This is a genomic window from Bizionia sp. (assembly GCF_048259285.1).
Lineage (GTDB): Bacteria > Bacteroidota > Bacteroidia > Flavobacteriales > Flavobacteriaceae > Algorimicrobium > Algorimicrobium hallyeonense.
The window spans coordinates 1-57,671 of the sequence record NZ_JBLXHU010000010.1; the positions used below are offsets into that span (position 1 = coordinate 1).

Here is a 57,671-nt window from a genome sequence, read left to right on the forward strand (position 1 = left end):
TGTTTGCAATATAATAGCATCCACCGTTGTGGCGCCACGCCTAATAGCTTCTTCAATTGGCACCATGGAACCTAATCCACCATCTGCATACTCACAGCCATCCTTTTTAACTAAAGTCATAAACGGAGTGTAATTGCACGAAATCCAGATCCATTCGCAATATTCCTCATAGCTAAAATCATTAATCGATTTATATTCCACCTGGTTTAAAGATAAATTTGAAACCGTTACTACCACATCGGTTTTAGAAGCTTTTAAAAGGTTGAACTCACTTTCTGAAAGGGTTTTCTGAATCAGTTTTTTTAAATTATAACTTTCGCCAAATGTTTTACTGCCACGCAGTAAATTCCGAAGGACGTTAAAGTGATTAATCCCAATAGTTTCAACCCCTTTCTTTTTTTTGATGGTAAATGGCCGACGATTAAAAATGGCATTTTGATTGACATTGGTATACACATTTTTTATTTTCTCCACATTTTTTAATCCCAAATGCGACACCAATAAACTCCCTGTTGATGTGCCTATAAGCAAATCATACTCATGCCCTTTTTCCTCAATTAAATATTGCGCCACACCTCCTGCAAACGCACCTTTACTTCCTCCTCCTGAAATGACTAAAGCACGCATATTTATTAATTTTTCATAGTTAAACGTTGAATAATATCGGCGTATTTTTCCGTATTGGATAAAACTTCTATTAAATTTTTAGCAAACGATTTAAAGCGCCAATTATAATGATGTGATGCATCCATTAAGTTTAAAATAGCCGGTTCAGGAAATACTTGTAATAAATTCAAATATGAAAAAGCACCTTGACGAACCTCAAAACTATAATCAGCAGATGTATAGGATACCAATTCATTGAAATACAGCTGTTTATCTGTTTCGTCATATTCCGATGTTGATAACGCTAAAACCAGCCACAGCAATCGCACATTTTTATCATTAAACCCAACAATTGCTTTTGTCTGATTTAAATAGTCAACGCGTTTATCTGGAAAATTCACCCATAAATTATACAGCGCAGATTCTATTGTCATATAAGATTTATCAGATAATAACGATTCATAATTTGTTTTTAATCCTAATGGAATTTTCGTGAGGTTTTTTGAGATGGCTTGGCGCACTTTTAAGCCATCATTAAAATTAGCAGCCGTTATGCGCCCTGGAACTTGGGCTACAATTTTAGCTTTGGCTTCCGCAGATAATGGTGCTGATAAGTAATAATCGCATTTGGCATTTTTAGCTTCGCAATCTGCCATTAGATATTCTTGAATGAACTGCGATTGCCCCAAACTTGCCAAAGCTTCATTATAAGGAAATGTTTCGGCCTCCAACCAAACAGCCACAAAAGCATCTAAATTTTGTCCACTTATCTTTTCAGCTTCATGAATAAAATGGGTTGTTTCTACGTTTTTAAATTTATAGATTTCTAAATAGTTTTTAATGGCCGTTTTAAACGCGTCATCGCCTATTTTTTCACGTAAAGCATGCAAAACCCAAGCACCTTTTTTATAAAATGTGGTACTACTCGATTTTGGATTCAATAAAGAAGTCCCTTCCTTCCGACTATCTTGTTCTAATAATTCCTGCGCATATTCATACAAACGCATATAGTAATAATTTTTACCAAAAACGTCTTGTTCCGCTAATAGCGCATAATACGTAGCAAAACCTTCTTGCAACCAATGATGTGTTCCGGACGTTTCTGTTACCAAATTACCAAACCATTGATGTGCTAACTCGTGCGCATTTACATTCACATAATTTCTGTCGTTAAACGCAATAGAATCTATAACAAACGAATCTGCAAAAATAGTAGTTCCCGTGTTTTCCATACCTGAATACAAAAAATCATGAACAGGAACTTGCTTATAATTTTGCCATGGATATGGAACACCAATTTCAGTTTCCAAAAAATTAAACATCTGCTTGGTATACCTGTAGGTTGGTTCCGCTTTTATAGAATCTTCCGGATAATAATACATCTCTAACGGAATTCCGCTTTCCGATATGTCCTCACTTTTATCATAATTACCAATAGCCAAAGCTACTAAATAACTGGCCATGGGCTGTTTCATATTATAACTCCAAATTGTAAAAGCACCATTAATCTGTTTATCAACAAGTTTTCCATTGGCAATAACTTGATAGTGAGAATCGAATTCAACGGTTAAATCGAATTCTATTTTATCATTCATATCATCTATACTCGGCAACCAATTACTGGTGTATTTACCTTGACCCTGACTCCAAATTTGATTGGGTGCATTCGTATCCCAACCAACAAAATACAATGCTTTTTTAGGATTAGCTGTAAATTGAAGTACGATCGTGTTTTTTTTTGAAGGTTTAAAAGCATTAAATAGAATGAGCCTTTTACCATCATTTTCAAACCTGATTTTACTACCATTCCACAAAACTTTAGAAAACGTCATATTTTGTGAATCTAAAAAAATAGAATCAGTAGATTTTAAAATATCAAAAACAACGGTGAGGTTTCCCGAAACACTTTTAGTGGAAACATCTGGCACGACATGGGCTTGAATCTGTTTAAAATCCACATAATCTGTTTGTTGCGAAAAAGCAATGCTACTGAATAAGAAACCAACTAGGGCAAATAAATATTTCATAGTGTAATTTAAGCAAAGACTGCTCCAAAATACAAAAATTTGCATTTTATGAATTGATTGAAATGACTTAAATTCGCTTTTATGAATACCCATTTACAAACTCCCATAGATTACCTGAAAGGCGTTGGTCCCAATCGTGCCGATTTACTTCGGAAGGAACTCGGTATTCATACCTATCAAGATTTAATAAACTTATTTCCGAATCGGTATTTAGACAGAACCAAATACTTTAAAATAAATGAATTACAGCAAAACAATGCCGAAGTTCAAGTTATAGGAAAGCTAATAAAGTTTGAAGAAATTGCGCAAAAACGCGGCAAACGATTAGTTGCCACTTTTCAAGACGACACGGGAACCATGGAATTGGTTTGGTTTCGCGGGCAAAAATGGATTCGCGACAGTTTAAAGCTTCAAACACCTTATGTCATTTTTGGGAAAACAAATTTTTATGCCGGCAAGTTTAGTATGCCACATCCAGAAATGGAACTTTTAGCAGAACATGAAGCTAGTTTACGCTCGGCCATGCAACCAATTTATCCTTCAACTGAAAAATTGAACAATAAGGGAATCACGAATCGTGTGGTGAACAAAATTATGCAACAATTGTTTGTTGAAACCAAAGGCCGATTTGTTGAAACTTTATCACCAGAACTTTTAGAAAGTCAGAAATTAATCTCTAAAAGTGAAGCGCTTTTTAATATCCATTTTCCAAAAAACCAAGACCTTTTAGCACGTGCTCAATACCGATTAAAATTTGAAGAATTATTCTATATTCAACTACAGTTAATTTTAAAAAACCGCATCCATAAATCAAAAATAAAAGGGCTTCCTTTTGAAAAAGTAGGAAGCTATTTCAACAGCTTTTACAGTTCATATTTACCCTTTGAATTAACCAATGCACAGAAACGGGTTTTAAAAGAAATTCGTCAAGATTTAGGTAGCCAAGCACAACTGAATCGACTATTACAAGGAGATGTGGGATCTGGAAAAACCATAGTCGCCTTCATGTCAATGCTCATGGCGCTTGACAACGGTTTTCAAGCCTGCTTAATGGCTCCGACTGAAATTTTGTCAGTACAGCACTACAATGGATTAGTGCAATGGTGTAAACAACTAAATATCAGCATAAAAATACTCACAGGCTCAAGTAAAACTTCAGATAGAAGAGAAATTCACAAAACGCTAGAAAATGGCGAATTACAGATTCTTGTTGGCACACATGCCCTATTAGAAGACAAGGTGAAATTTCAAAAATTAGGGCTCGCAATTATAGATGAACAACATCGTTTTGGTGTAGAACAACGAAGCAAATTATGGCACAAAGGACCAAAAGAAACCCGACCTCCATCTCCTCAAATGGAGGAAGCCAAAGGCGCTATTATTCCACCACATATTTTGGTCATGACAGCCACACCTATTCCACGTACTTTAGCCATGTCTGTTTATGGTGATTTGGATATCTCTATTATTGATGAATTGCCTCCAGGAAGACAAGCTATAAAAACGGTGCATCGGTATGATAAAAACAGATTAGACGTTTTCCGATTTATACGTGATGAAATTGAAAAAGGCCGACAAATTTATATCGTTTATCCATTGATTCAAGAGAGCGAAAAAATGGATTATAAAGATTTAATGGATGGTTACGAAAGTATTTCACGAGATTTCCCAATGCCAAAGTATCAAATTTCTATTGTTCACGGAAAAATGAAAGCCGTGGATAAAGATTTCGAGATGCAGCGCTTTATAAAAGGTGAAACACACATTATGGTTGCCACAACCGTTATAGAAGTTGGTGTTAATGTCCCAAATGCTTCTGTAATGATTATTGAAAGTGCAGAACGCTTCGGCCTTTCCCAATTGCACCAATTACGTGGTCGTGTTGGTCGTGGTGCAGAACAAAGCTATTGTATCCTCATGACGAGTCATAAATTAAGTAGCGACAGTAAAACGCGTTTGGAGACGATGACGAGAACCAATGACGGCTTTGAAATTGCAGAAGTCGACTTAAAACTACGTGGACCTGGTGATATTATGGGAAAACAGCAAAGTGGTATTTTAAATTTACGAATAGCCGATATTATTAAGGATGGTGATATTTTAAAAACAGCACGTTTTTATGCCAAACAGATTTTAAACACAGACCCTAACCTATCCAAACCCAATAATAAAGCTATTTTATTTACCTATCAGCAAATGAGCAAGTACAAGAACATCTGGAATTATATTTCATGATGTCGTAAACTAACGCTTAAAAAACGGTTTTTATAAAAACAACCTAATATTTAAAATTAAAAAAATGCCCTTAAACATTGTACTTATAGAACCCGAAATACCTAATAACACCGGAAATATTGGTCGCTTAGCATTGGCTTCGGGATCCAATCTTCATTTAGTAAAACCGTTTGGATTTGAAATTACAGATGCCCGACTAAAACGCGCAGGTTTAGATTATTGGCAACATTTAAATTTACATTATTACGAAAATTTGGAGGAGTTTTTCAGTAAAAACAAAGACGCTAACATGGTGTTTTTATCGAGTCATGGCGAAAGCAACCATTGGGATATTTCTTTTGAAAACAATATGTTTCTGGTATTTGGTAAAGAATCGGTTGGTTTACCCAAAGCACTTTTAGAAAAACAAGAAAACAAATTATTTAAAATCCCTTTATACAGCAACCATGTTAGAAGTTTAAATTTGGCAAACGCTGTAAGTATCGTGGTTTACGAAGGGATTAGACAGATTACCTGACAATCTTAAAGTCTTGTTTTCTTACCTCATATTTTTACATCCATTGTTTGAATGCTAGTGTCAATATTTTATCTTTGCAAACTTAATTAACCCATGATTCATGAAGATTTCTTATAACTGGCTTAAACAATTCATAAAAACGGATTGGAATCCAGAGCAAATTAGTGAACTTTTAACCGATTTAGGTCTTGAAGTAGAAGGCTTAAACACCTATCAATCTGTAAAAGGCGGACTGGAAGGCATTGTTGTTGGCGAAGTTTTAACTTGTGTACAACATCCTAATGCGGATCGACTAAAAGTAACAACAGTTTCCATTGGTACAGATACACCATTGCAAATAGTTTGTGGCGCACCTAACGTTGCTGCTGGACAGAAAGTACCTGTAGCCACGATTGGAACAACACTTTATACGGCAGAAGGTGAAGCTTGGACAATTAAAAAAGGAAAAATTCGTGGTGAAGAAAGTCACGGAATGATTTGCGCTGAAGATGAACTAGGTTTAGGAAAAGGTCATGACGGCATCATGGTTTTGGATTCCAAAATCAAAGTCGGTTCACTAGCAGCAGAAATTTTCAACATTGAAAATGACCAAGTTTTTGAAATTGGTTTAACTCCTAATCGTTCAGACGCCATGAGTCATTATGGCGTGGCGCGAGATTTACGTGCAGGTTTCACACAAAAAGAAATTAACACAGAACTTATTACGCCTTCGGTAAGCGCCTTTCAAGTGGAAAACAGGGCGTTACGGATTGATGTTGATGTTATAAATAAAAATTTAGCACCGCGTTATTGCGGTTTAACCATATCAAACATAAAGGTAACGGATTCGCCAGCATGGCTACAAAACCGTTTAAAAGCCATAGGTCTAACACCTAAAAACAATATTGTTGATGCCACTAATTACGTGCTTCATGAATTAGGCCAGCCCCTACACGCTTTTGATGCCAACAAAATAACAGGTAATAAAATAGAAGTTAAAACACTACCTCAAGGCACCAAGTTTACTACATTAGACGGTATTGAACGTGAACTTCATGAAGAAGATTTAATGATTTGTAACGCAGAAAAACCCATGTGTATTGCAGGTGTTTTTGGCGGAATAGACTCTGGTGTAACTGAAAACACAACGAGTATATTTTTAGAAAGTGCGTATTTTAATCCTGTTAGTGTACGAAAAACAGCTAAACGCCACAATTTAAATACCGATGCGTCTTTCCGTTTTGAACGTGGCATTGACCCCAATATTACGGAATACGCTTTAAAACGTGCGGCCATTTTAATTACAGAACTAGCAGGTGGTTTAGTATCAAGTGAAATTATTGATTTTTATCCTAATAAGTTTGAAGATTTTCAAGTACGTTTAAGTTTTGATAATGCCAAAAAACTAATTGGAGAAGAAATTCCAAAAGACATCATTAAACGTATTCTTATGTCTTTGGATATCAGAATCAACAATGTAACGGAAACAGGATTAGGTTTAACCGTTCCATCATACAGAAATGATGTGCAACGTGAAGCTGATATTATAGAAGAAATTCTACGTGTTTACGGCTATAATAATATAAAAACAACCGAGAAATTAAATGCTTCTATTTCCAACACTGGAAAATTTGAAGATTATAAACTCCAAAACATTATTGGTAACCAATTGGTTTCCCAGGGTTTCTATGAAACGTTAACCAATTCGTTAACATCTCCGGACTTTGTGCCATTACATGCCGATTTAAGAGCAGAGCACAATGTAGAAATGCTAAACCCATTAAGCACAGATTTAAGTGTTTTAAGGCAATCTATGTTATTTTCTGGACTGGAAAGTTTACGACATAATTTAAATCGTCGTCGTGAGGATTTAAAATTATTTGAATTTGGAAAAACGTACCACAGTTATACAGACAGTCGCGAGGAATTTAAACATTTATCGATTCTCATTACAGGAAATCGTTATGAAAATCGTTGGAATACAGAAAGTAAACCAAGTGATTTCTTTTATTTAAAGGGAACGATTGAAACTATTTTTGCACGATTGGGTATAACAAAACTAAAAGCGTCTCCAGTAAAATCGGCCGTTTTTAGTGAAGGTATGATACTATCTTTTGGTAAAACGAAGTTGGTAGAATTCGGATTAGTTAAAAAATCCATTTTAAAGCATTTTGATATTTCACAACCTGTTTTATTTGCAGATTTTAATTGGGATGATGTGATTGAAACTGCCAAATATAATCGTGTTTCTTATAGTGCTATTTCAAAATACCCAGAAATTCGTCGGGATTTTGCTTTGCTTATAGACAATTCAGTGACTTTTGAAAGTATCCACACCATTGCCAAGCAATCTGAAAAACACTTATTAAAAAGCATCAACCTCTTTGATGTATACCAAGGAAGCAATTTACCTTCGGGCAAAAAGAGTTATGCTGTAAGTTTTACCTTTCAAGATGAGAATAAAACCTTGACAGACAAACAAATTGATAAGATTATGAACAAACTACAAGCGAGTTTTGAGAAACAATTGGGTGCAGAATTACGATAAAATTGAAATCAGTACTGTATATAATAATTAGCTTATTTAGCTTTTCACTTTTTGCTCAAAATGAATTTAGTACAGCAAAGCAGAAAGACGAAACTACTTGGGAGTTATTAAAATATGATTCAAAAAAGACTGCCCAAGGTATTGGATATGCTTTTAGCAGACCCTTACATTGGGATCATGACGACTTCAGGAAACTGACAATTCTTACGGTTAGTGTATTTTCTTTATCATTAGCAGACGAAGAAATGAACAGGATTGCAACGAGCCAAGTAGATAATTACCCGCAATTTGGCCGTGATTTTGGTTTTAAATTAGGTAAACCTCAAACGTTCTTTCTTTTAAATGCAGGACTATATGGTTTTGGTCTGTTTACAAAAAATGAGGCTGTAAGAAAAACCAGTGTCCTCATCATATCATCAGCTATTACAGCTGGCACTATTCAAAGTGTAAGCAAGACTGTTTTTGGCCGCGCAAGACCAAGTTCAGGGTTTGATTATAACGTTTTTAAACCTTTTTCTAAAGGAGCAAATTTCCATTCGTTTCCCTCTGGTCATACCGTTTTATCCGTTACTCTTGCGCATTCCGTAGCCAAACAGTTTGATAATATTTGGACTAAAGTGGGTATTTACTCTTTAGGCTCCATAACACCAATTACGCGATTAATTGAAGGTGCGCATTGGCTAACAGACATTGCTGTTGGAACCGTTTTAAGTGTTGTAGTCGTTGATAGTATAGACAATTTTTTAAATAAGACAGACGCCTATAATAAAAAACAGCATATAAGTTGGAATTTAACTCTTTCTAGCAACCAAATAGGCGTTATTGGTGTTTTTTAAACATAAAAAAACCTCGAATTATTCGAGGCTTTTCTTTTCGGTCAATAAGTTAAATATAAATTATATTACTTTAACGTTTACTGCATTAAGTCCTTTTCTTCCTTCTTCTAAATCGAATTCTACTGCATCACCTTCACGAATCTCATCGATTAATCCAGAAATGTGAACAAAATGTTCTTTGTTTGTGTCATCTTCTACGATAAATCCAAATCCTTTAGAATCGTTGAAGAATTTTACTGTTCCTTTACTCATTGTAATAGTTTAAAAATTTTAATAATACACAAATATAATTATATAAACGGATGTTCTGAACTTTTTAGAACATTTTTTTAAATCCGCAAATTCAAATTTGAAGAAAAAAGCTACTTTTTTAAGACATAATTACACTCAAAAAGTAGGGATTTATACCGTTATTTCGTATATTAAGAAGTATTAATTAAGACCTTTAAAATATGGATTCTGACTATAAAAAAATATATACTGGCAGTTTTATTATTGCCCAATTAATTGTGGATAAATTAGACGCAATTGGTATTTCAGCAATCGTAAAAGATGAAAGCGAATCTGGTAGATTGGCTGGTTTTGGCGCCTCCATTTCAGGATCGCAAGATATTTATGTGAATATGGAAGAGCTCGCTGAAGCAATATCTATTGTAGATAGTGTAACCTCTGAACTTGGCACACATTAAAAACCATATATTTTTAAATTTCACAAAAAAATCTCTAGCAAACACTAGAGATTTTTTATTAAAATACAAATTATTATGCTGTAACAGCATACATTTTTTGACGCATTTCCTTAATTTTTGGATCCTGCATATACTCATCAAAAGTTGTATATCTATCAATAACACCAGTAGGTGTTAATTCCACAACGCGGTTAGCAACCGTTTGCGCAAATTCATGATCATGGGTTGAAAATAATACCGTTCCTTTAAAGTTTTTAAGCGAATTGTTAAAGGCCGTAATACTTTCTAAATCCAAGTGGTTTGTTGGTTCATCCAATTGTAGCACATTAGCACGCATCATCATCATGCGGCTTAACATACAACGTACTTTTTCACCTCCTGATAATACATTAGATTTTTTCAAGGCTTCTTCACCACTAAAAATCATTTTTCCAAGGAAACCACGAATATGAACTTCTTCGCGTTCTTCTTCCGTTTTAGCCCATTGACGTAACCAATCAACCAAGGTTAAATTATTCTCGAAAAACGAACTATTATCTAAAGGTAAATACGATTGGGTGGTTGTAATTCCCCAATCAAATTTTCCAGCATCCGCTTGCTCATTTCCGTTTAATATTTGATAGAAAGCCGTTGTAGCTCTAGAATCTTTAGAATACAATACCACCTTATCACCTTTATTTAAATTCAAATCGATGTTACTAAAAAGTACTTCCCCATCAATAGATGCTGCAAGTCCTTGAACATTTAGAATTTGATCTCCAGCTTCCCGTTCACGCTCAAAAATAATAGCAGGATAACGACGACTGGTTCTTCTAATTTCCGATATATCTAGTTTATCAATCATTTTCTTTCTACTTGTAGCCTGTTTACTCTTGGCTACGTTGGCAGAAAAACGACGGATAAATTCTTCTAATTCTTTCTTTTTCTCTTCGGCTTTTTTATTCTGCTGCGCATGTTGTCTGGCTGCTAATTGAGATGACTCATACCAAAAGGTATAATTTCCCGAAAAGTGATTTATTTTTCCAAAATCAATATCGGAAATATGCGTACAAACAGCATCTAAAAAGTGTCTATCGTGGGAGACCACAATCACACAGTTTTCATAATTGGCTAAAAAGTTTTCTAACCACGAAATAGTTTCGTAATCCAAGTCGTTGGTAGGCTCATCCATAATAAGCACATCTGGATTTCCAAATAAAGCCTGCGCTAATAGCACACGTACTTTTTGCTTACCATCTAAATCCTTCATTAACGTATAATGGTGCTCCTCTGAAATCCCTAAATTAGATAACATAGCCGCTGCATCACTATCGGCATTCCAACCGTTCATTTCTTCAAACAAAACCTGAAGTTCGCCAATTTTTTCAGCATTTTCATCTGTATAGTCCGCATAAAGTGCATCTATTTGAGATTTTAATTTATGAAGTGGCTCATTCCCTTGAATTACAGTTTCCAAAACCGTATCGTCATCATGAAGGTTGTGATCCTGCTCTAAAACAGACATACGCTTACCGGGCTCTAAATGCACATGGCCAGAAGTTGGCTCCTGCTTTCCAGAAATAATTTTTAAAAACGTAGACTTTCCGGCTCCGTTGGCACCTATAATCCCGTAGCAATTACCATTATTAAATGTGGTACTCACTTCGTCAAAAAGGACGCGCTTGCCAAATTGAACCGATAAATTTGAAACTGATAACATGTATTACTTTTTAATTTTTGCAAAAGTACTAAAAAGCCTTCATAAGTCGAAACAAAACCAACTATATTAATATTTAACAACGTGTTAACAGCTTGTCACAGGTACAACTTTTACATTTGTGAATTAAGTCCACAATCTATTCGATTACATAACTATGAGGGAATTTAAACTTATTTGCGCTTTAGTTGTATCTACTTTTGCCTTAATATCTTGTGAAAAAGATACGAAAGCTGATGAAGGTGCAGCATATTTTGGTGGCGAGGTTGTAAACCCTAAAAACAGTTTTGTAATCCTATCCAAGTCTGAACGGATTTTGGATACCATCCGGTTGGATGAAAACAACCGGTTTCTGTATAAAATAGAAAATGTTGAAAAAGGGCTTTATACCTTTCGCTTATGGGCTTCTGAAGGATTAGAATATCAAATGGTTTTGTTGGAACCTAATGACAGTATTCTGTTTAGACTTAATACTTTGGAGTTTGATGAATCCTTAGTGTACACCGGAAATGGTGCTAAAAAGAACAATTACTTAATTAATTTGTTTTTAGATGGTGAAGCAGAAGATAAAACCATTTTAGGTTTTAGCCAATTATCTCCTCTAGAGTTTGAACGTCGTTTGGATTCTATAAGAGACCACAAATTAAGACGATTGAAGCAGTTTAACGCCAAGAATCCATCATCTGACACTTTTAACAATTTAATAAAAGGTAATATTAATTACGATTATTATTTGAGTAAGGAGGTTTATCCATTTGTAAATTATGGCAATACAGAACGCGCTAATTTTAATGAGCTTCCTGAAGGTTTTTATGATTACAGAAAGGAAATTAATTACAATTATTGCGAATTGATGGATTACTTTCCGTACTACACCTTTTTAAAACACCATTTTGAAAATTTAGCTTTATCTGAACATTTTAAAACGTCAGAGGATAGCGTTTTTAATTTAAAATCATTAGACTATAACTTAATTAAACTGAATTTAATTGATAGTTTAATGGTTAATGATTCTATTAAGAACTCATTATTAGCGCAAACTGCAGTAGAGTTTATGAGCAATAGTAAAAACACGGACGATTATGATAAAGTATTGCAATCCTTTACCGCCAAAAACACAAATAAAAAGAACGACCACTATGTAACCAATATGGTGAATTCATTAAAAGGTTTGAAAGCTGGTCAACGATTACCTGAAATTACCGTGCTAAATTATAATGGTAAAGAATTAGTTTTGGATAAAATAATTAAAAGACCAACGGTTGTCTATTTTTGGTCTTCAGTATATCGTTCTCATAGCGATAGCCACAAAAAAGCGACTGAATTAAAGATAAAATATCCAGAAGTCGATTTTATAGCAATTAATGCAACCGCTACCAATTCAACGAATTGGAAAAAACAGCTTTCTCAATTTAATTATTCGAAATTTGACGAGTTTATGTTTAAAGAACCGGAAATAGCCAAACACAAATTAGCTATTTCGCCAATAAATAAAGTGATGATTATTGATAAGGATGGCAAGGTAGTTAATGCCCATACCAATATGTTTTCTATTATGTTTGAAGAAGAATTACTTGGGTTGCTTAATCAATAACCGGTAAAAGCACAACATAAAAAAAGCCTTAACATGAACGTTAAGGCTTTTTTTATTTATAATTTTTGAGATTAATTTCCTTTCTTGAAATCCTCTAAAAATTTTGCTAATCCAATATCGGTTAAAGGATGTTTAAGTAATCCTTCAATAGCGCTTAATGGACCCGTCATAACATCAGCTCCTAATTTGGCACAATCAATAATATGCATAGTATGACGAACCGATGCTGCTAAAATTTCAGTATCAAAATCATAGTTATCATAAATATGACGAATTTCAGAAATCAAATTTAAGCCATCTGTTGAGATATCATCCAAACGACCTATAAACGGCGACACATACGTGGCTCCTGCTTTGGCTGCTAATAATGCCTGGCCAGCTGAAAACACTAAAGTAATATTGATTTTAATCCCTTTATCTGAAAAATACTTACAGGCTTTTATCCCATCTTTGATCATTGGTAATTTTACCACAATTTGCTCATGTAATTCTGCCAAAGCTTCCCCTTCACGAACCATTCCATCATAATCTGTTGCAATAACTTCGGCACTAACATCACCATCTACAATTTTGCAAATGTCCACATAATGCTTCATAATATTATCGTGTCCGGTAATACCTTCTTTAGCCATTAATGACGGATTGGTAGTTACACCATCCAAAACACCTAAATCTTGTGCTTCACGAATCTGATCTAAATTAGCTGTATCAATAAAAAATTTCATAAGTAAAAGTTTGTCTATTCTGCGTTTGCAGACATATTAATATATAGTTGTGTGTGTTCCCTATATTTAGGAATGTAAAATTACAATTTATAATGATTCATGAGGAGTTTTTCATAAACTTTATCTGGCAAAATTCGCTTTAAAACAATAGAAAATTTTTGCATAAACTCCCCTACTTTATAATGAACTTTGGGTTTGGGCGTATTTATTATTTTATGTATTGCTTTGGCCATCTCTAAAGGATCTTTTCCTGTATCTACATGCGTATCCATTAATCTCAAAGTATTACCATAAGGGCCTTTATACGGTGAATCTTCTAAAACAGGTGCATGATAACGACCAGATGCAATATTGGTTGCAAAATCGCCTGGTGCTACATTGGTCATCTGGATATTAAAAGCCTTTATCTCCATTCGGAATGCTTCTGTAATCAGTTCTAAAGCACCTTTACTAGCGGAATAAACACCACGATATGGCAATCCCATATAACCCGCAATTGATGTGACGTTAATAATTAAACCGGATTGCTGCTTACGCATTTGTGGCAAAACGGCTTTGATAACATATATAGGACCAAAAAAATTGGTCTCAAAATTATTTCGGATTTCTTCTTCGGGAATTTCCTCAATGGGCCCCGTAATTCCAACGCCTGCATTATTAATTACAACATCTAGTCGACCTGCTTTTTCAATAACGCGATTTACAGTATCACTTATAGTATAAGATTTGTTTACATCTAAACCTAAAATTGGAAAATTACTAGTTGTGTACTTTTCTGGTGAACGACTTGTACCAAAAACAGTAAACCCTTTGAGCGCTAAATAATCTCCTACCGACTTTCCAATTCCAGATGAACCTCCTGTTATTAAAACAACTTTAGACATATATAATAAAATTAATCCTGTAAAATTAAGAATGTATTATTGAAAAAGTCTATAAAAAGAAAAAGATTTGCAAACTAACAGTCTACAAATCTTATTTATAAAAAAATCCTTTCGTATTTGTGAAAGGAAAAGTAAAGGCAAAAAAAAAAGGCAAGCTACCTACATCACACCGCTACGACCGTCTACCTTTGCTGCGTTCCCGCCCTGGAGGATTCAACAGGAGCTGGTTGTGTAGGACTTGCCCGCGGCAAAGATACAATCTTTTAAATTTTTCACAATGATTTTTTAAACTGAATTTTAATAAATATCTTGCTTCAAATAATTAACAACTCATGAAGCTTTATAAGTCTCTTACTATCATAATTTTATGCCTCACTTTAGCAGCTTGCGGCACCAATATTAATGAAGCAAAAAAGGATATTTCTATCAAAACCAATGTATCAAATGATGCTTTTACGCTTGGTGATGACCTGAAACTGTCCATTTCTAATCCTAAAAATCATGAAATAGGTACGGTAATTTATACTTTAGACGGAAAGGACATCCAATCTTCACAAGCGCTTAATAATATGAAATTAGGCGTTCATGAATTAGTTGCATCTTTTAGTTTGAATGGAGAATCAACGAGCCTTTCTAAAAACATTACCATTCTAAACAACCAAACACCAAAAATTTATACCTATAAAATTATTAACCAATATCCACATGACCAAACGTCCTACACACAAGGGTTGGAATTTCATAATGGCGAATTATATGAAGGTACTGGACAATATGGTGGCTCCAAGCTTCGAAAAGTAGACTATAAAACTGGTGAAGTTTTAAAAAACATCAATTTATCAAACGAATATTTTGGCGAAGGTATTACCATACTTAATGATAAAATATATCAACTTACGTGGAAAAAAGGCACAGGCTTTGTTTACGACGTGAATACCTTTGAAAAAACAGGCAGTTTTAAATATGGTGAAAGTTTAGAAGGCTGGGGAATTTGTAACGATGGCTCTAAATTATATAAGAGTGATGGCACCGAAAAAATTTGGACGCTTAATCCAGAAACTTTAGCCGAGGAAGGTTACATTCAAGCTTACCATAGCAAAGGAAAAGTAGTAGAGTTAAACGAATTAGAATGGGTTAATGGCAAAATATATGCAAACCGTTGGAATAAAAATGGTGTGGCAATTATTAATCCTGAAAATGGTGCTGTTGAAGGTGTGATTGATTTTACACCACTTCATAATATGGTAACCAAACACCCGAAATTAGATGTATTAAATGGAATTGCCTACAATCCAGACACCAAGACCATTTTTGTAACGGGAAAATATTGGGATAAACTCTTTGAGGTTGAAATAACTGAAAAGTAGTTTAAAACTTGTCCATTAAACGTTTCAGGTTTGCCTTATGCTACAATGGATGCATTAGCTTTGCCAGGAAAACACCATAATACTATGCAAACATTTGAAACTAAAATTACAGTCACTACAGACGATATTGATAATCTAAATCACGTTAATAACGTACGCTATGTGCAATGGGTTGAAGACGTTGCTAAAATGCATTGGTTTACAAAGGCACCAAACTCCATAACGGATAATTATTTATGGATTATGCTGTCGCATCATATTACCTATAAAAACCGGCGTTTTTAAATGATGAGATTACACTAAAAACATACGTTCCGAACTCGGAAGGTGTTACGTGCACACGTGTGGTTGAAATATTAAAAGATAACATTCTATTAGCGAAATCGGAAACCACGTGGTGTTTTATGGATAGTAACCGCATGCGTCCAACGCGAATAACCGATGAAATAAAAAATATATTTCTCTAATTTTTATAGCTTTCATACGAAATCATCAATTCAAAAGTTATATTTTTGAACAAATTGATATCTTGTTATGAATCGTATTCTTTCCTTTATTTTTTGTGTGGGCTTTTTAATGCTTTGGAGTTCTTGTCGTAAAGATTTAGAATTTTCTCGAAGCTCTGGAAATTTGGAATTTTCAAAAGACACTGTTTATTTAGACACCGTTTTTACTAATATTGGTTCCAGCACCTACACGCTAAAAGTTTACAATCGTAGCAGTGATGACATCAGTATTCCAAGTATTAATCTAGCTTCTGGAATGAATTCTGAATACCGACTGAATGTTGATGGTATGTCTGGAAATTCCTTTGAGAATGTGGAGATTCTAGCTAAAGATAGTATGTTTGTTTTTATTGAAACGACCATTGATATCAACAACCTGCCCAATACAGGCGAGTTTTTATACACAGATAAAATTGTTTTCGATTCCGGAGCTAACATGCAAGATGTGGATTTGGTTACCTTGGTAAAAGATGCTGTTTTTATTTATCCAAATCGCGATAATAGTACTGGGATTATAGAAACACTAACCTTAAATGTAGGAGGCGAAATATTAGAAACAGATATCCAAGGACGCTATTTAATGCCTGACGAATATACATTCACCAACGAAAAACCTTACGTAGTGTATGGCTATGCAGCCGTTCCTAATGGAGAAACTCTAACCATAAATGCGGGAGCACGTGTTCATTTTCATGCGAATTCTGGGTTATTAGTTTCTGAAGGCGCTTCACTTAACGTAAATGGTGCCTTAAGTTTGGACCAAGACCTTTTAGAAAACGAAGTTATTTTTGAAGGCGACCGTTTAGAACCAGGGTTTAGTGATGTTCCTGGACAATGGGGAACTATCTGGTTATTTCAAGGAAGTGTCAACAATATTATTAATTATGCAACTATTAAAAATGCAGGTGTTGGTATTTTAAGTGATAGTAATGCCAATGAGCCAAATGCAAAGTTGACTATTACCAATTCACAAATATATAATAGTAGCAATTTCGGGATTTTAGGAAGAAACACTTCTATTTTAGCTGAAAATGTGGTGATTAATAATTCGGGACAATCCTCATTTGCTGGAACCGAAGGCGGAAGCTATAATTTTACACATTGCACGATTGCTAATTACTGGAATAATAGTTTCAGACAGTTCCCTTCCCTACTCCTAAATAATTTCCGTGAAACCGAAGATGCTATTTTATTATTCGATTTAACAGAAGCTAATTTCAACAATTGTATTATTTACGGTAACGATAATCCAGAATTCATTTTAGATGAAGTTGCGAATCCTGGAAATATGTTCAATTTTAAATTCACCAATTCCTTGGTGCGTTTCCAAGATCCAAATAATAATTTTTCAGGTGATAATTATGACTTTGATAATACATTGCGTTATGAAAACATGCGCTTTAATAATGATCCGGATTTTAAAAACGTCAGAAATAATGAGATGATTATTGGCTTAGATTCGGGAGCAATTAATATTGGCGGGAATCCATTTTCAAACAATGTGCCTCAAGATATTTTAAATGAAAACCGAACGGTTGAACCTGATGCAGGTGCTTATCAGCATACGGCGTTTTAAATTTAAAATACACAATTAAAAATGTAAAAAAATCATAAAAAAACCTGCTTAAATCAATAAGCAGGTTTTTTTTATTTTGTAAGCTAAAGCTCACTAAACAAATAGTGGTAAGTGACTCATCATGGCATTTACTTTGTCTCCAATAGCTTCTAGTTTTGCTTCATCCTCATAGTTCATAATGACCTCATCCACCAAGGCAACTATAGCTTCCATATCGGTTTCTTTTAAACCACGTGTGGTAATGGCTGGTGTACCAATTCGGATTCCAGACGTTACAAATGGGCTTTTATCATCAAAAGGCACCATGTTTTTATTTACGGTAATATCAGCTTTTACCAATGCGTTTTCAGCATCTTTTCCTGTAATATTTTTATTACGTAAATCAATTAACATCATATGATTATCGGTTCCACCAGAAATAATATGATAATCGCGATCCACAAATGCTTTTGCCATGGCAGCTGCATTTTTCTTAACTTGTAACATATAGTGCATAAAGTCTTCCGTTAAAGCTTCTCCAAAAGCAATAGCTTTAGCAGCAATAATATGCTCTAATGGACCACCTTGATTTCCTGGAAACACACCAGAATCTAACAATGAGGACATTTTACGCAAATTGCCATTTTTTAATTTTAAACCAAAAGGATTATCAAAATCTTGACCCATCATAATCATCCCGCCTCGAGGACCACGTAAGGTTTTATGTGTTGTAGTCGTAACAATATGACAATGCGGTAAAGGATCGTTTAAAATACCCTTAGCAATTAAACCTGCTGGATGAGAAATATCACCTAATAATAAAGCACCAACGCTATCTGCAATTTCGCGAAAACGTTTAAAATCCATATCACGAGAATAAGCTGATGCACCACAAATAATCATTTTTGGTTTTTCACGTTCAGCAACTTCTGCTACATGATCGTAATCTATAATTCCCGTTTCTTTTTTAACACCGTAAAAAACAGGATTGTATAATTTTCCTGAAAAGTTAACAGGCGAACCATGTGTTAAATGACCTCCATGAGACAAATCGAAGCCCAAAATAGTATCACCAGGTTTTAAGCAGGCTGCGAAAACGGCTGTATTTGCCTGGCTTCCCGAGTGTGGTTGTACATTTACGTATGCCGCACCAAATAAAGTTTTGGCACGATCTATAGCCAATTGCTCAACTTCATCTACCACTACGCAACCACCATAATAGCGCTTGCCAGGATATCCTTCAGCATATTTATTAGTTAAAACAGAACCTGCAGCTTCCATAACTTGGTCGCTTACAAAGTTTTCTGATGCAATGAGTTCTATACCATGAAGCTGCCTTTGTTTTTCGGCTTCTATTAATTCAAAAATCTGTTCGTCGCGTTGCATAAATTTCGGTTATTGTTAAATAGAATTCAAAAATAAGAAATACATTAGTTTAATTCATCAAAAAACATATATTTACTTGACAGATATAATTTTTCGTAAAGGTTAAAGTATTGCTATATTTTGCATCATAAATTAGTATAAAAACGAAAAGTTATGTAGGTTTGATTAGAATTTTACAAACACAAAACCACCTTTAGTTATGTCACTTACAGCTAACAATCCAGATAGAAAATCCTGGTTACACGTAGATAAAAACTCCGATTTCCCAATTCAAAACATTCCATTTGGTGTGTTTCTTACCCGTGATGATATTATCACGATTGGCACACGAATTGGAGATACAGCTATAGATTTAGGTGCTTTACACCAATTAGGATATTTTGAAGGTATTCCGTTAACTGATGACATTTTTCTTCAAGATTCTCTAAACGATTTTATTGCTGACGGCAGAAAAACATGGCGTTTGGTTAGAAACCGAATTGCTGAAATTTTTGATGCAGAAAACAGTGAATTAAAAGATAATAAGAAAAATAAAGAAACGGTTTTATTCCGTTTGGATGAGATTGAAATGCAATTACCTGTCCAGATTGGTGATTATACCGATTTCTATTCAAGTATAGAACACGCAACCAATGTGGGCACCATGTTCCGCGATCCTGAAAATGCATTAATGCCTAATTGGTTGCATATTCCGGTTGGATATCATGGTAGAAGTTCATCTATTATACCCTCGGGAATTCCAATACACAGACCTCAAGGTCAAACATTACCAGCTGGTAGTGACACGCCTATTTTTGGTCCAAGTAAATTGGTAGATTTCGAATTAGAAATGGCATTTATTACAACAGATGCTAACGATTTAGGTGAACCGATTCCTATTAGTGAAGCCGAAGAGTATATTTTCGGATTGGTTTTATTTAATGATTGGTCTGCTCGTGATATTCAAAAGTGGGAATATGTACCACTAGGACCATTTTTAGCAAAAAGTTTTGCGTCGTCTATTTCACCTTGGATTGTAACGCTTGATGCTTTAGAGCCATATCGTGTAGAAAGTCCGAAACCTTTAAAACCTCAATTACCTTATTTACAATATAAAGGCAAGAAGAGTTACGACATTAAATTAGAAGTTGCCATTAAGCCGAAAACTGCTAAAGAAACGGTAGTTAGCAAATCCAACTTCAAATATATGTATTGGAATATGTCGCAACAATTAGCGCATCACACGGTTAACGGTTGTCCTGTAAATTCAGGCGATATGATGGGTAGTGGTACCATTTCAGGCCCTACACCAGATTCTTATGGATCTATGTTAGAATTGAGCTGGAGAGGTGAAAAACCGGTAAAATTACAAGATGGTACAGAGCGTAAATTTATAAATGATTATGATACGGTAATCATGCGCGGTTATTGTGAAAAAGAAGGTACACGAATTGGTTTTGGTGAAGTTTCAACAGAATTGTTACCTATTTATACTCCCAAAAGCAATAAGTAAAACACCCATTTTTAAAACAGAAAAAGCCCGCAAACATTGATTTTTGCGGGCTTTTTTTATGTTTTCCATTATGTGCACTAATCCTGTGTGATTTAAAATTAAGCATCAAGAACCTGGCTTTTTGCAAGCTTACCAGCTACTATACTAATTATTAAAATTTGTATGGCATGAAATAACATTAATGGCAATAATAATATACCCAATATTGCCATATTCCCAAATAGTATTTTAGAAAAAACAGTGCCATGCACTAATGATTTTTTGGTTCCGCAAAACTGCGCAGTAATTTGATCTTTTTTTTTGAGTTTTAATTTTCGAGAAATAAATCCCGTAAGCGTAAAAGCCGCAATAAATAGAATTAAGACGCCTATAAAAATGAAACTTAAATCTAAAAAAGAGACAACACTAAAAATATTGTTATTAAACGATTCTGCGAAGCTCTTATAAATTATCAATAAGATTATAGCCTTATCAAATACCGTTAATTTGCTATTGTATTTATGTGCTAATTCACCTAAAAAACGCTGTAAAACAAGACCTAAAATTACGGGTATTATAATTTGAACAATAAGTTTGAGATAGATATCGGTAAAATCAAAATCTGTTTGCGTATTTACAATAAATAACCCCATCCAAAGTGGCGTAATGACAATTCCAATAATTCCAGATATACTAGCATTAAAAATAGCTGCTGGTACATTTCCTTTCGCCATAGATACCATAACCACCGATGAGGACACCGTTGATGGCAATGCCGCCAAGAAAAAGAAAGCCAACCAAATAGTTTCCTGTTCCTCATTTTGAATCCATGGCCGAAATAACAAAACTAAAAGTGGAAACATTATAAATGTAGCACCTTGCACTAAAAGGTGTAATTTCCAGTTTTGAAGTCCCGACTTTAACTGTGACGGGTTTAATTTAAGTCCATAGAAAAAGAATATGAGCGCAATTCCTATTACACTAATAGTATCTATAGGAACATTACTATCTTGAGTTCCCCATTGCGGAAAAAAATAAGCAATTATAATAGTTCCAATGATAAATAAAACAAATTTATCAATCTTAAATTTCATGGTTGTTCCGTTACTTCTAAATGCTAAATTAAATATTTCCTTTAAAACAAAGTCTCGTTCCGTCTTAACAGCTCATTTAAATTCTACTATTTATACCTCGAATATTAAACGAAAAAACACGGCTTATTTTATTGTCATAAACCGTGTTTCTTATAAGGTATTCTCAAATTACATTAATTGGGGAAATTGCTCAAATCCATTAATGACATAGTATTATCACGATGATAACGTGCTAATTTTAAAATTCTACTATCTGGTGAATAATGCATTAATTGATTTACAAAAACACCATAATCACTAAGCGTTGAATATCCAAAAAGCTTCCGCCCATATTCATCATCTAAATCATTCAACTGACTTGGTTTATACAATCCATAATACCAACCGGTATTAATATAAAAATCGCCTTGAACATTAATAATTCCTAATGAATTAGATATTTCGGGTAACATACCAACACTTGTTTTAAGTGTGGTAGCATTCATAACTTTTCCGGCCATATCCATTTGTAATACGTAACCAACGCCATATTTAATTAAATCTTGCTCTATGGTGGCTGAACTTCCAGCGTACATAGGTTTTTCAACAGTACCGGCTTTATACATAGATTCTAAAACTAAATATATGCTCTCGTCCTTAAAAATGAGTTCCGATATTTTGACATCTGTAATTTCTGCTGGTGAAAAACCCGTTAAACTTTTATATTGGGTTAAGGCTTCCACCTTATTATCATTCAACACTTTCTGATCTGTAATGCTATACATTAAAAGGCGATTGAATTTTCCTGCACTAACACCAAAAGATTTATCTTCATAAAAAGCTATAAAATAATCCTGACTGCCTATTGAAAATACTTTAGGTTCAAATAAAGCCGTCTTTTCAGGAAATGCTAATTGTTTCATGCCTGCAGAAGTCACTTCAATAACTTGATTCGTTTCCGCTTTAAAACCTTTTTCAATGCGCACTAAAAGAACGTTACCCGAATTGGTAACGGCTACATGCTTTTCAGTTGTATCATCAAAAACCACTTCGTTGCTCCAAACTTCATCACCGTTTATTGTATTATAAACATGGACGATTGTATTTTTCGGCTCTTTACGTTTGGCATAAGGCGTGTAAATTAAGGCTGCAAAATGACCATTTTCGGAAATACGAAATGACAAATCGCCAGATTTTGAATTAGACTCAATAGCATGTGTAAAAACTAAACGTGAGGTAAAGGCATCCGTTGTTTTATCGAAAATAATTTCATGAACTTCCATTTTGTCGGTCTTACCAGTATAACCATGTGTATACGCAACTACTTGATTTTCGTTACGTTCATACATACCTAAAAAGTTATATAAGGTGCTTGCTCCCATGCCTGGAAATTCAAAACTGAACGTATCCACCAAAGCATTTTTCTGATCGAATTTGCGTAAAATAATATCATGCTGACTTTGCATGCCATGTTCATTTATCTGGCTGAATAAATAGGTGTTATAATTATCAGCTAAAACAAATTGAGCCTCTTTTTCAGATTCTGGATTAAACGGAAATTTATCGCCATAACTAAAGTTTTGCGCTTGTAATCCACTAATAACAGCAAAAAGTAAAATTACTAATGTATGTTTCATAAGGTTAATTATTATAGATTTCTTGTTCTAATCGTTCCAATGTTTTTTCATCATCATAGGATAGTTTAATGTTCACTAAATTTTCTTGTAAATCGTTTAAGTACCGCTCTGCCTCTTCCTTTCTGTTTAAGGCAACATGTAGTTTTATCAGGTTGAAATAAACGTATTGTGCTATTTTAGCATTGTAATCCGCTTTGGAGTCTTTGTAATCCACTAGCGTCAATACATTATTCCAAATATCAATGCCTTTCTGCATGTTTTCCATAGCTGAAATAGTCATTCTTGAATTTGGATCTTCTTGGATTTTCTTCAAATTCGTTAAAACATAAATGTGTGCCTTCTCCAATTCGTCATAGGTATTTTTACGATTTTTAACCACTTCCAAATACATTGATTTTCTTTGATTGATATAACCATAACGCTCATTCAAAAGTTGGTTAATTTTTCGCATAACCTTTTCCAAATACTTCTTCTCTTCCCTATTCTTATTAATATTATTTGTTGGGTAATTAGAAATCATTTCGAATTCCGTAAATAAATCTGTTCTGAAATTTTCTTCGCCATTTAATGTTACCACAATTTTTGTTGGTTGATTAGCAAAAGATTGTCCCGCATTGTCTTGAAAATTCACTTTATCAATTTCTACTTGAACATTTAGAATATTCTGACCACGTTCCAAACCATTAATTACAATTTTACTTGCCAAAATGGTATTATCAACAATAACGTAATCATTTAAGTCCGGATCTCTATAAATAGGTTCTGCTGGCTTATAATAAGTGGGTCTATTAGGTAAAACCAATGTCGGTTTTTTTCCTTGATCCGTTAAAGCTAATCTTTCTAATAAAGTTAACTCGCTAAATTCTTTCGATTCTAATTCGAATTTTTCTTTTGCCAGGGTAATATCCGTTTCGTGCTGTTCTAATTTTGTTTTGTATTCTGCTTCACTATCAATTACTTTTTGATCATAAGCTTCTAATTCATTTTGAAAATCAGTTTTAGACTGTGCAATAACGTCTTCCGTTGTAACATTATATGGTGAATTAACGGTTACAGCATAAAATTGCTGATCGGCTGGAATGGAAACTTCTGGCAATTGCGACACATTAAACTCCACTTTTTCACCTGTAATTCCTTGAGCCAAAACCAATTGGACACCTACAAAAAATAGACATGCTATTAAATAATACTTTTTCATTCTTTTTCTTTTTAAATAGTGTGCAAAAATACGGGTTTTTTAGTGATATAAATGAAATGATGTGGACAATTCAAAATTCATATAATTAGTAAGATGAAAACGTTTTGTAAATCTGCCTAATTATAGTTCAAAAAAAACTCTCAATATTTACATGGAGAGTTTTTTTTAATAAGTTATAACAGATTAAAGCTAGTCCTTTTTGTAAATAGTTGTCCCTTCTTTAATGGTTTCCAAAACTAAAATATCTTTAATTTCCATTGGAGATATTTTAAGCGGGTTTTTATCTAGAATTACTAAATCGGCTAACAAACCTGTTTTAAGCATACCTTTTCTATCTTCCTCAAAATACTGATAAGCTGCATTACTTGTTATGGCTTGTAAAGCTTGAAATGGTGAAACACGTTCATCAGCTCCAATGACTTCGCCATTTCTAGATACACGATTTACCGCAGACCAAATAACAAACAACTGATTAATTGGAACGACATTAAAATCGGTATGATTTGTTGGTTTCAAACCTTTAGAAATAGCTGTTTTCATTGGGCTGATAAAGGAAGCTTGTTCCAAACCACGATTTTTAATATGTGCATCGGCAAAAAAGAAAGTGTGTTCAGTATATAAAGATGGTATCATTTTATATTCAACATATTTATCAAGTTGATCTGCCCTAACAAATTGTGAATGAATAATAGTAGTTCGTCTTTCTTTAGTAGGATTTCCGTTACTGGCAAATTCGTGTGCTTTGATACACATATCAATGGCACCATCTCCATTTGCATGAAAAGTAGATTGCAAGCCATTATCATATACCTTTTTCAACATAATATTCACCTCATCTTGGGAAAAAGTAGACTCACCCAACCAATCCGTTTCACCACTAGGGCCACCTGTTAAATAAGGTGTTGTAAATAAAGCGGTACGTCCTTGAGGAGATCCATCAATGGTGATTTTAATACCACCCAATTTAAATTTATTGTTGTAATTTCCAAAAGCTTCAACGCCATATGTACTTATAACACTATCTAATTCTGTTATAAACGGATATGAAACAACGTCAATAAACAAAGCGTTATTTTCAGCAGCTTTTTTCAGAATAATCACATCAGATACGTGAGACAAACCTTCTTGAGCCGTTGTTACGCCAGCTTCAGCATAAATCATTTGTCCATCCTTTATTTGTTGGGCTAATTCGGCTTCTGACGGTTGTGGTAACCTTTCAAAAATAGGAAGAAATGCCGTTTCCATAATTAGTCCGTATGGTTCATTTGTTCCTGGTTTTCTAACAATAATTCCTCCTGGAGGCGTTTCCGTTTTATCAGAAATACCAAATTTCTCTATAGCTTTGGAATTAATTACGGCGCCATGTAAAGAGACATGCATAACCAAAACTGGATTATTTGGAAAAGCCGCATCTAAATCGTCTCGGTTTAGTAATTTACCTTCAGGCATAACCGTATCATCATAGCCATACCCCATAATAAGTTCGCCTTCAGGAATACTTTTTTCTGTTTGAATATTTTTTAAAGCCTCAACAATACCAGCAACATCATTGGCATTTCCAACAGGAGATGGTGAGCAATTAGCTTGGTTACTCATGGATAAGGCGTTAATAAAATGACTGTGTGGGTCTATAAATCCTGGCAATAAGGTTTTACCTTCTAGATCTATCATAATGTGACCGGAACCAGCAATTTTCATAGCTTCATCTGAATTACCGACGAAACTAATTTTTCCGTCCGTTACAACTAGAGCTTGGACATATTCAGCCGTTTCGCCAGACATGGTAATAATATCACCATTGTAATAGACCGTAGAAACCGATTTAGAATTGTTTTCAGTAACAGCTTTTGAAGATTCTGAATCTTTGCAAGCAAAAACTAGAAATGTAATAAAAACGATAGAGAGTAGTTTTTTCATTGAAATTTGGGTTAATGTTAGATATAATATGCTAACAAATATAGCCAAAAAAAATATCCTGAAATCCCTACTAAACTAACGAATTACATTAAACATATCTATTTAATTCCAATGTATTAATTCCACCATGACTGGCATGAGCAACAGCAATTCCATTTCTAATAATTAACAATTGTGGTGACTCATGAAGCACTTGAAACTTATAACCTGTTTCATGACTAACATCACGATAATTCAATAAATCTAAATAATATAAATCCGCATTTAAATCCACATCGAAGGCATCAACAAACTGATTCATCACCATTTTACTAATACCACAACGTGTAGAATGTTTAAATATCATTTGCGTTTTGGTGTTCGATTTTTTAGCAATTTCATCTAATTGGTCAACTGCATTTAAAGCCTTCCACGGCAACAATTTTTCCTCCTTGGGCTCACCAGAACCGCCAAATAATTTATTTATAAAACCCATATTTTTATTTCTAAAATTTGTATCTTAAAGGTAAGTCGAAACAACTATACAAATCTTACAGACTGACTAAACGTCACGCCATCACGAGCTTTAAGCGACATTTTGTCGCTAAAAATAGAGTGGTAAGATTATTGACTTATAGGTATCAAGCACAACAATTAGTAATAACAAAACATAAAAAACACATCCTTTAACACGGATTATATACTATTATGAATTTAAATAATTATACCATAAAATCACAGGAAGCTATACAGCAAGCTCAACAGCTTGCACAGGGCTTTGGACATCAACAAATAGAAAACGAACACATTTTTAAAGCGCTTTTCAATATTGATGAAAATGTTTTACCGTTTCTATTAAAAAAATTGAATGTAAATATTTCAATTTTAGAACAGGCTTTAGATAAGCAATTAGAAAGCTTTGCTAAAGTATCTGGTGGTGAGATTATGCTTTCACGCGAAGCAGGAAAAACCTTAAATGAGGCGTCAATAATTGCTAAAAAAATGACCGATGAATATGTTTCTATCGAGCATTTAATTTTGGCTATTTTCAAATCGTCCAGTAAAGTTGCTCAAATGCTAAAAGATCAAGGCGTTACGGAAAACCATTTAAAAGCGGCTATTGAAGAGTTACGTCAAGGAGATCGTGTAACATCGCAAAGTCAAGAAGACACATATAATTCTTTGAATAAATACGCCAAAAACTTGAACCAATTAGCCAAAGAAGGCAAATTAGATCCCGTTATTGGTCGTGATGAAGAAATACGACGTATTCTTCAAATTTTATCTCGAAGAACCAAAAACAACCCGATTTTAGTAGGAGAACCAGGAACTGGAAAAACGGCAATCGCGGAAGGTTTAGCACATAGAATTGTAGATGGTGATATTCCTGAAAATTTAGTAGACAAACAAATTTTTGCTTTAGATATGGGTGCCTTAATTGCAGGCGCTAAATATAAAGGTGAATTTGAAGAACGCTTAAAAGCCGTTATCAAAGAAGTAACAACGAGTGAAGGCGATATTGTTCTCTTTATTGATGAAATCCACACCCTTGTTGGTGCAGGTGGTGGTCAAGGCGCTATGGATGCTGCTAATATTTTAAAGCCAGCATTAGCGCGAGGCGAACTGCGTGCTATTGGAGCCACAACTTTGGACGAGTATCAAAAATATTTTGAAAAAGATAAAGCACTGGAACGTCGATTCCAGAAGGTAATGGTGGATGAGCCCGATACGGAAAGTGCTATTTCTATCCTTCGTGGTATTAAAGAAAAGTATGAAACACACCACAAAGTGCGTATAAAAGACGAAGCTATCATTGGTGCAGTTGAATTATCTGAACGATACATTACCAACCGTTTTTTACCAGATAAGGCTATTGATTTAATGGATGAGGCTGCATCTAAATTACGAATGGAAATCAATTCCAAACCAGAAGAATTAGATGTTTTGGACAGAAAGGTAATGCAGTTGGAAATTGAAATTGAAGCCATTAAGCGTGAAAAAGATGAAACGAAATTAAAAACGTTACGTGCTGATTTAGCAAATTTAAAAGAAGAACGCAACGAACTAAATGCTAAATGGAAAAGCGAAAAAGAAGTCGTAGATAATATCCAAGCCGCAAAATCCGATATTGAAGAATTTAAACTAGAAGCAGAACGTGCGGAGCGTGATGGCGACTATGGTAAGGTAGCTGAAATTCGCTATGGAAAAATAAAAGAAGCACAAGAACGTTTGGAAACCCTTCAAAAGGAGTTGCAAGCCAATCAAAGTGACAGTTCTTTAATAAAAGAAGAAGTCACTTATGATGATATTGCAGAAGTGGTAGCTAAATGGACGGGCATTCCAGTAACCAAAATGTTACAGAGTGAACGGGAAAAGCTATTAAAATTAGAAAACGAATTGCACAAACGTGTGGTTGGTCAAGAAGAAGCTATTGTTGCCGTTAGTGATGCTGTACGACGCTCTAGAGCTGGTTTACAAAATCCACAGAAACCAATTGGCACCTTCCTATTTTTAGGAACAACAGGTGTTGGTAAAACGGAATTAGCAAAAGCCTTGGCAGAATATTTATTTGATGATGAAGCTGCTATGACTAGAATAGATATGAGTGAATACCAAGAACGTCATGCGGTAAGCCGATTGGTTGGCGCACCTCCAGGGTATGTTGGTTATGATGAAGGTGGTCAGTTAACAGAAGCTGTAAGACGTAAGCCGTATTCCGTTGTTTTATTAGATGAAATTGAAAAGGCGCATCCAGATACTTTCAATATTTTATTGCAAGTATTAGATGAAGGTCATTTAACGGATAACAAAGGACGTCTAGCAGATTTTAAAAACACGATTATCATTATGACCTCTAATATGGGAAGTCAGATAATTCAAGAGAAATTTGAAGCCACAAAAGATGTAGATGCAGCCATGGAACTGGCTAAAATAGAAGTGCTAGGATTGTTAAAGCAAAGCGTGAGACCCGAATTTTTAAACCGTATTGATGATACCATTATGTTTACGCCTTTAACAGAGGAAAACATTACAGAAATTGTAGGATTACAATTAAAAGGAATCACCAAAATGATAGGAAAACAAGGCATTACGTTTGATGCCACACCAGAAGCCATTGCTTATTTAGCAAAAAAAGGCTACAATCCAGAATATGGTGCACGACCTGTTAAACGTGTCATTCAGAAAGAAGTTTTAAATGAATTAAGTAAAGAAATTCTATCTGGATCGGTTTCAACAGACAGTATTATTCTACTAGATGCTTTTGATGATAAATTAGTATTTAGAAATCAAGGTGATTTAGTATCTGAAGAGTATTAAAGTTTCCTTAAAACGAAAATAAAAAGTTCGAAAGGACGTTTTCAGTAATAAGTTGGTTAGTTAGTTTTAAAAAGCAACGTAAATCCCATACAGGATGCACGTTGCTTTTTTTTTGTATAAGAACATAACATTTTGGCTTTCAATAATATTTGCTTATTTTACTAGTATAAACAATTACGGATTTAAACATAAATTAGCGTAAATTTATCTTTGATAAAAAATTAAAACAAACGATATGGGCATGTTTCATTATTACGATTTACCAGGTGCAGAAATTTTTGTTTTCGACGATTTTCTAATTTGTCAAATAGGTGAAGGTATGGAAATTCATCCAGAGCATAATACAAACTTGAAGGAAGTGATTGAAAAGCATTTTTTAGGTAAAAATATTGGCTACATATCCAATCGTGTTAACTCCTACTCCGTGGACCCGCTGACCTATGTTGAAACCGAAAAAATCCCTAATCTAATAGCCATGGCTATAATTCCTGAAACAGAAGTTATGCGAAAGAATGCCGAATATGAACGCAATTTTTATGATAAACCTTATGAAATATTCAACTGTTTAGGTGATGCCATTAATTGGATTCATTGTCTCATTAGAGAAGAAACAAATTCATAAATAAAAAAAGCCGCTTATATGCGGCTTTTTTCAATTCTGATGGTTTAAAAATTCAATTAGAATTTCCTACCAATACCCAAACCAACTACTAGTGGGTTAATATCTACTTCTACAGGTAAAATACCTGCTCCTGTGTTCACTTCAACATCTGTTGAGATTAATAATTGCTTCACATCTAGGTTTAAAAACCACTTGTCATTTAAATTATAATCAACACCTACTTGAAATGAAAACCCAAATGTGTTTTCATAATCCATATCAACTATATCACCTTCATCTATCCCGTAAAAAATGGTATAATTAATACCAGCACCTAAATATGGTTTAAAATCTCCAAAATAAAAGTGGTATTGTAGATTTAATGTTGGAGGTAATAACCACGCATGACCTAAATCCGTTGTTCCTAAATTATTACCAACTTCTACATCGTGTTTGGTAGTTGCTAAAATTAATTCAGCAGCTATATTTTTAGTAAAGAAGTATGTAAAATCTAATTCTGGAACAAAGGTTGTAGAAATATCCACATCTGCACCTGGGATGTCATCACCTGGCGAAGGAATAACAGCAATTACCCTAAAACGCGCTTGCCACTTACTGTAATCATCATTGGAAGTTTGATTCTCTTGCGCTTGCGCATTAAATATAAAGGCAAACACTAATAACGTACTAAAAATTATTTTTTTCATGGTATAAAGTTTAAAATTATACCTCAAAAGTAATTTCAATAAATGCTTTAAACACTGACAAAAATCATAGGTGAAAATTACACATAGTAATGTACTATGATTCAATGAACTAAATTTTATAAATAAATTAAACTTTCTTTAAACATTTAAAATTTGATAAATATTTGATAAATTTTATCAATAAAGTTAAAAAGATAGACAGTTAATCGTATTTTTACAGCACCTTAACCTATTTTTTACGACTATGGAAATTAACAATTATATTGATCACACCCTTCTTAAACCTACTGCCACACAAAAGGAAATAAAAACGCTTTGTGATGAAGCCAAAGAGTACCGCTTTTTTAGTGTTTGTGTTAATGGTTTTTATGTACCTTTAGCTAAAGAGCTTTTAACAAAATCCAATGTTAAAGTTTGTGCTGTGGTTGGTTTTCCTTTAGGAGCTATGACAACCGAAGCCAAAGTTTTTGAAGCTAAGAAAGCTATTGAAGATGGTGCCGATGAAATTGATATGGTCATTAACATTGGCATGCTTAAAAGTAAAAGTTACGTTAATGTTTATACAGATATCCGCGATGTAAAAGTGGCTATTGGTTCTAAAACGCTGAAGGTTATATTAGAAATTAGTGAATTATCTAAAAACGAAATCATAAAGGCTTGTCAGATTTGCTTGGATGCCAAAGCCGACTTTATAAAAACATCAACAGGGTTTTCTAAAGGTGGCGCCACCTTGACGGCTGTAAAAATGATTCGGAAAACAATAAAAGATGGTGCTAAAATAAAAGCATCAGGTGGTATTCGTAATTTAGGAACTGCTAAAAAATATATTGAGGCTGGTGTGGACAGAATAGGTGCATCATCAGGTGTTTCTATTATGGAGGAACTAGCCAAGGAATAACAAAAAATTTAATCTAATTATGAGCGTACATATTGAAGCCAAAAAAGGAGAAATTGCTGAAACCATTCTTTTACCTGGCGATCCACTTCGAGCCAAATGGATAGCCGAAACGTTTTTAGACAATCCAAAATGTTTCAATAAGGTCCGCAATATGTTTGGATACACTGGGACTTTTAATGGGAAACCTATATCTGTTATGGGAACCGGAATGGGTGTTCCAAGTATTTCTATTTATGCCCATGAGCTTATTAATGAATTTGGTGTAAAAAACTTAATTCGCGTTGGTAGTGCTGGATCCTATCAAGAACATGTAAAAGTTAGAGACATTGTTTTAGCTATGGCAGCATCATCAAATTCTGGTGTTAATGAATTGCGTTTTGGTGGCGCCGATTACGCGCCTACAGCCGATTATAATTTATTCCAAAAAGCAGTAGACATAGCTAAAAGTAAAAATATTCCTATTAAAGCGGGAAACGTTTTTACTTCAGATGAGTTTTATGCAGACAATTTTGAGTCTTATAAAAAGTGGTCTAAATTTGGTGTGCTTTGTGTAGAAATGGAAACTGCTGGACTTTATACCATTGCGGCTAAACACAATGTTAATGCTTTGACTATTTTAACCATTTCAGATTCTTTAGTTACTGGAGAACGCACGACAAGTCAAGAGCGTGAAACCACATTTAAAGATATGATTGCTATTGCTTTAGATTTAGCTTAAACACATACATCATAATGCATATGAGGTTTTTAATGGCACTTGTTCTTATTGGATTTTTATCATTATCAAGTTGTGCGGAAAAATCTGACGATACCACATTAACAACACTTTACTTTATACGTCACGCCGAAAAAGACCGAAGTAATCCGAACAATAAAGACCCGCATTTAACCGCCACCGGAAATCAGAGAGCCATATATTGGTCTGAAGTTCTTAAAAACGTGAAATTTGAGGCCATATATTCAACTGACTATAAACGTACTGTTGAAACCGCTTCACCAACAGCCAAAAACAACAACCTAAAGATTCAGATTTATAATGCCAACATTTTAGATACTGATAAATTGTTAAGCGAAAACAGAGGTAATAACGTGCTAATTGTTGGACATAGTGATACCACACCCAAATTTGTAAATAAATTTTTAGGAACGGAAAGTTACCAAGATATTGATGACAGTAATAATGGGAATTTGTACATCCTAACCTTTACAGATACTATGATTACGGATTTACTTCTAGTGGTGAACCCTCAATAATATTCTCCAATTCTATTTTAGAAAGTAATTTTAATTGTTCTTTTTCAAACAAATCATCTAAATTTTCTACTGCAACACCTTCGGTTTCTGGTTTATAATTATTGTAGTCTACAAAACGTAAACCCCCAACATAGCGTTCGTTAAAAGCTTCACGAAAACGGAATCCAACACCATCCGCTTCCTCATAAGAATAGGCCAAATAATCTACTTTAAAAGTTTCTGTTTGAACCCAGTATATGAATTCATCTTCAAAATCTTCACCTCCGCCTTCTTCATCAAAAGTAACTTTAACTTTATAATATGGCACATCTTTTATTGCAACCTTCCCTATTAACTGCTTATTTACAGCAGCATCATTTAAACCATGAGGTAGTATGGCAAAATAATGCACTGAATTTACAGAAGCACTTAATTTTGCTGCAGTAGTATCCGCTAATACAACTTGCTCCTCATCAATATAGCGCTCAAATCCATTATTATCAATATAGTCTTGAACAAACCCAACCGAATCTTTTTGAAACTCCCTAATCAAAGTATAGTGGCCATTATCACGTTTTGCATGATATTGTATATCTCTAAACTGAAAGGAATATGACGATTTGTCCAACTTATTACCACCAGCAACTTTTATGGCTTTGTTTACAATGTCGTTAGCGGTCAGTTCTTTTTTAGAAGACTCACAACTAGCAATAAATAAAACGATTAATACAAAGGCTATATGTTTCATGTTTACTATATTTCTAATTTCTGTCGTAAATCTAATGAATACTTACAGCATAAATTCGAAAAGCAATCATAATTTATTTACCTTTGAATTCTATGCAGAACACCATTAACATAAAGAATAAAAAGGCTAAATTTCAATATGAAATTTTAGATAAATACACCGCTGGTATAGTATTAACTGGGACGGAAATAAAATCTATTAGAGCTAGTAAGGCGTCCATAGCTGAAAGTTTTTGCGAGTTTAATGAACAGGGTGAATTATTTGTTATTAATATGACCGTTGAAGAATATATGTACGGCACATATTATAACCACAGACCAAAAGCAGAACGTAAATTATTACTAAACAAACGCGAATTAAAAAAACTGGAAAAAGAGGTTAGAAATACGGGTTTAACCATTATTCCATTGCGCTTATTTATTAATGACAAAGGCTATGCAAAACTTGTTATTGCTTTAGCTAGAGGTAAAAAATTATTCGACAAACGTGAAACCATTAAAGATCGGGATAATAAAGTCCGTTTAGATCGTATTAAGAAAAGCTTTTAAAGTATACACATGAAGAGAACCCTAGTAATCATGGTCTTTTTAATGACTATTTCCCAAATTCAGGCACAAATACTGCTAGACCCAAGCTCTAGAAAAGTTGGTAGTATTGATGCTATTATTAATGAACTATACCATGTTAATTCTGGTAAAAAAGGATACGACCGCAATTGGGCAGATTTCAAGTACTTGTTTTATCCAGGTGCAAAAATTATCCCCACAGGCCCTAGTTTAGACGGGAATCATTTAGCGAAATTTATGACACCTGATGAGTATAAAAAAAGCTCGGAAGAGTGGCTAAAAGAAAATGGCTATTTTGAAAAAGAAATTAACCGGAAAATGGAAGTTTTTGGTAATATAGCTCATGTTTTTAGCACTTTTGAAGCCTACCATAGTCCTACCGATCCTTATCCGGCACTTCGTGGAATTAAGAGTATTCAGTTATTAAATGATGGATTACGTTGGTGGATTGTTAACGTTTATTGGATGCAGGAAACCCGAACCAAACCAATTCCTCGAGATTATTTACCAGATTAATTATATCACATTAGCTATCAGAATATGTTTTATGAGAATAGACCAAGAATAACTTTAGAAAAATCGACATTAGATGTTTTTCTAGACGTTTTTTCGTTTGGAATTCTTCTTTTAGCCCTGTTATATATCATTTTAAATTATAGCCAATTACCAGAACAAGTTCCTATGCATTTTAACCACTCGGGAAAAATAACTCGTTATGGTGATAAAAGCAGTATTTGGTTTCTTAATTTAATAGGCTTTGCAACCGTTTATGGGCTTTTTTATTTGAATAAATTTCCGCATATTTTTAATTATGCACAGAAAATAACCACCCAAAATGCCCAGAAATTATATGTAGAAGCTACACGATTAATTCGTTTTTTAAATGTCTGTATTGCTTTTTTATTTGCAATCATTTCTTTTGAAATCGTTCAAGTCAGCTTACACAAAACAGATTCTATAAGTAACTTTTCCAATTATCTATTAATGGGAATTGTAATCCTAATGACTATTGGTCCAATAATATATGTTGTTGTCAGTTTAATAAAGAAAAAGACCTAGTTTTTATCTTCTAATAAAGGAACAAATCTAAATTCGCCGTATTCATGCTTTTCGAATTCCTTGATACCTTTTCTAATAAATAAGGTCATGGTTTGAACATCATCCCCAACAGGAATAACCAATCGTCCACCAACTGCCAATTGACTCAATAATGGATTTGGAACAAACGGCGCACCAGCCGTAACAATAATACCTTTAAAAGGTGCTTCTTCCTTTAAACCAATATAACCATCACCGAAAATTAATTTTTTAGCACGATATCCTAATTTCGGTAAAAATTTACTTGTTTTTTTAAACAATTCATGCTGCCTTTCAATGCTATAAACTTGCGCACCAAGTTCACATAAAACAGCCGTCTGATAACCACTTCCTGTACCTATTTCTAAAATTTTATCGCCTTTTTCTATTTGTAGTAATTCCGTTTGAAACGCCACGGTATACGGTTGCGAAATAGTTTGGTCCGCCGCAATAGGAAATGCTTTATCTTGATAAGCATGATCTAAAAAACCAGAATCCATAAACAAATGACGTGGAATTTTACCAATAGCATTTAGCACATCAGTATTTGTAATTCCTTTATCTTTAACAACCTGAACTAGCTGTTGGCGCATGCCTTTATGCTTAAATGTATCCTTCAAAATATCTTTTTTTTAAAGTCTAAAATTACACAAACATTTCATGGGTTAAAATTAAAATCCGTCTAAATTATCCACATTTTAGAATCGGATATTTTATGTCTATTTTCACAGAAATAAATAGCGAAAACCTTATTTTTGTTCAAAACGATAAAAAATGATAAAAGCTGGTGTTTTAGGCGCAGGCCATTTAGGTAAAATTCATTTACGGTTATTAAACCAATCTGATAAATATGAATTAGTTGGATTTTACGATGCAGATGAAGAAAATGCAAAGAAAGTAGAAGCTGAATTTGGATACAAGTATTTCAACACTATTGAAGCGCTTATAGCCGCTGTTGATATGGTAGATATTGTAACTCCTACCCTTTCACATTACGATTGTGCCAAAAAAGCTATTGCCAAAGGCAAGCATATTTTTATTGAAAAACCCATTACTAATACGGTTGAAGAAGCTGAAGAAATTCGCGAACTTCTTGCCCAGCACAATATTCGTGGACAAGTTGGACATGTGGAGCGTTTTAATCCCGCTTTTATAGCGGTTAAAGATAAAATTGAAAACCCCATGTTTATTGAAGCGCACCGCTTAGCCGAATTCAATCCGCGTGGCACAGATGTTCCTGTTGTTTTAGATTTAATGATTCATGATATTGATATTATTTTAAGTGTCGTAAAATCTAAAGTTAAAAGTGTTTCAGCAAGTGGTGTTTCGGTTATCAGTGACACACCAGATATTGCCAACGCTCGTATTGAGTTTGAAAATAGCTGCGTTGCCAATTTAACAGCCAGTCGTATTTCTTTAAAAAACATGCGTAAAACACGTTTCTTTCAACGTGATGCTTACATTTCTGTCGATTTTCTAGAGAAGAAATGTGAAGTCGTAAAAATGAAAGATGCACCAGAAATTCCAGGCGATTTTGATATGGTATTACAGAATGCGGAAGGTGTTAAAAAACAAATCTACTTTGATAATCCAGAGGTAACCACTAATAACGCCATTTTAGACGAATTGGAAACTTTTGCTGATGCTATTAAAAACAATACTAAACCCATTGTTACACTTCATGATGGCACAGAAGCTTTACGTGTAGCAACCATGATTATAGAGCAGTTTTAATATGTTCCAACCGGAAAGAAGTGAATAATAACACAAACCAAAAAGTTTTAAAAAACAAACATCTCCGTACGAGATTAGTTGAAAGCTAAACAAGATAACATTAACAGCATTCCTTTTTTTAATAGGAATAAAAAGATTTTTTTATGAAAAACATTGCAGTAATAGGAGCCGGAACCATGGGAAATGGTATTGCACATACCTTTGCCCAAAGCGGTTTTAAAGTTCAATTAATTGATATTAGTGAAGCCTCATTAAAAAGAGGCATGGATACCATTTCTAAAAATTTAGATCGTATGGTTTCTAAAGAAAAAATTACAGAAGCGCAAAAGCAAGAAACACTAGATAATATTACCACTTATACAGATGTTGTAGAAGGTGTTGAATATGCGAGTTTAGTGGTGGAAGCAGCAACAGAAAATATTGATTTGAAGCTTAAAATTTTCAAGCAATTGGATGAGGCTTGTTCTGAAGATACGATTTTGGCAACCAACACATCGTCTATTTCTATTACACAAATAGCAGCAGTTACCAACAGACCGAGCCAAGTAATTGGTATGCACTTTATGAATCCTGTGCCTATTATGAAGTTAGTAGAAATTATTCGTGGCTATAACACGAGTGATGCTGTAACAAACACCATAATGGAGCTATCTAGAAAATTAGGAAAAACCCCAACGGAAGTAAATGATTATCCTGGTTTTGTGGCTAACCGAATATTAATGCCTATGCTAAATGAATCTATTGAAACGTTATACAATGGCGTTGCTGGTGTTGAAGAAATTGATACGGTTATGAAATTAGGTATGGCGCATCCAATGGGTCCATTACAACTAGCAGATTTTATTGGATTAGATGTTTGTTTATCTATTCTAAATGTGATGTATGACGGTTTCAAAAACCCAAAATATGCGCCATGTCCATTGTTAGTAAATATGGTTAGAGCTGGGAAACTAGGTGTTAAATCTGGTGAAGGTTTTTATGATTATTCAGAAAGTCGTAAGGCCGAACATGTGGCGAAGCAGTTTCTAAAATAAGACTTGAAGTAATTTGGCACAATATGAAATTAGTAACTAATAAAATGAGATTTCCGCTTTAGCAGCAAATAAACATGGCTAAAATAATTCCTTTTAAAGCAGTTCGTCCAACGCGAGACAAAGTCAGTCTTGTTGCGGCACGATCCTATCAAAGCTATACGCCTGAACAACGAGAATCTCGATTACGCGATAATCCGTTTTCGTTTTTGCACATTGTAAATCCTGGCTATCGTTTTGACAAAGAAATATCTGGCATTGAGCGCTATTCTTTGGTTAAGAACAGGTATTTGGAATTTAAGGAGGATACTATTTTCATTCAAGATGAGCGGCCTGCGTATTATGTATATAGAATTGTAGATCGAGAAAATCAGGAATTTAATGGCATTGTAGCTGCTGTAAGCGCCGTAGATTATGAAAGTAATGTAATTAAAAAACACGAGGACACCATTGAACACCGTGAAGTAATTTTCAAAGATTACCTTAAAACAGTTGGTTTTAATGCCGAACCTGTACTCCTAACCTATCCGGATAATGCCGTAATAAAAGGTATTATTTCTAAAAAGCAAAAGGAACGCGCGGAATACGAATTTACAACCACATACCGAGATACACATTACTTGTGGAAGGTAGATAAACCAGAACTACTTGATCGTATAGAAGCAGAATTTAAAAAAATGCCTCATATTTATATTGCCGATGGTCATCATAGGTCATCATCGTCTTATTTGTTATACAAAGATTTAAAAGCTGCAAATCCAAACCATCAAGGCACTGAACCGTATAGTTTTTTTATGAGCTATTTGATTCCAGAATCAGATTTACGGATTCATGAATTCAACCGGTTAATTAAAGATTTAAACGGTTTATCTAAAGAAGCTTTTTTAATTGAATTAGATACCATTTATCGCATTGAAAATCGTGGTACAATTCCTTATAAACCATCTAAAAAACATCATTTTAGTATGTATTTAGATGGCGAGTTTTATTCTCTGTACTTACGGAAATCGGCCTACAGCAGCGGAACCTCATTAGATGGTTTGGATGCCCAAATTCTTTTTAAAACCATTTTAGAGCCTATATTAGGAATTGTGGACTTACGAAACGATAACCGCATTATGTATATGAATGGTAAGAAAGACATAGTGAACATTAAGAATAATGTGGATAGCGGTGATTTTGCTGTTGGGTTTGGTATGGTTCCTGTAACTATAGAGGAAATGAAACAAATTGCAGACGACGGTTTAAAAATGCCACCAAAATCGACATTTATTGAGCCCAAGTTACGCAGTGGTGTCACCATTTACGAATTTTAATGAAATACATCTATTTTTTCATATGTAGTTTAATTACAGGTGCTGTATGTTCTCAAAATGAGCGTGATACAACAATTCATGAAATCATTTATCCATCATTATATACTAATTATGAATTAGCTAAAAGTGAAATACTAAAACTTGAAGAAACGTATGGTTATGAAACTAATTTAAAATATTTTCTATTAGATAGAAGTTTTGAAAATGGTGATATAGAATTTTTTAAAGCAGAATTAACGATTCTCGTTAGAGATTATGGCTTTAATTTAGCCTACGAACCTGAAGGCAAAACCTATTATGAATCTATTACAGTTGGTGATTTAGCAAATTGGTTTAAAACCATGTACCTGAAAAATCATTTTATCTGGTTGGACACTAATTTTTTAAAGCAAGCCGATTTACAACAGTTAAATAGTTTAAAAGACAAAACAAGCATGTATTCCAAAGTACGTTATGCTTTGGATCAAAAAGTCACATTGGATTCTGTGCAAAAACAAGAACAGAAAAAAGTATTTGAAGATATAGCATTCGAGAATTTATCTGAGTTATATGCACTAACCAGAAAAATTGATAAATATCCCACTGGAAAAAATTTCGCATTAATTCAAAATAGTTTCGCGCTGTTAGAATATCAAAATTTTGGCATTGAGCGCAATTTTGAAAGGACTTGGATACTTTTTGAACCCTTTTATAAAAAGGCTTATTTAGAACACGCTATAGATTATATCATTTATAAAAATTATGATAACTATAGTTTCATTCATTATAAAAATCAGCGTTACGGTTTAATATCCATTTTTGATATTCCGGAAGACTATCAAGGAGATTTGTTTTCCATACCTATTCGCGACTTAGAATATGCCAATAAAATTAAATCAGATTTTAATTGGAAAAAATAATATATACCATGTCCATTAAACAGAATTTACTTAATCTAAAAAACCAAATTCCCGAACATGTAACACTTGTGGCTGTTTCGAAAACGAAGCCCAATAGTGATATTATGGAAGCCTATGATGCCGGCCAGCGTGTTTTTGGAGAAAATAAAATTCAGGAAATGGTTGATAAATTTGAAACCTTACCTAAAGATATTTCTTGGCATATGATTGGTCATGTACAACGCAACAAAGTAAAGTATATGGCGTCCTTTGTGAACTTAATTCACGGCATGGATAGTTTTAAACTCCTTAAAGAAATTAATAAACAAGCCAAAAAAGAGACACGCATTATAGATTGTCTTTTACAGATAAAAATTGCAGAAGAAGATTCTAAATTTGGTATGGCCAAGGTAGATGCTGTCAATATGTTGAAATCCAATGCCTTCAAGGAACTTCAAAATGTGCGAATCACAGGTGTTATGGGAATGGCAACTTTTACAGATGACCAAAATCAAGTTACAGCAGAATTCAACAGACTAAAAACTATTTTTGACGAACTCAAAACCCTTCACGCCAATTTAGAAATTATTTCTATGGGCATGAGTGGTGATTATGAGTTAGCAATAAACTGTGGAAGTAATATGATTCGTGTAGGAAGTAGTATCTTTGGCGAACGCAATTATTAAAGCTTAAAATTAAATTACATCTAATACAAATTAAATAATAGCAAACTTATTTACGCAATTCTCGACATAGAAACCACTGGTGGAAAATACAATGAAGAAGGTATTACTGAAATAGCCATTTATAAATTTGATGGTCATAAGGTGGTGGACCAATTTATTAGTTTAGTAAACCCAGAACGTGAAATTCAACCTTTTGTCGTTAATCTAACCGGTATTAATAGTAATATGTTACGTACAGCTCCCAAGTTTTATGAGGTAGCTAAACGTATTGTTGAAATGACGGAAGATTGTATTATTGTTGCGCATAACTCCCAATTTGATTATCGGATTTTAAAAACGGAATTCACGCGATTAGGGTTTCCGTTTAAACGCAAAACGCTATGTACTGTGGAGTTATCTAAAAAACTAATTCCAGGACAAGACTCTTATAGTTTGGGAAAATTAGCTCGTTCCTTGGGAATTCCTGTAAGTGATAGACATCGAGCCAATGGCGATGCTATGGCAACGGTTAAATTATTTAAAATGCTACTTTCTAGAGATTTGGAAAAGCTCATTGTAAAAGATGCTATTCAGGTTGAAGCAAAAAAAGAGATGGCGGCAAACCTAAAAAATATCATTAAGGAGCTTCCACATATTACTGGTGTTTATTACATATATAATGCAGAAGGTACTATAATTTATATAGGAAAAAGCAATAATATTAAAAACAGAATCAGTCAGCATTTTACCAGCAGTAGTACGAAGTCAAAAAAACTTCAACGAGATGCCGCTGCGGTTACCTACGAACATACCGGTAGCGAATTGGTTGCTTTATTAAAAGAAAGCGAAGAAATAAAACGAAATAAACCCATTTTTAATAGAGCGCTACGCCGAAACATTTTTACACATGCTTTGTATTCTTTTAAAGATGCTAATGGCTATATTAATTTAATGATAGATAAGGCTGATGGCCGTAAAAAACCAATCACAACGTTTACAAATAGACAAAGTGCAAAAAGTTTCTTATTTAATGCAGTAGAAGAATTTCAATTGTGTCAGAAATTAACGGGACTTTATCCAACAAAAAACAGTTGCTTTAATTATGACATCAAACAATGTTTAGGTGCTTGTATTCAAGAAGAATCTCCGGAGAATTATAATAAACGTGTTTTGCAGTTAATTACTAAAAATAGCTATAATAATCATAATATGGTTATTATTGATCGTGCGCGTGAGGTAGATGAACGTAGTGCTATTCTTATAGAAAATGGCCTTTTTAAAGGTATCGGGTATTTCAATTTAAATTATCAAATAACCAATATGGATGTTTTACAATCTGTAATTACACCTATGGAAAACAATCGTGACGCCCAACATATTATTAAGAGTTACTTAAGGAAAAACAAAAAACTGAAAATTATAAAACTGAATAACTAAATGGTTGTTATAAACTTTTAGTATTTTTAAAATTATGGGTACAAAACCTTATAAGAGATGGCAAGGTAGACTTCATGAAATAATTTATGAGGCAGATACACCTGCTGGAAAATTATTTGATGTTGTTTTATTAATTGTAATTATTGCCAGTATCCTGTTGGTAATGCTTGAAAGTGTTAAGAGCATTGATGCGCAATACCACATGTTTTTAGATATTTCGGAGTGGATAATAACAATACTTTTTACTATTGAGTATATTTTACGAATAGTGACGGTAAAAAAGCCGCTAAAATATATTACTAGCTTTTATGGTATTATTGATTTACTGTCTACACTGCCAAAATATTTATCTCTAATTTTTGCTGGCACACATGCTTTAGTCGCCTTACGTGCCTTACGTTTATTACGCGTATTTAGAATTTTAAAATTAGCACGCTTTATGGGTGCTTCCAATCATTTGGCAACAGCCATAAAAGCTAGTCGTGCTAAAATATCCGTATTTCTATTTGCAGTGATTATTGTTGCTACCATTTTTGGTACAATCATGTATCTCGTAGAAGGAGAAGCTAGTGGTTTTAATAACATCCCAAGAAGTATATATTGGAGTATTGTAACCTTAACAACTGTAGGATATGGCGATATTGCTCCTGTAACACCACTAGGTCAATTTATAGCTTCAATTATTATGGTATTGGGTTATGGCATTATTGCAGTCCCAACGGGTATAGTTTCTGCCGAGTATACAAGAAAAATGAATAGCGATGACGTTAATAACAAGCCCGTAGTTAATGCCGTGCCACCGCATCCTAGTGACGTAGATTTAAACTCGCTATCCTGTTCCAATTGTTTAGCCCAAGACCATAAGGATAAGGCAAAATACTGCCATAAATGCGGGCACTCTTTAGAATTTGAACCTTCAAAATAGCAATGAAAATTTAAGTATGCCTAAAAAATACCTTATTTCCATTGTTGGACCAACAGCCATAGGTAAAACGGCGTTGAGCATTAAGCTTGCACAGCATTTTAATACAGAAATTATCTCGGCAGATTCCAGACAATTTTTCAAAGAAATGCAAATTGGAACGGCCGCTCCAACAGCTGCGGAACTTCAAGAGGCTAAGCATCATTTTATTCATCATAAATCCATTGAAGACCCATATAGTGTTGGTGCTTTTGAAAAAGATGCAATAAACACGTTAACCGACTTGTTTAAAAAACAGCAAGTAGTTATCATGGTTGGTGGATCTGGATTATATGTAGATGCGGTTATAAATGGTCTTGACGAATTTCCGAAAGTTGATAAAAATATCAGAACGGCATTAAACGCACAATTAGAAACCGATGGTTTGCAAGTGCTACAATCTCAATTAAAAGAATTGGATGCCAACACGTATGCAAAAATAGCTTTAAATAACCCGCAACGTGTTATTCGTGCATTAGAAATTTGTATTGGCACAGGAAAACCGTATTCATCCTTTTTACAAAAATCATCAATTAAGCGAAATTTTAAAACGATAACCATTGGCTTAACTGCAGAACGCGAAACGATTTACGCGCGTATTAATAAGCGTGTTGATATCATGATGGAACATGGATTACTAGAAGAAGCAAAAAGCCTTGAAGCAAAATCTCATTTAAATGCATTAAATACCGTTGGATACAAAGAGCTTTTTAATTATTTGGCTCATGAATGGTCATTAGATTTTGCCATTTCAGAAATCAAAAAAAATAGTCGCCGGTTTGCAAAAAGGCAACTTACATGGTTTAAACGGAATAGCAATACGCTTTGGTTTGATTACAAAACCGATATTAAAACAATCATTACCGATATAGAATCTGAAATGACCGCATAAAAAAACCAGCTAATTAGCTGGTTTTCTTTTTATGATAAGACCTATTAATCTTCTGATTCAGTATTAATTACCAATCTAAAACCTTCACCGTGAATATTAAGTATTTCTACTTTATCGTCTAGTTTTAAATACTTACGCAATTTAGCAATGTAAACATCCATACTACGTGAAGTGAAATAATTATCATCACGCCAGATTTTTGTTAAAGCTAACTCACGCGGCATTAAATCATTTTCATGTAAAGCTAATAAGCGTAAAAGCTCATTTTCTTTAGGTGATAATTTAATTTGTTCGCCACCATTATAGGTTAAAAAACGTAGTTTCGAATTTAATTCAAACCCACCAATAGTAAATTGAAACTGTTTACTATCTGCAACCGTTTCAGTAGCTTTACGCTGCATGATTGCTTTAATTTTCATCAGCAATACTTCACTATCAAATGGTTTATTTAGGTAATCGTCAGCACCTACTTTGTACCCTTTTAAAACATCTTCTTTCATAGCTTTAGCTGTTAAGAAAACAATAGGCACTTCCGTATTTTTCTCACGAATTTCTTTTGCTAACGTAAAACCATCTTTATATGGCATCATCACGTCTAGAATACACAAATCGAAATCATCTTTTTTGAACTTTTCGAAGCCTTCCATACCGTTTTTAGCATGTGTAACGTCATAATCATTCATCATTAAATAATCCTTTAAAATGGTTCCAAAATTTGGATCATCTTCTACTAATAAGATTTTTTTGTTTTGTTCTGTCATAGCTTTTACGATATTAATGGAAGTTTTATAATAAAGGTACTTCCTTTTTCTTTTTCACTTTCTACGGAAATGTGTCCTTGGTGATCTTCAACCATACGTTTTACGTATGCTAATCCCAGACCATGTCCTTTTACATTATGTATATTTCCCGTGTGTTCTCTATAAAATTTTTCAAACACATGCTTTAGTGCAGCTTTACTCATTCCACTGCCTTGATCTTTAATTTTTAACAAGATGTTTGTTCCTACGTTTTCGGTGTAAACATCAATTTTTGGTGGTTCTGGAGAATATTTAACGGCATTATCCAGAATATTTACGATAACATTTGTAAAGTGTGTTTCATTTGCTAAAACTGAAGATTGTTCTGCATTCAAATGTGTATGAATGTAGCCTTTTCTGTCTTCCACTATTAATTCAATATGCGTAATGGCATCTTCAATTAGTTCGTGGAGATCCACACGGTCTTTACTAATATTTAGTTCGTTTTTTTCAAGTTTAGATATTCTTAATACGTTTTCTACTTGCGCATGCATACGTTTATTCTCGTCACGTATCATTTGTAAATAGCGAGCCACACGCTCTTTATCATCAATAACCTTTGGGTTCTTAATGGCATCCAAGGCCAAATTAATTGTTGCAATTGGTGTTTTAAACTCATGCGTCATGTTATTTATAAAATCTGATTTTATTTCAGATATTTTACGCTGCCTGAATAACTGTAATAAGGCGCTTGAGTAGGCAATGATAATAATAGATGTGAAAATTATGGACAATAATGTCATTCTAATAATGGATGACTGTATAAACTTATTCCGTGTTGGAAAATTAACTAATAGCTTATAATTATTGTTATTATTCTCATTTGAAAAAATAGAAACACTAAACGTTCCTGGTTGTAATTCAAAATTATCTGTTTGTATTTTAGTTGCTAAATCATTACTGTAAATAGCAAACTCATAATCCAATTCAATATTGTCTTCTTTAAGCTTTTTTGATAGTAATCTGCGAATTTCATCATCGTAAACACGTTTATGAATAGGTATTCTACTGCTTAAATCTTTAAACGCTTCATCAAAACTAATCCGTTCTGCTGGCGTAATCCGTCCCGATTTCATTAAACTTAAAATAGGGTTCTCTGGCAAATCGTTATCCAGCGTTGGTTGATTACTAAAAATTTTAGTTTCTGACGTTCCTATAATACGCTTAATATTAAGGCTATCTAAACCGATGTCAAAGAGCGACGAAGATAACTTATGATTTTCTTCTAAAATGCCACTTCTATATATAAAAGTTTCATTTGTATCATTAATTTGTGAAACGATGAATAGTTTTGAAATAGCTACGGTATCCGCTTGTTTCTTTTCATCAATTAGTGTTTGATACTTGTTATAGTAACTAAGCACTTCCTTTTCCTCAATTTCACGGGAGGTATAACTTAATGCCTTTTTTACATTAAAATTAAACTGATCCTCCTCGTTTTTTATGGAATTATTAATATAGTAAGCTTGGACAAATATTATACCAACAAGCGATAAACTCATTAATAACACCAATATGATGAATAACTTTTTGCTCATCGTTCAAAATTAACATTTTAACATTTAGCTATCTTAGCATTTAACCTTACATTAACAAAAATGTTAAAATTCAAGGTGTTTGTATAGCTTTTACAAGGTTCTGGTGCACTTTAATCACCTGCTTTTTAGTCGCATTCAAGTCTGTGTTTTCAATAACAAAGGTGGCCTTTTTTATTTTCTCCTGTTCGGGAAGTTGGTTATTTATTATGGCCTGTACTTGTGCTTTGGTTCTTTGATCACGTGCTATGACGCGTTCAATTCTGATGCTTTCGGGTGCAGTGACCAATATGGTAAAATCACAATCTTTTTCACCTCCATGTTCAAATAAAATAGCGTTTTCTTTTAAAACATAATCCGTTTGTTGTTTTTCTGTCCACTTTTTAAAGTGGCTTGCTACTTTAGGGTGTACAATGGCATTCATAGCTTTTAGCAAATTTTTATCATTAAAGATTGCTTCTGCTAAAAATGGTCGGTTTAATTTTTGGTTTTTGTAGGCTTCGTCTCCAAATAATGCTATGAGTTTGCGTTTAATTACTTTTGAACGATTCATCAGTGCTTTGGCTTCGTCATCTGCAAAGTAAGTTGGAACACCTAATTGCCCAAACAATTTAGCTACAGTGGTTTTACCACTACCAATTCCGCCAGTTAAACCTACTATTTTCATTCCGTAATAATATATTCTATTTGATCATGATTTATTTTTACATGCCGTAAAACTTCTGGCTGCTTTGTTAACTTTGGTATTAAAAACGTTTGATTTTTAGACACTTCTGAAAAATCGCAAACAATTTCAAAGTCCGATGCTGTAATAGATTTATAGTTTGATAAACTTGTATAATAAGAAACGGTGATTTTTTTTGGATAATACTTCAAATTAATATCTTCAGGTACATTAATAATAGTAACTGGAATTTTTAATTTACCTTCTGTAAATTTTGTAACCGTCGCGGCTACATGAGTCTGTTTATTAGAAAATTCTAATTCATTTTGATTTTCGGGTAACTTTAATAAGACAGTGGTAATAATATTCTCTTTAACATCCTGAAGCTTGAGCGTATCTGTTTCAATAAAATCGATGGCCGAAACCAATACGTTAGGTCCAATAATTTTAATGGAATCAGGACTTAATTCAAATGATTCTAAAATGTCGTAGCCTATAGCATAATTAATTTTAGCATTTATTTTAATTGGCACCTTTTTAATGGCGTTTAAATCATATTTAAAATATAATGTATCTGGATTAATATTTACAACCTCAACGGCTTTATCAAATTGTGAAATTACATCTAGGAAGGCCGTATTTTTATTCCAAATATAAAGACTATCGGTTTTGGTAATGTTATGACTGAAATCGATATTAATTTTGGGTTTCTTAAAATAGTACTTCAACAAATTAAAACCTTGAGCTTTTAAGCCTACTCGCAAAGTCTTTTGATGATCATCAAAAACAACATGAGCTTCTGGCACATTCACTTTATTAATTTGAAATGTGATGGTGTTAACGTAGGTATTTGAAAGCTTCAGTAAAATAAGAACACCAAAAGACATGATTAAGAATAAAAAGAACACATTGATTCTTTTATTCTTTATAGCCTTTAGCAATTTAGATTTTCGAGTATTAATCATTTGTTTTTAAAGAATAATTCCGGAAAAATTTCCTCTGGCTTTTTACCACTTACCTTTAATATAGTAATTGATTTTATAAAACTAAAACCATAACCAATAAATTGTATGCTCGTAGCACATATTGCTTGAATTGCTATAACGAAGCTTCGCGTGCTAAATAAAGCAACTAAAAATACGATTAAAAAATATGTACCATAAAGTAATAAGAGTTGCATACAGTTTAAAGCGGCTAAAACTATAGCTAAAACAAAACCTAAAATAAAAATAGTAGGAAACCAATATGTGATTTTTTTTGATTCCGGATGCCATACATTTAGAATAGGTCGAACTAAGCCAAACTTTGAGACCTGTTTATAAAATTTGGACCACGAAATACGTCGTTTATGATATACGAAAGCTTCTGGAATTAACGCTGTTTCATATCCTAATTTCCAAAGCCTTAAAGATAAGTCAGGATCTTCACCTGGATGAATATTTCCAAAACCACCTGTTTTAAGGAAGGCTTTTTTAGACAATCCCATATTAAAACTTCGCGGTTGAAATTTATTTATTTGTGTTTTATTTCCTCTTATTCCACCTGTAGTAATAAACGCTGTCATAGAGAAATTAATAGCTTTCTGCAGGTTACTAAATGAACTATGGGCTGCATCTGGTCCGCCAAAACAATCTACATAATTATCCGTTAAAAATAATTTAACAATATTTAAATAATTAGGAGGTAAAATACAATCAGAATCCAAAATGATAAAATAATTACCCTTGGCATGTTGCATCCCATAATTTCGGGAATCACCTGGCCCGGAATTCTCTTTAACCAAATACGTAATATTTAGTTGATCTTGAAAATTGGCAATAACATTTTTTGATGGCAAGGTAGATCCATCCTCAATAATAACTATTTCAAAATTTTCATTACTGTTTAGATTGCTAAAGCTTTGCAATAGCTCATCAATCTCGTTTGGTCGATTAAAAACAGGTATAATAAAAGAAAATGCTAATTCCATTTAACAAATGTAATTAAACAATAAAAAAAACCACCCAGTTGGGTGGTTTTTAAAATTAATATTTAAAACTATTTTTTAATTTTTAATAATTCGTATTGTTTCAGATATGTTATTAATCATGACCTTCATAAAGTATGCTCCAGCTAGTAAGGATGTCATATCAACATCGGCAGAAACTGTATTAGGTGCTACACGTAATACTTCTTGACCTAACATATTATAAACTGCAACATCTTGAATATTTTGTTGTGCGTTTAATGTTAAGGCATTGCTTACTGGGTTTGGATAGTATGTAAACAATTCCTGTTGTTGGAAATCTTCAACACTTAAGGTAGAACTATAAGCAGATACCTGGAAGTTAATGGTTGCATTATTACCATATTCCCAAACTCTGAAATAAATAGTTTCTCCTGCTAATGAAGGATCTGAAATAGAAACCAACGGGTATAAACCATCATCACTACCATCATCATTACATTCAATTAATACTAATGAACCACAAGCACCAGAATATGCTGCTCCTCCAGCATCTCCACCGCCACCGGTAGGGTTAGCATTCATTTCCAAAACAATATTACCATCTGCAGGCACCACTACCGAGTACCACATATCTCCTCCGTTATAACTTGCACAGCCTGGCGCAAGTTCTCCAGAAGATGTTGTGGCGAATTCATTACTACCAATTACAGGATTATCTGTAAAAACAACGCCAGGTGTTAACATTATGGCGCCACTGCACACATCGTTTACAGGAGGACAACCATTTACAACAAAATTGCCTAAATCTATATTACAAGCGGCATCCGAATGAACTAAAGTCAAATCTACGGCTGTACCAAAAGGATACGGACCTGCCTGGGTTATACCTGTTCCTGTTATTGGATAAGTTGTTGTTCCATCGCTAATTTCAGTTCCATCATTAACAGCGTCTATATTTACATCTACATAATATTGGTTATTTGTACAATCAATATTTGTGGATGATTCTGCAACAGAAGCTCCGGTACAGTTTAATTGTGTAATATCCAATGTGTATGATGTTGATTGAGGTGCTGGCCATGAGGAAATTACCACGTAATAAGTAGTTCCTCCAGTAAGCGTAATAGCAGGTAAACTATAGGTAGTTCCCGCAGTTGCTGTATGATATGCAACAACGGACGTAAACGGACAGCCTTCAAACAACCAAAAACCAATCCAACCATCTTCGGTATTACTCAAATCAAAATTATAAGTTCCATCCGTAGCTGGAGTAAATTCATACACGACATCGTCTCCAGTAATATAAAACGCACTACCTGTTCCATTTGTATATTGAGCGCCTGCTAAAGGTGGTAGATCCGTATTTCCATAATCGTTACCATAAGCACTTGTATTATCCGTGGTGTTATAAGGTACTGATGTAACTACAATAGCATCTTCACAAACGGCACCTACAGGCGCAGATCCGGTTGTAAAGCTCCATACTGGACAACCTGTTGCTTCTGTTGTTTCATTAACTGGTTTAATTATCCAATATAACAATGTATCATAACCTGTTAGCGTTAACGCAGCATTGGTATCTGTATAGTTTCCTATTAAACCATAATCATCGCCTGCTGGTGTTTCTCCTGCATATAAATTGTATGAAGTTGGCGTAGGTCCTGTTGTTGGTGCTTCCCACGAAAAAGTAACATTTCCTGTAGCTACATCCACTGCGCCATCAGCTGGCGTTGGATTAATTGCACAATTTGGCTCAGGAGCTAAAGTTCTAAACGATAATACGGCAGACCAATTACTTAAGCCATTCGTATCACAATTTGCTTGCACATAAAAATCGTAATCTGTTGCTTGCGTTAATCCCGAAGCACTATCGGTTAAAACACCTGTTCCAGTGGTACCAGATGCAATTGCTGTTGCAACTTCTGGAGCCGCACCAGATGCCATTATTACCCATTCGTAACCTAGTGTAGCCTCTACCACGGTATCCCAACTAACATCTGCTGTTGTTTGTGTTGGCACAACCACTGTATTAGCGGGTGTTGGACAGGTTGGTGTTTCTTCAACTAATACATCATCCAAATTTAAAGATGCACCATCAACACCGTTGTAGTTGAAAATAATTTGAACATTACTTTGACCAGCATACGCTGCTAAATTTAATTCAACTTCATACCATACAAAACTATCAAACACGCCAAAATCAGCCTCTTGCCATAAAACAGTTTCTGTTGTACCATCTGTTGCACTTACAACAAAGTCGTAATTATCATTTGGATCAATAGCCCAATAGTAGCTCATGTTAAACCAAAATTTTAATCTTGGATTTACACTAGCGGATAAATCTAAAACCGGAGTAGTTAATGTTTCATCTTGTGGTACAAGAGCGGGGTCATAAACAACTTGTGCTGATGCTGCACCGGAATTAGGAACTATAGCTGTAGATAGCGTCCAAGTTTCACTCGTGTTTACCTGTGTTAAAGTCCATCCTGCTGGAGGGACAGCCGTTTCAAATCCTTCAGTTAAATATTGACCATAGCTTACTACAGTAAATAAACTGAAAACAAAAAACATAAATGTAATTTTTTTCATGATAAATTTAGTTTTAATTAATTAGCTATTAAAGTAGTAAAGAACTACCTCTTATCCAAACAATTAAATCAGAAATAGTTAACAAGGTTCCTTTTTATTTCTAAAAAAAAAGACTCATGGAGATTACCTATAAAAAAATTAATCTTTTAGTATTTGAAATGTTTCTGTTGTATCATTAAATTCTATTTGGGCAAAATAAGTTCCCGTATCTAAATTGGACATATTTATTTCCGCATATAGATTATTAAAAGAACTTCTATAAACCTCTTGCCCTAGAACAGTATATAATGAAATAGATTTAATAGTCTTTTCAGCTTTTAGCGTAATCGTATTTTGAACTGGATTAGGATAGTATGAAAACCCATTTTTAAACTCACTGTTTAAACCTAGGCTATAACTTCCTTCCGTAATTTCTAATAACTGATTGGCATTTACATTTTCTAAATAATCAACAGTACCACTTAACCACGTAACTTTCACATAATCAATAACGTCATGCGTGCCTACACCAAATATTTCAGTGTTTGAATTTTGAGCTAAATACCCTTCCCCACAAAGTGTGTAACGATATTGCTTGTTTCCATTAATTGATATTTCAATACGAGAACCAATGCCATCCCTATTACTTAACACACCTGTTAACTTAACTTTTAACCACTTATTAGCATTTATTGTTTTATTTTCCCATAAATACATGTTTTGATAATTAATATTGCTAACCGCTATATCTGGAAACCCGTCATTATTAAAATCGCCGACAGCATTTGAATAACTTTTGGCCGCATCTCCAACAAAACCAGAATCTAAAGAATTTTGGAAGGTATTATTTCCTCGGTTTTTATAAAAAGCAGACGATCTAAATGGTGGGTTTGAGCCATCATACTCGCAGCTTACATAAATATCTTCATCCATATCATTATCTGCATCTAAAAACACAGCACCCCACGCGTAGCTATGCAATCGCGTTCCTGAAAATATAGCGAGGTCGGTAAAGGTACCATCACCATTATTTCTAAATAACACATTTCCATCTGTTGGTGTATTGGTTATATAAATATCAAACCAACCATCATTATTAAAATCACCAATAGTTGTAGTCATAGCATCAATATAAATACCGGTGTTAGAAGATGTGCTGACATCTGTAAAGGTGCCATCCCCATTATTACGGTACAAAAAATTCTGATTAAAATACTTATCACTTGATAAGTATATATCTTGCCAACCATCATTATTATAATCGAAAAATGCTGAACAAAAGGTCATGTGGCTATCGTTATCAAATCCGGCTTGCGCGGTAACATCTGTGAATGTATTATCACCATTATTTTCATAAAAATAATTAGGTTGAGCATCCATTTCACTTCGGTTACTAATAAAAACATCTAAAAATCCATCATTATTATAATCGCCCCAAGAAGCTCCATAAGATTCGAAATTTCCCGTTGGCAAACCTGCCGTAATGGTAATATCTACGAAATTAGAATTACCATTATTGAGGTATAACCTATTACCTTCGGTGTTTGATGTTACAAATAAATCTTTATCACCATCATTATCAATATCCACCCAAACAACCTGTTTTTGTTGACTTGTATTCAGCGGAATATTTAAATTATCAGATTCAAAAATGCCATTTACATTCTTAAAAAAAATGATTTTATAATCTTCTTGGGTGGCCATTGTAATATCATCCCAACCATCATTATTATAATCACAAAATGAAATACCATTTCCCAAATAGGTTTGACCTGCCGTGACTACCAATCCTAAATTGGTGGCTTCATTTACAAAACTAACTTGTGCTTGTAAAAAGCAAGTAATAAGCAGAAAAGCAGTTAAAAAGCAGCCTTTATTCATAAGAATTTAAGTTAAATAATGACTTACTAATATAACAAATAAAACACACTAATCTATTCTCGTGATTTTTACAAAAAAAAGCGCCATTCTTTGTAATAAGAATGGCGCTTTATATAATGTTACTTTAAATATTATTCTCTAGTAAAGGTTTCCATAACAGCATCGCTAACACCCATATTACTAAATCCACCATCGTGAAATAAATTTTGAAGGGTTACTTTACGTGTTAAGTCACTAAACATTGTGATGGTATAGTTTGCACAATCCATAGCGGTTGCATTGCCTAGTGGTGACATTTTTTCTGCATATGAAATAAAACCATCAAACCCTTTTACACCACTTCCAGCTGTTGTTGGCGTTGGAGATTGCGAAATGGTATTAACGCGTACTTTTTTATCACGACCAAAGAAATAACCAAAGCTACGTGCAATACTTTCTAACAAGGCTTTATTATCTGCCATATCATTATAATCAGGAAAAACGCGTTGAGCTGCCATATATGTCAATGCAACAATACTTCCCCATTCATTCATAGCATCTTTTTGATACAGTGTTTGCATGACTTTATGAAAAGAATTTGCCGAAACATCCGTTCCTTTTTGTGTCCAATCGTAATTCTGATTCGTGTAATGGTTTCCTTTTCTAACGTTGATAGACATTCCAATAGAGTGTAAAACAAAATCTATTTTACCGCCTAAAATCTCCATAGATTTTTCAACTAGGTTTTCTAAATCTTCAACAGATGTAGCATCAGCAGGAATAATTTGAGAACCTGTTTTTTCAGCCAATTGGTTTATTTGTCCCATTCGCATAGCAACTGGCGCGTTGGTTAATACAAATGTACCACCTTCTTCATGCACGCGTTCTGCTGTTTTCCAAGCTATTGAATTTTCATCTAAAGCTCCAAATATGATTCCTTTTTTTCCTTTTAATAAATTATATGACATAGTTTCTCGTGTTGATTCGTGTTTAATGATTTTCAAAGATAGTATTAATTCAACAATTGTTTAGCATGTGCCATTGCCGAAGTGGAAATTTCTATACCTCCAAGCATTTGTGCTATTTCTACAATGCGTTCATCATGGTTTAGAAGCTTTAAATTAGTTTGGGTAACCTCACCAACATCTTCCTTATAAACTTTAAAGTGCGTATTACCTTTAGCTGCAATTTGTGGAATATGTGTTATGGTAAAAACTTGCATACTGCGACTCATGTTTCGCATAATTTCACCCATTTTATTAGAAATTTCTCCCGAAACGCCAGAATCAATTTCATCGAACATAATGGATGGTAATTGCACATAATTGGACAATATAGACTTAATAGCTAACATAATTCGTGACAACTCACCTCCTGACGCTGCTTTTTTAAGTTCGTTAAATGCACCGCCTTTATTGGCTGAAAATAGAAACGATAAATTATCTTTTCCATTTGACTGATAGGTTTCTGTAGCGTTCAACGTGATATTAAATTTGGCATTAGGCATTCCTAATTGCTGCAAAATAGCTTCTAATTCTTTAGTTAAACCTGGAATAGCAGCCAAGCGTTTTTTATGAATGGTATTTGCCAAGGCATCTATAGCTTTTTTAGCAACTGCAACATCATTTTGTTTTACTGCAATAGTATCATCCAGTTTTTCGGTAACACTTACCTTTTCTGCTAAATCATTTTTAATGACAATAAGATCTGAAACATTGCTTACAAAATGTTTTTTAAGAAGTGTGTTTAGTAATTCCAATTTATTGCTAACCAACAACAACTGTTCTGGATCTAAATCTAGATTGTCTTGTAGTCTTTCGATTTCCGTGAAAATATCATTAATTTCAATGGAACTACTATTGATTCTATTAAAAACATCTTCATATTTAGATGAAAATTTCGAAACTCTTTGCAGACTATTTTTTGCTGCAAGTAAGGCTGACATGACGCCTATTTGTTCTTCGCTTAGCAGTTGATTAACGTGTGCTAATTGCTCTTTTATATCCTCAACATTGTTGAGTGTTTCATAAGTTTCTTCTAACTCTTGAAGTTCGCCTTCTATTAAATTAGCCTCTACTAATTCTTTTAACAAATAGGAATTATAATCGTGTTCTTTAATAGCTTCTGCCTGGAACTTTAAAAGCTCATCATATTCTTTCTGAAGTATTTTAAACGTTTTTAAAGCAATTTTATAATCCTGTAATTCCTGACTATTTTTAGCCAACGCATCAATAACTTGAAACTGATACGCATCATCCATTAATTGCATGGTTTCATGTTGCGAGTGAATATCAATTAATTCCGCTCCCAAGCTTTGCAATCCGCTTAAGTTTACTGGAGAATCGTTTACAAAAGCGCGCGATTTACCAGATGGTAAAATCTCCCGTCTAATGATGGTTTGTGCATCATAATCGAAATCTAATTTTTTAAATAAGGCTTGAAGTTTATAATTGGAAACATCAAAAACAGCCTCAATAACACATTTTTTTTCGCTGTCTTTTAATGCACTTAAATCGGCTCGTTTACCTAAAATTAAAGATAATCCACCTAATAGAATAGATTTTCCAGCACCTGTTTCACCCGTAATGATTGTCAATCCTTGGTTGAAATTTACCTGAAGATTATCTATTAATGCGTAATTTTTTATGGATAAAGCTGTTAGCAAAGTGTTTTAGATTAAATGGTTACTAAAATAATAACAACTACTTTTTACAATACTCTTATTAAGAGAATTTCTTAAAATTTAATATTTCGCCATTTGCTTGAGTACATAGGCGCTACACGGTTTAATGTTGAAAGTAATTTGGTTATTTCAACATTAGGACCACTTGAGAATATCTGTTCAATTTCATCGCCTTTGGCATCAAAAAATGTTCGTAATAAAAAGGAATTAGGGCGACGTCTGTTCATGGCTTCAAACTCCTCAATAGCACTTGCTATAATAGTTTTAGCCTTTTTCTGGTCTTCACTCATGGTATCTAAGCCCAAGCGATGATAGTCGTAAATAACCTTTCTATATTCCTTGAATGTAGGCGATAATAAATTATCAATTAAAGCAAAACGTGTTTGTAAACCATCTTCAAGTTTCCAGCCTTTTGCATTTTCTTGTTGCGAATAATTTACAATAGTTTGTGCTTGTTTAAGATACGGATCTCCTCCTTCAAATTGAAACGAGTCGGCATCTAATCCTAAAATCATGTAAACGTGAAAGGCAATGACAGAAACTAAATTGGATTCAAACTGATTTTCGTTATAAAGTAAGTTTTCAAACTCTACATACTGAAATGTAAAATCTTTATCATTAATATTGTAAATGGGTGTTCCGTAAGTAGACCCGTAAACCGGACGAGATGATTGCACTTGAATGGTAGCCTTAAAAACATCGCCGGAGTATTCGGTAATATTAATAAACATACCGCACTCTACGCGTTCTTGAAAAGCATATTCCTTATTAGTCCATTTTGTATTATTTACAAACTCTTTTAGTTGTTTTTCAAGCGTTTTAAAGACCTGCAAGTTTTCATTACCTGTAAATTGGGCATTTACCACAATATTACAATTTAACTCTTGGCTATAGGTTGAAAAGGATAAAATGACTAAAAAAAATACAAAAAATCTATGCATGCAATTGGTTTATTATAGCATTTAAAATATCTACGGCTACGGCTTCTTTAGACTTTAAATCAAACGTTGTAATGGTTTCATTACGATTAATAAGTGTTACCTTGTTTGTGTCAGATTTAAAACCAGCACCTTTGTCCTTAAGCGAATTTAACACAATTAAATTTAAATTCTTGGCCTTTAGTTTA

The 57,671-nt window shown here is 33.8% G+C and carries 53 protein-coding genes and 1 other RNA gene (1 of these 54 running past the window's edge); 27 read left to right on the forward strand and 27 right to left on the reverse strand.

The genetic code is table 11. The annotated features are described in order from the left end of the window. Together ACN0QX_RS06800 and ACN0QX_RS06805 are read right to left on the reverse strand one after the other, a co-directional pair. A partial coding sequence (locus ACN0QX_RS06800) for a patatin-like phospholipase family protein (RefSeq protein WP_417195980.1) occupies positions 1-627 on the reverse strand: 627 nt, incomplete at its 3' end. A 5-nt stretch (positions 628-632) separates the two neighbouring features. Continuing rightward, positions 633-2,633, reverse strand: a complete 2,001-nt coding sequence (locus ACN0QX_RS06805) for a M1 family metallopeptidase (protein ID WP_417195981.1) — start codon at positions 2,631-2,633, stop codon at positions 633-635. Between the two features lie 81 nt (positions 2,634-2,714). Here ACN0QX_RS06805 and recG point away from each other — a divergent pair, with 81 nt between their 5' ends. From recG to ACN0QX_RS06825, 4 genes are all read left to right on the forward strand, one after another. Next, a complete protein-coding gene (recG, locus tag ACN0QX_RS06810) occupies positions 2,715-4,868 on the forward strand; it encodes an ATP-dependent DNA helicase RecG (RefSeq protein ID WP_417195982.1) in 2,154 nt (717 codons plus the stop codon). A gap of 64 nt (positions 4,869-4,932) precedes the next feature. Continuing rightward, positions 4,933-5,385: a tRNA (cytidine(34)-2'-O)-methyltransferase gene (locus tag ACN0QX_RS06815; protein ID WP_417195983.1), complete on the forward strand. Its 453-nt coding sequence runs from the start codon at positions 4,933-4,935 to the stop codon at positions 5,383-5,385. A 100-nt stretch (positions 5,386-5,485) separates the two neighbouring features. Next, the gene (gene pheT / locus ACN0QX_RS06820) at positions 5,486-7,912 is read left to right on the forward strand and encodes a phenylalanine--tRNA ligase subunit beta (protein WP_417195984.1); all 2,427 of its coding nucleotides are present in this window, start codon (positions 5,486-5,488) and stop codon (positions 7,910-7,912) included. Positions 7,913-7,914: 2 nt separating this feature from the next. Continuing rightward, positions 7,915-8,748, forward strand: coding sequence for a phosphatase PAP2 family protein (locus ACN0QX_RS06825; protein WP_417195985.1), 834 nt, complete (start codon positions 7,915-7,917; stop codon positions 8,746-8,748). A 60-nt stretch (positions 8,749-8,808) separates the two neighbouring features. On the opposite strand, the gene ACN0QX_RS06830 is transcribed toward ACN0QX_RS06825, so the two are convergent. Then, a complete protein-coding gene (locus ACN0QX_RS06830; RefSeq protein WP_092208350.1) occupies positions 8,809-9,000 on the reverse strand; it encodes a cold-shock protein in 192 nt (63 codons plus the stop codon). A 200-nt stretch (positions 9,001-9,200) separates the two neighbouring features. On the opposite strand from ACN0QX_RS06830, the gene ACN0QX_RS06835 reads away from it, so the two are divergent. Next, the gene (locus ACN0QX_RS06835) at positions 9,201-9,437 is read left to right on the forward strand and encodes a DUF2007 domain-containing protein (RefSeq protein WP_417195986.1); all 237 of its coding nucleotides are present in this window, start codon (positions 9,201-9,203) and stop codon (positions 9,435-9,437) included. A 73-nt stretch (positions 9,438-9,510) separates the two neighbouring features. Here ACN0QX_RS06835 and ACN0QX_RS06840 read toward each other — a convergent pair whose 3' ends face one another. Continuing rightward, positions 9,511-11,136, reverse strand: a complete 1,626-nt coding sequence (locus ACN0QX_RS06840; RefSeq protein ID WP_417195987.1) for an ABC-F family ATP-binding cassette domain-containing protein — start codon at positions 11,134-11,136, stop codon at positions 9,511-9,513. A gap of 154 nt (positions 11,137-11,290) precedes the next feature. Between ACN0QX_RS06840 and ACN0QX_RS06845 the strand changes: the two genes are divergently transcribed. Further along, positions 11,291-12,727 carry a TlpA family protein disulfide reductase gene (locus ACN0QX_RS06845; protein WP_417195988.1) on the forward strand — a complete coding sequence of 479 codons (1,437 nt, stop codon included), beginning with the start codon at positions 11,291-11,293 and terminating at the stop codon, positions 12,725-12,727. Positions 12,728-12,798: 71 nt separating this feature from the next. Here the strand turns inward: ACN0QX_RS06845 and fsa are convergent, their stop codons facing one another. The 3 genes from fsa to ffs all read right to left on the reverse strand — a co-directional run bounded on the left by fsa (position 12,799) and on the right by ffs (position 14,580). Further along, a complete protein-coding gene (gene fsa / locus ACN0QX_RS06850; RefSeq protein WP_417195989.1) occupies positions 12,799-13,452 on the reverse strand; it encodes a fructose-6-phosphate aldolase in 654 nt (217 codons plus the stop codon). 80 nt (positions 13,453-13,532) lie between these two features. After that, entirely contained in the window at positions 13,533-14,336 is an 804-nt protein-coding gene (locus ACN0QX_RS06855; RefSeq protein ID WP_417195990.1) for an SDR family oxidoreductase, read from the reverse strand. A 145-nt stretch (positions 14,337-14,481) separates the two neighbouring features. Continuing rightward, an RNA gene (gene ffs, locus ACN0QX_RS06860) (signal recognition particle sRNA small type) lies at positions 14,482-14,580 on the reverse strand. Between the two features lie 88 nt (positions 14,581-14,668). On the opposite strand from ffs, the gene ACN0QX_RS06865 reads away from it, so the two are divergent. The 4 genes from ACN0QX_RS06865 to ACN0QX_RS06880 all read left to right on the forward strand — a co-directional run bounded on the left by ACN0QX_RS06865 (position 14,669) and on the right by ACN0QX_RS06880 (position 17,785). Then, the gene (locus tag ACN0QX_RS06865; protein ID WP_417195991.1) at positions 14,669-15,703 is read left to right on the forward strand and encodes a glutaminyl-peptide cyclotransferase; all 1,035 of its coding nucleotides are present in this window, start codon (positions 14,669-14,671) and stop codon (positions 15,701-15,703) included. A gap of 30 nt (positions 15,704-15,733) precedes the next feature. Then, complete coding sequence (locus tag ACN0QX_RS06870; protein WP_417195992.1) at positions 15,734-15,988, forward strand: acyl-CoA thioesterase; 255 nt, start codon at positions 15,734-15,736, stop codon at positions 15,986-15,988. Positions 15,989-15,996: 8 nt separating this feature from the next. Next, entirely contained in the window at positions 15,997-16,170 is a 174-nt protein-coding gene (locus ACN0QX_RS06875) for a hypothetical protein (RefSeq protein WP_417196040.1), read from the forward strand. Positions 16,171-16,237: 67 nt separating this feature from the next. Beyond that, entirely contained in the window at positions 16,238-17,785 is a 1,548-nt protein-coding gene (locus ACN0QX_RS06880) for a hypothetical protein (protein ID WP_417195993.1), read from the forward strand. Between the two features lie 93 nt (positions 17,786-17,878). On the opposite strand, the gene glyA is transcribed toward ACN0QX_RS06880, so the two are convergent. Then, positions 17,879-19,150: a serine hydroxymethyltransferase gene (glyA, locus tag ACN0QX_RS06885; protein ID WP_417195994.1), complete on the reverse strand. Its 1,272-nt coding sequence runs from the start codon at positions 19,148-19,150 to the stop codon at positions 17,879-17,881. Between the two features lie 199 nt (positions 19,151-19,349). Between glyA and fahA the strand changes: the two genes are divergently transcribed. Then, a complete protein-coding gene (fahA, locus tag ACN0QX_RS06890) occupies positions 19,350-20,642 on the forward strand; it encodes a fumarylacetoacetase (protein WP_417195995.1) in 1,293 nt (430 codons plus the stop codon). Positions 20,643-20,740: 98 nt separating this feature from the next. On the opposite strand, the gene ACN0QX_RS06895 is transcribed toward fahA, so the two are convergent. The 5 genes from ACN0QX_RS06895 to ytxJ form a co-directional block, all read right to left on the reverse strand. Next, the gene (locus ACN0QX_RS06895) at positions 20,741-21,715 is read right to left on the reverse strand and encodes a bile acid:sodium symporter family protein (protein ID WP_417195996.1); all 975 of its coding nucleotides are present in this window, start codon (positions 21,713-21,715) and stop codon (positions 20,741-20,743) included. Positions 21,716-21,888: 173 nt separating this feature from the next. After that, on the reverse strand, positions 21,889-23,331 hold the full coding sequence (locus ACN0QX_RS06900) for a hypothetical protein (RefSeq protein WP_417195997.1): 1,443 nt from the start codon (positions 23,329-23,331) through the stop codon (positions 21,889-21,891). A gap of 4 nt (positions 23,332-23,335) precedes the next feature. Next, positions 23,336-24,529 (reverse strand): hypothetical protein, encoded by a 1,194-nt coding sequence (locus ACN0QX_RS06905; protein ID WP_417195998.1) that lies wholly within the window; start codon positions 24,527-24,529, stop codon positions 23,336-23,338. Between the two features lie 189 nt (positions 24,530-24,718). After that, positions 24,719-26,446: an amidohydrolase gene (locus ACN0QX_RS06910; protein WP_417195999.1), complete on the reverse strand. Its 1,728-nt coding sequence runs from the start codon at positions 26,444-26,446 to the stop codon at positions 24,719-24,721. Between the two features lie 88 nt (positions 26,447-26,534). After that, positions 26,535-26,921 (reverse strand): bacillithiol system redox-active protein YtxJ, encoded by a 387-nt coding sequence (gene ytxJ, locus ACN0QX_RS06915; protein ID WP_417196000.1) that lies wholly within the window; start codon positions 26,919-26,921, stop codon positions 26,535-26,537. Between the two features lie 212 nt (positions 26,922-27,133). Between ytxJ and clpB the strand changes: the two genes are divergently transcribed. Further along, complete coding sequence (gene clpB / locus ACN0QX_RS06920; protein ID WP_417196001.1) at positions 27,134-29,743, forward strand: ATP-dependent chaperone ClpB; 2,610 nt, start codon at positions 27,134-27,136, stop codon at positions 29,741-29,743. Positions 29,744-29,978: 235 nt separating this feature from the next. Beyond that, the gene (locus ACN0QX_RS06925) at positions 29,979-30,365 is read left to right on the forward strand and encodes a hypothetical protein (RefSeq protein ID WP_248398831.1); all 387 of its coding nucleotides are present in this window, start codon (positions 29,979-29,981) and stop codon (positions 30,363-30,365) included. Between the two features lie 56 nt (positions 30,366-30,421). Here ACN0QX_RS06925 and ACN0QX_RS06930 read toward each other — a convergent pair whose 3' ends face one another. Next, positions 30,422-31,051, reverse strand: a complete 630-nt coding sequence (locus ACN0QX_RS06930; protein ID WP_417196002.1) for an OmpW/AlkL family protein — start codon at positions 31,049-31,051, stop codon at positions 30,422-30,424. A 244-nt stretch (positions 31,052-31,295) separates the two neighbouring features. Between ACN0QX_RS06930 and deoC the strand changes: the two genes are divergently transcribed. The 3 genes from deoC to ACN0QX_RS06945 are packed head-to-tail and all read left to right on the forward strand — an operon-like array spanning position 31,296 to position 33,203. Continuing rightward, positions 31,296-31,949, forward strand: coding sequence for a deoxyribose-phosphate aldolase (deoC, locus tag ACN0QX_RS06935; RefSeq protein WP_248398826.1), 654 nt, complete (start codon positions 31,296-31,298; stop codon positions 31,947-31,949). A 19-nt stretch (positions 31,950-31,968) separates the two neighbouring features. Beyond that, entirely contained in the window at positions 31,969-32,667 is a 699-nt protein-coding gene (gene deoD / locus ACN0QX_RS06940) for a purine-nucleoside phosphorylase (RefSeq protein ID WP_248398823.1), read from the forward strand. A 32-nt stretch (positions 32,668-32,699) separates the two neighbouring features. Beyond that, positions 32,700-33,203, forward strand: coding sequence for a SixA phosphatase family protein (locus ACN0QX_RS06945; protein WP_417196003.1), 504 nt, complete (start codon positions 32,700-32,702; stop codon positions 33,201-33,203). Here ACN0QX_RS06945 and ACN0QX_RS06950 read toward each other — a convergent pair. Then, a complete protein-coding gene (locus ACN0QX_RS06950; protein WP_417196004.1) occupies positions 33,169-33,930 on the reverse strand; it encodes a DUF6503 family protein in 762 nt (253 codons plus the stop codon). The genes ACN0QX_RS06945 and ACN0QX_RS06950 overlap by 35 nt on opposite strands. A 92-nt stretch (positions 33,931-34,022) precedes the next feature. Between ACN0QX_RS06950 and smpB the strand changes: the two genes are divergently transcribed. From smpB to ACN0QX_RS06965, 3 genes are read left to right on the forward strand one after another with little or no spacing between them, the layout of a single operon-like run. After that, positions 34,023-34,478: an SsrA-binding protein SmpB gene (gene smpB / locus ACN0QX_RS06955; protein WP_248398814.1), complete on the forward strand. Its 456-nt coding sequence runs from the start codon at positions 34,023-34,025 to the stop codon at positions 34,476-34,478. A 9-nt stretch (positions 34,479-34,487) separates the two neighbouring features. Continuing rightward, positions 34,488-35,012, forward strand: a complete 525-nt coding sequence (locus ACN0QX_RS06960) for a hypothetical protein (protein ID WP_417196005.1) — start codon at positions 34,488-34,490, stop codon at positions 35,010-35,012. A gap of 24 nt (positions 35,013-35,036) precedes the next feature. Further along, positions 35,037-35,555, forward strand: coding sequence for a DUF1648 domain-containing protein (locus tag ACN0QX_RS06965; RefSeq protein WP_417196006.1), 519 nt, complete (start codon positions 35,037-35,039; stop codon positions 35,553-35,555). Here ACN0QX_RS06965 and ACN0QX_RS06970 read toward each other — a convergent pair. After that, positions 35,552-36,193: a protein-L-isoaspartate(D-aspartate) O-methyltransferase gene (locus ACN0QX_RS06970; RefSeq protein WP_248398806.1), complete on the reverse strand. Its 642-nt coding sequence runs from the start codon at positions 36,191-36,193 to the stop codon at positions 35,552-35,554. The two genes, ACN0QX_RS06965 and ACN0QX_RS06970, sit on opposite strands and share 4 nt — an antisense overlap. 154 nt (positions 36,194-36,347) lie before the next feature. Here ACN0QX_RS06970 and ACN0QX_RS06975 point away from each other — a divergent pair, with 154 nt between their 5' ends. From ACN0QX_RS06975 to miaA, 8 genes are all read left to right on the forward strand, one after another. Next, positions 36,348-37,307 carry a Gfo/Idh/MocA family protein gene (locus tag ACN0QX_RS06975; RefSeq protein ID WP_417196007.1) on the forward strand — a complete coding sequence of 320 codons (960 nt, stop codon included), beginning with the start codon at positions 36,348-36,350 and terminating at the stop codon, positions 37,305-37,307. 143 nt (positions 37,308-37,450) lie between these two features. Continuing rightward, a complete protein-coding gene (locus ACN0QX_RS06980; protein ID WP_417196008.1) occupies positions 37,451-38,341 on the forward strand; it encodes a 3-hydroxyacyl-CoA dehydrogenase family protein in 891 nt (296 codons plus the stop codon). Positions 38,342-38,415: 74 nt separating this feature from the next. Next, positions 38,416-39,654, forward strand: coding sequence for a DUF1015 domain-containing protein (locus tag ACN0QX_RS06985; protein ID WP_417196009.1), 1,239 nt, complete (start codon positions 38,416-38,418; stop codon positions 39,652-39,654). Then, positions 39,654-40,553: a hypothetical protein gene (locus tag ACN0QX_RS06990; RefSeq protein ID WP_248398794.1), complete on the forward strand. Its 900-nt coding sequence runs from the start codon at positions 39,654-39,656 to the stop codon at positions 40,551-40,553. The genes ACN0QX_RS06985 and ACN0QX_RS06990 overlap by 1 nt, the downstream gene beginning before the upstream one ends. Positions 40,554-40,561: 8 nt before the next feature. Next, positions 40,562-41,218, forward strand: a complete 657-nt coding sequence (locus ACN0QX_RS06995; protein WP_248400606.1) for a YggS family pyridoxal phosphate-dependent enzyme — start codon at positions 40,562-40,564, stop codon at positions 41,216-41,218. A gap of 48 nt (positions 41,219-41,266) precedes the next feature. Further along, positions 41,267-42,634 carry an exonuclease domain-containing protein gene (locus tag ACN0QX_RS07000; RefSeq protein WP_417196041.1) on the forward strand — a complete coding sequence of 456 codons (1,368 nt, stop codon included), beginning with the start codon at positions 41,267-41,269 and terminating at the stop codon, positions 42,632-42,634. Positions 42,635-42,668: 34 nt separating this feature from the next. Beyond that, entirely contained in the window at positions 42,669-43,559 is an 891-nt protein-coding gene (locus ACN0QX_RS07005) for an ion transporter (RefSeq protein WP_376861134.1), read from the forward strand. Between the two features lie 16 nt (positions 43,560-43,575). After that, positions 43,576-44,487 carry a tRNA (adenosine(37)-N6)-dimethylallyltransferase MiaA gene (gene miaA, locus ACN0QX_RS07010; RefSeq protein ID WP_417196010.1) on the forward strand — a complete coding sequence of 304 codons (912 nt, stop codon included), beginning with the start codon at positions 43,576-43,578 and terminating at the stop codon, positions 44,485-44,487. A gap of 44 nt (positions 44,488-44,531) precedes the next feature. Here the strand turns inward: miaA and ACN0QX_RS07015 are convergent, their stop codons facing one another. The 11 genes from ACN0QX_RS07015 to coaBC form a co-directional block, all read right to left on the reverse strand. After that, positions 44,532-45,248, reverse strand: coding sequence for a response regulator transcription factor (locus tag ACN0QX_RS07015; RefSeq protein WP_066251445.1), 717 nt, complete (start codon positions 45,246-45,248; stop codon positions 44,532-44,534). Between the two features lie 5 nt (positions 45,249-45,253). Further along, positions 45,254-46,825 carry a sensor histidine kinase gene (locus tag ACN0QX_RS07020; protein ID WP_248398784.1) on the reverse strand — a complete coding sequence of 524 codons (1,572 nt, stop codon included), beginning with the start codon at positions 46,823-46,825 and terminating at the stop codon, positions 45,254-45,256. 70 nt (positions 46,826-46,895) lie between these two features. Further along, the gene (coaE, locus tag ACN0QX_RS07025; RefSeq protein ID WP_417196011.1) at positions 46,896-47,489 is read right to left on the reverse strand and encodes a dephospho-CoA kinase; all 594 of its coding nucleotides are present in this window, start codon (positions 47,487-47,489) and stop codon (positions 46,896-46,898) included. Beyond that, positions 47,486-48,394: a YbbR-like domain-containing protein gene (locus ACN0QX_RS07030; RefSeq protein WP_417196012.1), complete on the reverse strand. Its 909-nt coding sequence runs from the start codon at positions 48,392-48,394 to the stop codon at positions 47,486-47,488. Before ACN0QX_RS07030 ends, coaE begins: the two co-directional genes overlap by 4 nt. Before the next feature lie 53 nt (positions 48,395-48,447). Next, entirely contained in the window at positions 48,448-49,455 is a 1,008-nt protein-coding gene (locus ACN0QX_RS07035) for a glycosyltransferase (protein WP_417196013.1), read from the reverse strand. Positions 49,456-49,530: 75 nt separating this feature from the next. Then, on the reverse strand, positions 49,531-52,023 hold the full coding sequence (locus ACN0QX_RS07040) for a T9SS type A sorting domain-containing protein (RefSeq protein ID WP_417196014.1): 2,493 nt from the start codon (positions 52,021-52,023) through the stop codon (positions 49,531-49,533). A 138-nt stretch (positions 52,024-52,161) separates the two neighbouring features. After that, entirely contained in the window at positions 52,162-53,883 is a 1,722-nt protein-coding gene (locus ACN0QX_RS07045; protein ID WP_417196015.1) for an FG-GAP-like repeat-containing protein, read from the reverse strand. A 131-nt stretch (positions 53,884-54,014) separates the two neighbouring features. Further along, positions 54,015-54,830, reverse strand: a complete 816-nt coding sequence (locus ACN0QX_RS07050) for an enoyl-ACP reductase FabI (RefSeq protein WP_248398769.1) — start codon at positions 54,828-54,830, stop codon at positions 54,015-54,017. A gap of 44 nt (positions 54,831-54,874) precedes the next feature. Beyond that, positions 54,875-56,527, reverse strand: a complete 1,653-nt coding sequence (recN, locus tag ACN0QX_RS07055; RefSeq protein ID WP_417196016.1) for a DNA repair protein RecN — start codon at positions 56,525-56,527, stop codon at positions 54,875-54,877. 71 nt (positions 56,528-56,598) lie between these two features. Next, the gene (locus ACN0QX_RS07060) at positions 56,599-57,486 is read right to left on the reverse strand and encodes a DUF4835 family protein (RefSeq protein ID WP_417196017.1); all 888 of its coding nucleotides are present in this window, start codon (positions 57,484-57,486) and stop codon (positions 56,599-56,601) included. Beyond that, on the reverse strand, positions 57,479-57,671 hold the final stretch of the coding sequence (gene coaBC / locus ACN0QX_RS07065) for a bifunctional phosphopantothenoylcysteine decarboxylase/phosphopantothenate--cysteine ligase CoaBC (protein WP_248398761.1). The gene runs 1,019 nt beyond the window's last position; 193 of the gene's 1,212 nt are visible here — the last part of the coding sequence; its start codon lies beyond the right edge, outside the window — the gene reads right to left on this strand; it ends in the stop codon at positions 57,479-57,481. Before coaBC ends, ACN0QX_RS07060 begins: the two co-directional genes overlap by 8 nt.

What these genes read in the sequence shown, in the direction of transcription:
- ACN0QX_RS06805 (WP_417195981.1), bottom strand. Translation starts at nt 2,633, where the DNA reads ATGAAATATTTATTTGCCCTAGTTGGTTTCTTATTCAGTAGCATTGCT.
- recG (WP_417195982.1), top strand. Translation starts at nt 2,715, where the DNA reads ATGAATACCCATTTACAAACTCCCATAGATTACCTGAAAGGCGTTGGT.
- ACN0QX_RS06815 (WP_417195983.1), top strand. Translation starts at nt 4,933, where the DNA reads ATGCCCTTAAACATTGTACTTATAGAACCCGAAATACCTAATAACACC.
- pheT (WP_417195984.1), top strand. Translation starts at nt 5,486, where the DNA reads ATGAAGATTTCTTATAACTGGCTTAAACAATTCATAAAAACGGATTGG.
- ACN0QX_RS06830 (WP_092208350.1), bottom strand. Translation starts at nt 9,000, where the DNA reads ATGAGTAAAGGAACAGTAAAATTCTTCAACGATTCTAAAGGATTTGGA.
- ACN0QX_RS06835 (WP_417195986.1), top strand. Translation starts at nt 9,201, where the DNA reads ATGGATTCTGACTATAAAAAAATATATACTGGCAGTTTTATTATTGCC.
- ACN0QX_RS06840 (WP_417195987.1), bottom strand. Translation starts at nt 11,136, where the DNA reads ATGTTATCAGTTTCAAATTTATCGGTTCAATTTGGCAAGCGCGTCCTT.
- ACN0QX_RS06845 (WP_417195988.1), top strand. Translation starts at nt 11,291, where the DNA reads ATGAGGGAATTTAAACTTATTTGCGCTTTAGTTGTATCTACTTTTGCC.
- fsa (WP_417195989.1), bottom strand. Translation starts at nt 13,452, where the DNA reads ATGAAATTTTTTATTGATACAGCTAATTTAGATCAGATTCGTGAAGCA.
- ACN0QX_RS06855 (WP_417195990.1), bottom strand. Translation starts at nt 14,336, where the DNA reads ATGTCTAAAGTTGTTTTAATAACAGGAGGTTCATCTGGAATTGGAAAG.
- ACN0QX_RS06865 (WP_417195991.1), top strand. Translation starts at nt 14,669, where the DNA reads ATGAAGCTTTATAAGTCTCTTACTATCATAATTTTATGCCTCACTTTA.
- ACN0QX_RS06880 (WP_417195993.1), top strand. Translation starts at nt 16,238, where the DNA reads ATGAATCGTATTCTTTCCTTTATTTTTTGTGTGGGCTTTTTAATGCTT.
- glyA (WP_417195994.1), bottom strand. Translation starts at nt 19,150, where the DNA reads ATGCAACGCGACGAACAGATTTTTGAATTAATAGAAGCCGAAAAACAA.
- fahA (WP_417195995.1), top strand. Translation starts at nt 19,350, where the DNA reads ATGTCACTTACAGCTAACAATCCAGATAGAAAATCCTGGTTACACGTA.
- ACN0QX_RS06895 (WP_417195996.1), bottom strand. Translation starts at nt 21,715, where the DNA reads ATGAAATTTAAGATTGATAAATTTGTTTTATTTATCATTGGAACTATT.
- ACN0QX_RS06900 (WP_417195997.1), bottom strand. Translation starts at nt 23,331, where the DNA reads ATGAAACATACATTAGTAATTTTACTTTTTGCTGTTATTAGTGGATTA.
- ACN0QX_RS06905 (WP_417195998.1), bottom strand. Translation starts at nt 24,529, where the DNA reads ATGAAAAAGTATTATTTAATAGCATGTCTATTTTTTGTAGGTGTCCAA.
- ACN0QX_RS06910 (WP_417195999.1), bottom strand. Translation starts at nt 26,446, where the DNA reads ATGAAAAAACTACTCTCTATCGTTTTTATTACATTTCTAGTTTTTGCT.
- ytxJ (WP_417196000.1), bottom strand. Translation starts at nt 26,921, where the DNA reads ATGGGTTTTATAAATAAATTATTTGGCGGTTCTGGTGAGCCCAAGGAG.
- clpB (WP_417196001.1), top strand. Translation starts at nt 27,134, where the DNA reads ATGAATTTAAATAATTATACCATAAAATCACAGGAAGCTATACAGCAA.
- ACN0QX_RS06925 (WP_248398831.1), top strand. Translation starts at nt 29,979, where the DNA reads ATGGGCATGTTTCATTATTACGATTTACCAGGTGCAGAAATTTTTGTT.
- ACN0QX_RS06930 (WP_417196002.1), bottom strand. Translation starts at nt 31,051, where the DNA reads ATGAAAAAAATAATTTTTAGTACGTTATTAGTGTTTGCCTTTATATTT.
- deoC (WP_248398826.1), top strand. Translation starts at nt 31,296, where the DNA reads ATGGAAATTAACAATTATATTGATCACACCCTTCTTAAACCTACTGCC.
- deoD (WP_248398823.1), top strand. Translation starts at nt 31,969, where the DNA reads ATGAGCGTACATATTGAAGCCAAAAAAGGAGAAATTGCTGAAACCATT.
- ACN0QX_RS06945 (WP_417196003.1), top strand. Translation starts at nt 32,700, where the DNA reads ATGGCACTTGTTCTTATTGGATTTTTATCATTATCAAGTTGTGCGGAA.
- ACN0QX_RS06950 (WP_417196004.1), bottom strand. Translation starts at nt 33,930, where the DNA reads ATGAAACATATAGCCTTTGTATTAATCGTTTTATTTATTGCTAGTTGT.
- smpB (WP_248398814.1), top strand. Translation starts at nt 34,023, where the DNA reads ATGCAGAACACCATTAACATAAAGAATAAAAAGGCTAAATTTCAATAT.
- ACN0QX_RS06960 (WP_417196005.1), top strand. Translation starts at nt 34,488, where the DNA reads ATGAAGAGAACCCTAGTAATCATGGTCTTTTTAATGACTATTTCCCAA.
- ACN0QX_RS06965 (WP_417196006.1), top strand. Translation starts at nt 35,037, where the DNA reads ATGTTTTATGAGAATAGACCAAGAATAACTTTAGAAAAATCGACATTA.
- ACN0QX_RS06975 (WP_417196007.1), top strand. Translation starts at nt 36,348, where the DNA reads ATGATAAAAGCTGGTGTTTTAGGCGCAGGCCATTTAGGTAAAATTCAT.
- ACN0QX_RS06980 (WP_417196008.1), top strand. Translation starts at nt 37,451, where the DNA reads ATGAAAAACATTGCAGTAATAGGAGCCGGAACCATGGGAAATGGTATT.
- ACN0QX_RS06985 (WP_417196009.1), top strand. Translation starts at nt 38,416, where the DNA reads ATGGCTAAAATAATTCCTTTTAAAGCAGTTCGTCCAACGCGAGACAAA.
- ACN0QX_RS06990 (WP_248398794.1), top strand. Translation starts at nt 39,654, where the DNA reads ATGAAATACATCTATTTTTTCATATGTAGTTTAATTACAGGTGCTGTA.
- ACN0QX_RS06995 (WP_248400606.1), top strand. Translation starts at nt 40,562, where the DNA reads ATGTCCATTAAACAGAATTTACTTAATCTAAAAAACCAAATTCCCGAA.
- ACN0QX_RS07005 (WP_376861134.1), top strand. Translation starts at nt 42,669, where the DNA reads ATGGGTACAAAACCTTATAAGAGATGGCAAGGTAGACTTCATGAAATA.
- miaA (WP_417196010.1), top strand. Translation starts at nt 43,576, where the DNA reads ATGCCTAAAAAATACCTTATTTCCATTGTTGGACCAACAGCCATAGGT.
- ACN0QX_RS07015 (WP_066251445.1), bottom strand. Translation starts at nt 45,248, where the DNA reads ATGACAGAACAAAACAAAAAAATCTTATTAGTAGAAGATGATCCAAAT.
- ACN0QX_RS07020 (WP_248398784.1), bottom strand. Translation starts at nt 46,825, where the DNA reads ATGAGCAAAAAGTTATTCATCATATTGGTGTTATTAATGAGTTTATCG.
- coaE (WP_417196011.1), bottom strand. Translation starts at nt 47,489, where the DNA reads ATGAAAATAGTAGGTTTAACTGGCGGAATTGGTAGTGGTAAAACCACT.
- ACN0QX_RS07035 (WP_417196013.1), bottom strand. Translation starts at nt 49,455, where the DNA reads ATGGAATTAGCATTTTCTTTTATTATACCTGTTTTTAATCGACCAAAC.
- ACN0QX_RS07040 (WP_417196014.1), bottom strand. Translation starts at nt 52,023, where the DNA reads ATGAAAAAAATTACATTTATGTTTTTTGTTTTCAGTTTATTTACTGTA.
- ACN0QX_RS07045 (WP_417196015.1), bottom strand. Translation starts at nt 53,883, where the DNA reads ATGAATAAAGGCTGCTTTTTAACTGCTTTTCTGCTTATTACTTGCTTT.
- ACN0QX_RS07050 (WP_248398769.1), bottom strand. Translation starts at nt 54,830, where the DNA reads ATGTCATATAATTTATTAAAAGGAAAAAAAGGAATCATATTTGGAGCT.
- ACN0QX_RS07060 (WP_417196017.1), bottom strand. Translation starts at nt 57,486, where the DNA reads ATGCATAGATTTTTTGTATTTTTTTTAGTCATTTTATCCTTTTCAACC.